Source organism: Savagea serpentis (assembly GCF_015351395.1).
In the GTDB taxonomy this organism is placed as follows: Bacteria; Bacillota; Bacilli; order Bacillales_A; family Planococcaceae; genus Savagea; species Savagea serpentis.
Genome location: NZ_JADKPV010000003.1, coordinates 115343 through 173013 on the forward strand (window position 1 = coordinate 115343; position 57671 = coordinate 173013).

Annotated in this window: 58 protein-coding genes and 1 other annotated feature (2 of these 59 running past the window's edge); of the genes, 17 read left to right on the top strand and 41 right to left on the bottom strand. The window is 41.8% G+C overall.

The window, feature by feature from the left end:
- From IRY55_RS08005 to IRY55_RS08020, 4 genes are all read right to left on the bottom strand, one after another.
- On the bottom strand, positions 1-411 hold the beginning of the coding sequence (locus IRY55_RS08005; protein WP_194562784.1) for a DEAD/DEAH box helicase. It extends 960 nt beyond the left edge of the window; the window shows 411 of its 1371 coding nt (coding positions 1-411); it begins with the start codon at positions 409-411; its stop codon lies off the left edge, out of view.
- A gap of 10 nt (positions 412-421) precedes the next feature.
- Positions 422-1270 carry a DegV family protein gene (locus tag IRY55_RS08010; RefSeq protein ID WP_194562785.1) on the bottom strand — a complete coding sequence of 283 codons (849 nt, stop codon included), beginning with the start codon at positions 1268-1270 and terminating at the stop codon, positions 422-424.
- 93 nt (positions 1271-1363) lie between these two features.
- Entirely contained in the window at positions 1364-1858 is a 495-nt protein-coding gene (locus IRY55_RS08015) for a flavin reductase family protein (protein ID WP_235961090.1), read from the bottom strand.
- Between the two features lie 78 nt (positions 1859-1936).
- Positions 1937-2335, bottom strand: a complete 399-nt coding sequence (locus IRY55_RS08020) for a flagellar protein FliS (RefSeq protein ID WP_194562787.1) — start codon at positions 2333-2335, stop codon at positions 1937-1939.
- 142 nt (positions 2336-2477) lie between these two features.
- On the opposite strand from IRY55_RS08020, the gene IRY55_RS08025 reads away from it, so the two are divergent.
- On the top strand, positions 2478-3296 hold the full coding sequence (locus IRY55_RS08025) for a flagellin (RefSeq protein ID WP_194562788.1): 819 nt from the start codon (positions 2478-2480) through the stop codon (positions 3294-3296).
- 68 nt (positions 3297-3364) lie between these two features.
- On the opposite strand, the gene IRY55_RS08030 is transcribed toward IRY55_RS08025, so the two are convergent.
- From IRY55_RS08030 to IRY55_RS08075, 10 genes are all read right to left on the bottom strand, one after another.
- Positions 3365-3649: a late competence development ComFB family protein gene (locus tag IRY55_RS08030; protein WP_194562789.1), complete on the bottom strand. Its 285-nt coding sequence runs from the start codon at positions 3647-3649 to the stop codon at positions 3365-3367.
- 257 nt (positions 3650-3906) lie between these two features.
- On the bottom strand, positions 3907-5340 hold the full coding sequence (gene aspA / locus IRY55_RS08035; RefSeq protein ID WP_194562790.1) for an aspartate ammonia-lyase: 1434 nt from the start codon (positions 5338-5340) through the stop codon (positions 3907-3909).
- 196 nt (positions 5341-5536) lie between these two features.
- Complete coding sequence (locus IRY55_RS08040) at positions 5537-7108, bottom strand: fatty acid--CoA ligase family protein (protein ID WP_194562791.1); 1572 nt, start codon at positions 7106-7108, stop codon at positions 5537-5539.
- Between the two features lie 160 nt (positions 7109-7268).
- Positions 7269-9194 carry an FtsX-like permease family protein gene (locus IRY55_RS08045; protein ID WP_194562792.1) on the bottom strand — a complete coding sequence of 642 codons (1926 nt, stop codon included), beginning with the start codon at positions 9192-9194 and terminating at the stop codon, positions 7269-7271.
- Positions 9191-9979: an ABC transporter ATP-binding protein gene (locus IRY55_RS08050; protein WP_194562793.1), complete on the bottom strand. Its 789-nt coding sequence runs from the start codon at positions 9977-9979 to the stop codon at positions 9191-9193. Before IRY55_RS08050 ends, IRY55_RS08045 begins: the two co-directional genes overlap by 4 nt.
- Positions 9924-10982, bottom strand: a complete 1059-nt coding sequence (locus IRY55_RS08055) for a sensor histidine kinase (protein WP_194562794.1) — start codon at positions 10980-10982, stop codon at positions 9924-9926. Before IRY55_RS08055 ends, IRY55_RS08050 begins: the two co-directional genes overlap by 56 nt.
- Complete coding sequence (locus tag IRY55_RS08060; RefSeq protein WP_194562795.1) at positions 10979-11683, bottom strand: response regulator transcription factor; 705 nt, start codon at positions 11681-11683, stop codon at positions 10979-10981. Before IRY55_RS08060 ends, IRY55_RS08055 begins: the two co-directional genes overlap by 4 nt.
- A 212-nt stretch (positions 11684-11895) precedes the next feature.
- On the bottom strand, positions 11896-12528 hold the full coding sequence (locus tag IRY55_RS08065) for a 3-oxoacid CoA-transferase subunit B (protein ID WP_194562796.1): 633 nt from the start codon (positions 12526-12528) through the stop codon (positions 11896-11898).
- Positions 12521-13234: a CoA transferase subunit A gene (locus tag IRY55_RS08070; protein ID WP_194562797.1), complete on the bottom strand. Its 714-nt coding sequence runs from the start codon at positions 13232-13234 to the stop codon at positions 12521-12523. Before IRY55_RS08070 ends, IRY55_RS08065 begins: the two co-directional genes overlap by 8 nt.
- Before the next feature lie 93 nt (positions 13235-13327).
- Positions 13328-14230, bottom strand: coding sequence for a LysR family transcriptional regulator (locus IRY55_RS08075; protein ID WP_194562798.1), 903 nt, complete (start codon positions 14228-14230; stop codon positions 13328-13330).
- A gap of 261 nt (positions 14231-14491) precedes the next feature.
- Between IRY55_RS08075 and IRY55_RS08080 the strand changes: the two genes are divergently transcribed.
- Positions 14492-15808 (top strand): short-chain fatty acid transporter, encoded by a 1317-nt coding sequence (locus IRY55_RS08080; protein WP_194562799.1) that lies wholly within the window; start codon positions 14492-14494, stop codon positions 15806-15808.
- A gap of 95 nt (positions 15809-15903) precedes the next feature.
- Here the strand turns inward: IRY55_RS08080 and IRY55_RS08085 are convergent, their stop codons facing one another.
- Entirely contained in the window at positions 15904-16422 is a 519-nt protein-coding gene (locus IRY55_RS08085; protein WP_194562800.1) for an antibiotic biosynthesis monooxygenase family protein, read from the bottom strand.
- Between the two features lie 213 nt (positions 16423-16635).
- Between IRY55_RS08085 and hemE the strand changes: the two genes are divergently transcribed.
- Genes hemE through hemY form a run of 3 tightly spaced genes read left to right on the top strand, consistent with a single transcriptional unit; the run spans position 16636 to position 20064 of the window.
- Positions 16636-17685: a uroporphyrinogen decarboxylase gene (gene hemE, locus IRY55_RS08090; protein ID WP_194562801.1), complete on the top strand. Its 1050-nt coding sequence runs from the start codon at positions 16636-16638 to the stop codon at positions 17683-17685.
- A 27-nt stretch (positions 17686-17712) separates the two neighbouring features.
- Positions 17713-18633: a ferrochelatase gene (gene hemH, locus IRY55_RS08095; RefSeq protein ID WP_194562802.1), complete on the top strand. Its 921-nt coding sequence runs from the start codon at positions 17713-17715 to the stop codon at positions 18631-18633.
- 9 nt (positions 18634-18642) lie between these two features.
- Positions 18643-20064 carry a protoporphyrinogen oxidase gene (gene hemY / locus IRY55_RS08100; RefSeq protein ID WP_328799639.1) on the top strand — a complete coding sequence of 474 codons (1422 nt, stop codon included), beginning with the start codon at positions 18643-18645 and terminating at the stop codon, positions 20062-20064.
- 348 nt (positions 20065-20412) lie between these two features.
- Here the strand turns inward: hemY and yhfH (IRY55_RS08105) are convergent, their stop codons facing one another.
- The 5 genes from yhfH (IRY55_RS08105) to yhfH (IRY55_RS13625) all read right to left on the bottom strand — a co-directional run bounded on the left by yhfH (IRY55_RS08105) (position 20413) and on the right by yhfH (IRY55_RS13625) (position 21366).
- Positions 20413-20538 (bottom strand): protein YhfH, encoded by a 126-nt coding sequence (yhfH, locus tag IRY55_RS08105; RefSeq protein WP_194562883.1) that lies wholly within the window; start codon positions 20536-20538, stop codon positions 20413-20415.
- 101 nt (positions 20539-20639) lie between these two features.
- A complete protein-coding gene (gene yhfH, locus IRY55_RS08110; protein ID WP_235961091.1) occupies positions 20640-20753 on the bottom strand; it encodes a protein YhfH in 114 nt (37 codons plus the stop codon).
- Positions 20754-20827: 74 nt separating this feature from the next.
- Positions 20828-20956: a protein YhfH gene (gene yhfH / locus IRY55_RS08115; RefSeq protein WP_194562804.1), complete on the bottom strand. Its 129-nt coding sequence runs from the start codon at positions 20954-20956 to the stop codon at positions 20828-20830.
- A gap of 76 nt (positions 20957-21032) precedes the next feature.
- Positions 21033-21161, bottom strand: coding sequence for a protein YhfH (yhfH, locus tag IRY55_RS08120; protein WP_194562804.1), 129 nt, complete (start codon positions 21159-21161; stop codon positions 21033-21035).
- Positions 21162-21213: 52 nt separating this feature from the next.
- Positions 21214-21366: a protein YhfH gene (gene yhfH / locus IRY55_RS13625; protein WP_194562805.1), complete on the bottom strand. Its 153-nt coding sequence runs from the start codon at positions 21364-21366 to the stop codon at positions 21214-21216.
- 210 nt (positions 21367-21576) lie between these two features.
- Here yhfH (IRY55_RS13625) and IRY55_RS08130 point away from each other — a divergent pair, with 210 nt between their 5' ends.
- The 3 genes from IRY55_RS08130 to IRY55_RS08140 all read left to right on the top strand — a co-directional run bounded on the left by IRY55_RS08130 (position 21577) and on the right by IRY55_RS08140 (position 24387).
- On the top strand, positions 21577-22569 hold the full coding sequence (locus tag IRY55_RS08130; RefSeq protein ID WP_194562806.1) for a lipoate--protein ligase: 993 nt from the start codon (positions 21577-21579) through the stop codon (positions 22567-22569).
- Positions 22570-22666: 97 nt separating this feature from the next.
- On the top strand, positions 22667-23839 hold the full coding sequence (locus tag IRY55_RS08135) for a M20 metallopeptidase family protein (RefSeq protein ID WP_194562807.1): 1173 nt from the start codon (positions 22667-22669) through the stop codon (positions 23837-23839).
- A 47-nt stretch (positions 23840-23886) separates the two neighbouring features.
- Positions 23887-24387, top strand: coding sequence for a competence protein ComK (locus IRY55_RS08140; protein ID WP_194562808.1), 501 nt, complete (start codon positions 23887-23889; stop codon positions 24385-24387).
- Between the two features lie 39 nt (positions 24388-24426).
- On the opposite strand, the gene IRY55_RS08145 is transcribed toward IRY55_RS08140, so the two are convergent.
- The 3 genes from IRY55_RS08145 to IRY55_RS08155 form a co-directional block, all read right to left on the bottom strand.
- Positions 24427-25038 carry a nuclear transport factor 2 family protein gene (locus IRY55_RS08145; protein WP_194562809.1) on the bottom strand — a complete coding sequence of 204 codons (612 nt, stop codon included), beginning with the start codon at positions 25036-25038 and terminating at the stop codon, positions 24427-24429.
- Positions 25039-25139: 101 nt separating this feature from the next.
- Positions 25140-25814, bottom strand: coding sequence for a response regulator (locus tag IRY55_RS08150; protein ID WP_194562810.1), 675 nt, complete (start codon positions 25812-25814; stop codon positions 25140-25142).
- A 27-nt stretch (positions 25815-25841) separates the two neighbouring features.
- Positions 25842-27008 carry a sensor histidine kinase gene (locus IRY55_RS08155; protein ID WP_194562811.1) on the bottom strand — a complete coding sequence of 389 codons (1167 nt, stop codon included), beginning with the start codon at positions 27006-27008 and terminating at the stop codon, positions 25842-25844.
- Positions 27009-27166: 158 nt separating this feature from the next.
- Here IRY55_RS08155 and IRY55_RS08160 point away from each other — a divergent pair, with 158 nt between their 5' ends.
- Together IRY55_RS08160 and IRY55_RS08165 are read left to right on the top strand one after the other, a co-directional pair.
- A complete protein-coding gene (locus IRY55_RS08160) occupies positions 27167-27802 on the top strand; it encodes a YigZ family protein (RefSeq protein WP_194562812.1) in 636 nt (211 codons plus the stop codon).
- 146 nt (positions 27803-27948) lie between these two features.
- Positions 27949-28980 carry an LCP family protein gene (locus IRY55_RS08165; RefSeq protein ID WP_194562813.1) on the top strand — a complete coding sequence of 344 codons (1032 nt, stop codon included), beginning with the start codon at positions 27949-27951 and terminating at the stop codon, positions 28978-28980.
- 78 nt (positions 28981-29058) lie between these two features.
- Here IRY55_RS08165 and IRY55_RS08170 read toward each other — a convergent pair whose 3' ends face one another.
- The gene (locus tag IRY55_RS08170; protein WP_194562814.1) at positions 29059-30099 is read right to left on the bottom strand and encodes a glycosyltransferase family 4 protein; all 1041 of its coding nucleotides are present in this window, start codon (positions 30097-30099) and stop codon (positions 29059-29061) included.
- Between the two features lie 265 nt (positions 30100-30364).
- Here IRY55_RS08170 and secA2 point away from each other — a divergent pair, with 265 nt between their 5' ends.
- Together secA2 and IRY55_RS08180 are read left to right on the top strand one after the other, a co-directional pair.
- Positions 30365-32728 carry an accessory Sec system translocase SecA2 gene (gene secA2 / locus IRY55_RS08175; protein ID WP_194562815.1) on the top strand — a complete coding sequence of 788 codons (2364 nt, stop codon included), beginning with the start codon at positions 30365-30367 and terminating at the stop codon, positions 32726-32728.
- Positions 32728-33648 (top strand): accessory Sec system S-layer assembly protein, encoded by a 921-nt coding sequence (locus IRY55_RS08180; RefSeq protein ID WP_194562816.1) that lies wholly within the window; start codon positions 32728-32730, stop codon positions 33646-33648. The genes secA2 and IRY55_RS08180 overlap by 1 nt, the downstream gene beginning before the upstream one ends.
- A gap of 41 nt (positions 33649-33689) precedes the next feature.
- Here IRY55_RS08180 and IRY55_RS08185 read toward each other — a convergent pair whose 3' ends face one another.
- The gene (locus tag IRY55_RS08185) at positions 33690-34391 is read right to left on the bottom strand and encodes a glucosamine-6-phosphate deaminase (RefSeq protein WP_194562817.1); all 702 of its coding nucleotides are present in this window, start codon (positions 34389-34391) and stop codon (positions 33690-33692) included.
- A gap of 225 nt (positions 34392-34616) precedes the next feature.
- Here IRY55_RS08185 and IRY55_RS08190 point away from each other — a divergent pair, with 225 nt between their 5' ends.
- Positions 34617-36206: a SulP family inorganic anion transporter gene (locus IRY55_RS08190; RefSeq protein WP_194562818.1), complete on the top strand. Its 1590-nt coding sequence runs from the start codon at positions 34617-34619 to the stop codon at positions 36204-36206.
- A 39-nt stretch (positions 36207-36245) separates the two neighbouring features.
- Here IRY55_RS08190 and IRY55_RS08195 read toward each other — a convergent pair whose 3' ends face one another.
- From IRY55_RS08195 to IRY55_RS08245, 11 genes are all read right to left on the bottom strand, one after another.
- Positions 36246-37331 (bottom strand): glycosyltransferase, encoded by a 1086-nt coding sequence (locus IRY55_RS08195; RefSeq protein ID WP_194562819.1) that lies wholly within the window; start codon positions 37329-37331, stop codon positions 36246-36248.
- A gap of 88 nt (positions 37332-37419) precedes the next feature.
- A complete protein-coding gene (locus IRY55_RS08200; protein ID WP_194562820.1) occupies positions 37420-38523 on the bottom strand; it encodes a CapA family protein in 1104 nt (367 codons plus the stop codon).
- A 136-nt stretch (positions 38524-38659) separates the two neighbouring features.
- Positions 38660-39247, bottom strand: coding sequence for a 3-isopropylmalate dehydratase small subunit (gene leuD / locus IRY55_RS08205; RefSeq protein WP_194562821.1), 588 nt, complete (start codon positions 39245-39247; stop codon positions 38660-38662).
- On the bottom strand, positions 39247-40662 hold the full coding sequence (gene leuC, locus IRY55_RS08210) for a 3-isopropylmalate dehydratase large subunit (protein WP_194562822.1): 1416 nt from the start codon (positions 40660-40662) through the stop codon (positions 39247-39249). The genes leuD and leuC overlap by 1 nt, the downstream gene beginning before the upstream one ends.
- Before the next feature lie 84 nt (positions 40663-40746).
- A complete protein-coding gene (gene leuB / locus IRY55_RS08215; protein ID WP_194562823.1) occupies positions 40747-41805 on the bottom strand; it encodes a 3-isopropylmalate dehydrogenase in 1059 nt (352 codons plus the stop codon).
- A 12-nt stretch (positions 41806-41817) separates the two neighbouring features.
- Positions 41818-43362 carry a 2-isopropylmalate synthase gene (locus IRY55_RS08220; RefSeq protein ID WP_194562824.1) on the bottom strand — a complete coding sequence of 515 codons (1545 nt, stop codon included), beginning with the start codon at positions 43360-43362 and terminating at the stop codon, positions 41818-41820.
- A gap of 30 nt (positions 43363-43392) precedes the next feature.
- Entirely contained in the window at positions 43393-44385 is a 993-nt protein-coding gene (gene ilvC, locus IRY55_RS08225) for a ketol-acid reductoisomerase (protein ID WP_194562825.1), read from the bottom strand.
- Positions 44386-44414: 29 nt separating this feature from the next.
- Complete coding sequence (gene ilvN / locus IRY55_RS08230; protein ID WP_194562826.1) at positions 44415-44933, bottom strand: acetolactate synthase small subunit; 519 nt, start codon at positions 44931-44933, stop codon at positions 44415-44417.
- The gene (gene ilvB / locus IRY55_RS08235; RefSeq protein ID WP_194562827.1) at positions 44930-46669 is read right to left on the bottom strand and encodes a biosynthetic-type acetolactate synthase large subunit; all 1740 of its coding nucleotides are present in this window, start codon (positions 46667-46669) and stop codon (positions 44930-44932) included. The genes ilvN and ilvB overlap by 4 nt, the downstream gene beginning before the upstream one ends.
- A gap of 94 nt (positions 46670-46763) precedes the next feature.
- Positions 46764-47016, bottom strand: a binding site (T-box leader).
- A gap of 1 nt (position 47017) precedes the next feature.
- The gene (gene ilvD / locus IRY55_RS08240; RefSeq protein WP_194562828.1) at positions 47018-48685 is read right to left on the bottom strand and encodes a dihydroxy-acid dehydratase; all 1668 of its coding nucleotides are present in this window, start codon (positions 48683-48685) and stop codon (positions 47018-47020) included.
- Positions 48686-48914: 229 nt separating this feature from the next.
- On the bottom strand, positions 48915-49412 hold the full coding sequence (locus IRY55_RS08245; RefSeq protein ID WP_194562829.1) for a competence protein ComK: 498 nt from the start codon (positions 49410-49412) through the stop codon (positions 48915-48917).
- Positions 49413-49618: 206 nt separating this feature from the next.
- Here IRY55_RS08245 and IRY55_RS08250 point away from each other — a divergent pair, with 206 nt between their 5' ends.
- Positions 49619-50110 carry a sigma-70 family RNA polymerase sigma factor gene (locus IRY55_RS08250; RefSeq protein WP_194562830.1) on the top strand — a complete coding sequence of 164 codons (492 nt, stop codon included), beginning with the start codon at positions 49619-49621 and terminating at the stop codon, positions 50108-50110.
- 66 nt (positions 50111-50176) lie between these two features.
- Positions 50177-51109 carry an LCP family glycopolymer transferase gene (locus IRY55_RS08255; protein WP_194562831.1) on the top strand — a complete coding sequence of 311 codons (933 nt, stop codon included), beginning with the start codon at positions 50177-50179 and terminating at the stop codon, positions 51107-51109.
- Positions 51110-51150: 41 nt separating this feature from the next.
- On the opposite strand, the gene IRY55_RS08260 is transcribed toward IRY55_RS08255, so the two are convergent.
- Together IRY55_RS08260 and IRY55_RS08265 are read right to left on the bottom strand one after the other, a co-directional pair.
- Positions 51151-51750: a hypothetical protein gene (locus tag IRY55_RS08260; RefSeq protein ID WP_194562832.1), complete on the bottom strand. Its 600-nt coding sequence runs from the start codon at positions 51748-51750 to the stop codon at positions 51151-51153.
- Positions 51751-51824: 74 nt separating this feature from the next.
- A complete protein-coding gene (locus IRY55_RS08265) occupies positions 51825-52364 on the bottom strand; it encodes a 5' nucleotidase, NT5C type (protein ID WP_235961092.1) in 540 nt (179 codons plus the stop codon).
- Between the two features lie 159 nt (positions 52365-52523).
- Between IRY55_RS08265 and IRY55_RS08270 the strand changes: the two genes are divergently transcribed.
- Positions 52524-53213, top strand: a complete 690-nt coding sequence (locus IRY55_RS08270; protein WP_194562833.1) for a FadR/GntR family transcriptional regulator — start codon at positions 52524-52526, stop codon at positions 53211-53213.
- Complete coding sequence (locus IRY55_RS08275; RefSeq protein WP_194562834.1) at positions 53213-54385, top strand: CynX/NimT family MFS transporter; 1173 nt, start codon at positions 53213-53215, stop codon at positions 54383-54385. Before IRY55_RS08270 ends, IRY55_RS08275 begins: the two co-directional genes overlap by 1 nt.
- Before the next feature lie 70 nt (positions 54386-54455).
- Here the strand turns inward: IRY55_RS08275 and IRY55_RS08280 are convergent, their stop codons facing one another.
- The 3 genes from IRY55_RS08280 to IRY55_RS08290 form a co-directional block, all read right to left on the bottom strand.
- The gene (locus tag IRY55_RS08280) at positions 54456-55640 is read right to left on the bottom strand and encodes an MFS transporter (protein WP_194562835.1); all 1185 of its coding nucleotides are present in this window, start codon (positions 55638-55640) and stop codon (positions 54456-54458) included.
- Between the two features lie 93 nt (positions 55641-55733).
- Positions 55734-57149 carry an NAD-dependent succinate-semialdehyde dehydrogenase gene (locus IRY55_RS08285; protein WP_194562886.1) on the bottom strand — a complete coding sequence of 472 codons (1416 nt, stop codon included), beginning with the start codon at positions 57147-57149 and terminating at the stop codon, positions 55734-55736.
- A 146-nt stretch (positions 57150-57295) separates the two neighbouring features.
- On the bottom strand, positions 57296-57671 hold the 3' end of the coding sequence (locus IRY55_RS08290) for a tartrate dehydrogenase (RefSeq protein ID WP_194562836.1). It continues 704 nt past the right edge of the window; only the last 376 of its 1080 coding nucleotides appear in the window; the start codon falls outside the window, past its right edge; it ends in the stop codon at positions 57296-57298.

The following is a 57671-nucleotide window of genomic DNA, read 5'->3' on the forward strand; positions in this document are numbered from 1 at the left end:
CATTAAATGTCCGACATTTTCACGAGCTGCTTGAACGAGCGCACCCGCTCCCCGTTGCTGTAAGTACGAATACGTCCCGCTCCAATCGTAGTGATAATTCGGCCAACTCCCGCGCTCAATCGCTCGGCGTCGCACCACTTTCGAACACGACGAAATGCGCCCCATGCGGAAGCATCGTACACAATACGTACAACGTTCACCACATGCGGCGCAAGTATAAGTTTCGAAATAATACCGTTCTTCATTGCGACAGCGACGGCAAACAAATGAGCCGTTCGCTCGTCTTTCCACCCCGCACAAAACTTCAAGTTCTCCTTGCGCGATGAGTGCTTCAATTGCTTCTTTGTTGAAAGGAATATGTTCGTAAGGAAGAATGCGCCCGTTCACCCATTCGATGATTTGGCGTTCCATTCTTTCCCTCCTATTTTTGTCGTTCTGACCAACCGAGTCCCATCGAGCCTTCTCCTAAATGAGTGCCGATGACAGGGCCGAAATAACTGATTGTAAAACGAACCGTTGGAAAGCGTTCTTCAAGTTCTGCTTTCCACTTTTCCGCTTCTCCTAAATTATTCGCATGAATAATAGAAGCGTCGAGTTCTTTTGTTTTTGCATCTTCAGCTAATAGATCTTCAATGCGCTTCATCGCTTTTTTACGCGTGCGAATTTTTTCAAATGGGACAATCACTTTATTTTCAAAATGCAAAATGGGTTTCACTTGAAGTAAGCTCCCGATGAGGGCTTGGGCGCCGTTCAAACGTCCCCCTCTCTGCAAGTGAGAAAGATCGTCCACCATGAAGTATGCGCGCACCGTCTGTTTAAGACGATCGAGTTCTGCGACAATCTCTTTTGCAGACGCTCCTTGTTGTGCAAGTTCTGCGGCACGGATGACGTAAAATCCTTGCACGTAACATGAAATTTCCGAGTCATACGGAATGACGTCGATGCCGTCGACCATATTACCTGCTTGTCCCGCTCCCGCAAATGTGCCACTAATACCGCTCGATAAATGGACCGAAACGACCGATGTGTATCCTTCGTCTTTCAATTGCGTATATAAATCAACGAAGCGACCGATCGCTGGTTGGCTCGTTTTTGGTAGTGGGCCTTTTCCCCGCACTTTATCGTAAAATTCCGCCATGCATAAATCGACGTCTTCTTCGTATGTTTCGCCGTCGATCGTTACCATGAGCGGAATCGTATGAATGTTTAACTGTTCTTTTAATTCAACCGGCAAGTATGCCGTACTATCCGTTACAACTGCAGTTTTCACTCTCATCAACTCCTGCATTTCATTTTACCGAACTTTGTCGAAAATTGAAATGAAAAGATGACAAGTGTCACTATTTTTTATAATGAAAGTATGTTATGAATCTTTTAGTTTTTTCGCAATGTCTTCAATCGGTCCGATTTCGCGTTTGTAATAAAGAAGTGGTTCTTTATCCTTTTTCGTGATCTTTTGCACTTCTCCGATTAAAATATAATGGTCCCCCGCTTCAATTTGTTGCACTTTACGGCATTCAAATTGTGCGAACGCCCCGTCGATGACAGGTAAATCATACTCCGTATCTGTCCACTCCGTCTTACCGAAACGATCCGTCTCATCACGGCTCGCAAATGTCCAACAAATATCCGCTTGATCCGCTGCTAAAATATTCACCGCGAAACGGTTCGCATCCATGAAGAACTCTAAGCTCCCTGAACGTTTGTCAATCGACCATGACACGAGCAATGGTTCAATCGATACGGACGTAAATGAGTTAACGGTCATGCCGACTGGATTCCCCTCTTCCGTCTTCGTCGTCACGACGGTTACTCCCGTCGGATAGCTCCCCATCGCTTCTTTAAAATCATGAATCATTATTCCATTCCCCTTTCTATTCATTGTTTCTGCTTTAGTGTATTACGAAATGCTCGAATAGACAAATCCCGAGCTTGTTTAAATTTGATTCGTGCGAAACATGCGCATTCTTTGAATTTGGAGCGCTTCTTCCCACGAATTGCGCAATGTTTCCACATGTTCTTTCGTTTCCGGAAGTAGTTCATAAGCCTCTGATATGCGCATCGTAATGAATGATTGGTTAATATACATATACGTCAAAAAGAGACGCTCACCCTTTTCGATTTTGCGATTTGTACGTCCCATCAATTCAAACATAAGCGTTTGAATGTCGCGAATCGTATCGTCTCTTAAGCGCATATTATCAGTCCCTAGCGCCAGTTCGAGTTGTTCGATCCCTCGCTCAACTTGACGCAATAATAAAATAACGGCCTCTACTTCGGGCAATGTCGCGCGCTGAGTTTGTTGGTATTTCGCATGGGCTTCTTTATAATTCATACGTCTCCTCTACCTTTCTTCTCAATCTTTCCCTTAAAATCTAAATCTTTAACATAATATCGGTTATTTTCACTTCAATTGTACTAAATGTATCCGATATTAAGAAGTGAATACATGAATATAGTAGAAAAGAGGTGGCACTATGCGCGTTCATAGTAACGAACATATCGCATTTTCATCCAATCGTGCAACTCGCAACAATACGAACATTTCGAAATCTCTCGACCGTTTAAGCACAGGTCTTAAAGCAGGAAAAGGTGAACAAAATGCTTCTGGTATTGCGATCGGTGAAAAGATGCGAGCGCAAATTCGTGGATTGTCTCAAGCTCAACATAATATGAATGACGGGTTGTCTGCACTCGAGACGATGAACGAAGGGATGAACAATATTAGCGGACTTACCGATCGTATGCGTGAGCTTGCAGTACTTGCATCGACAGATACGATGACCGATGAAGATCGTGAAATTGCTCAAGAAGAGCTGAATCAATTAGTAGAGGCAATCGATGAGACAGCGAGAAACTTAGAATTCAACACACGTGCAATTCTCGGAGAAACGATTCCACTCGTCATCCAAATCGGTTCTAACTCGAACCAAAAAATCGAAATTAACTTGATCGAAGTGACAGCGAAAAAATTAAAATTAAAAGACGACGGTGAACAAGATCAAATTTCAACTCGTGAAAAAGCGAATTCCTTCATCACACGTTTAGACGAAGCGACAGCAATCATCGCCAAACATATGACCGAGATCGGTTCAAAAATGCAAGCGATTGAAAGCCATATGGCTAATGCAGCAATGTACGAAAGCAGTTTAACACGTGCACTTTCAGAATTAGAAGACTCTGTCATCTCAAAAGAAATGATGGATTTCGTACAAATGGATATTCGTCAACAAGGAGATCAATTATTGATCAAACAAGTAAACAATAATATGCATGATTTACTAAAACTATTTTAATGTAAAAGATGAAGTTTCATCTTTTTATTCAAGAAAAAACGCCTTTTTTGAAAAGGCGTTTTATATTATCATTCTCTCGTAGAGTTAGCGCTACAACGTGGGTTAGCCGATACTTTAGAAGCCGCTCGCGTGACGACCGATAATAGTTTCGTCACTTCTTGCGGATCTCCTTCAAGCACCGCACGCACATATACGGAATGATTTGGATTCGTGACATATTTTGGTGTTAAATCGTTCAATGCCAAGGCTTTGACATCGGTTGTACAATGCTGACAATCACAACATAGTTTCAATTCTGTCCGATAACGTTTCAATACTTCTTCTACCACTTCTTCCATGACATTGACGATCATTTTGCATACCCCTTTTTCATTTCAATTTTATTTCAACATATGCTTCACACTTTAACAAAAGGCCCTTCAGCCTACAAAAGAGTTTATTTATTACAAGTGTAACATATTTTGAACTATTTTTTTGCTTGTAATTTTCCAATTATTTTCTCATGAACACTATAACACGGTTTTTTATAATTTTTTTCGATTATACAATAATCATTCAAATATTTTGTGAACAAAAAAGACTACTTCGGCGATGAAGTAGTCTTTTTATGTTACCTTTGTGTATTTTTTAACAACTCTGCCCCTGAAATACCAGGCTCTGTCATTTCTTCTGGGTGTAAAATAACATCGAGCTCTGCTTCTGTTAAAATACCGCGATCCGCACAAATATCTCGCACGGAGCGTCCCGTTTGAAGCGCTTCTTGTGCCACTTGTGCCGCTGTTTCGTATCCGACATGTGGGTTGATTGCCGTCACGATGCCAATACTACGGTCGACATACTGCTGCATCGTTTCGCCATTTGCGACGATACCATCTACACAGTAATCATTGAAAACATTAAATACATTCGTCATAATTTCAATCGATTGTAATAAGTTAAAAACAAGCACTGGCTCCATCACGTTCAATTCGAATTGTCCTGCTTCTGAAGATAACGCAATCGTTTGGTCATTCCCCATCACTTGGAAGGCCACTTGGTTCATCACTTCCGCCATGACTGGATTCACTTTCCCCGGCATGATCGATGAGCCAGGTTGACGTGGTGGCAATGTAATTTCCGCAAGGCCTGCGCGTGGTCCTGATGACATTAAGCGCAAATCGTTGGCGATTTTAGACATGTTCACCATACATCCACGAAGTGCACCCGAAATGTATACGTAACCGTCTGTATTTTGCGTCGCGTCGACGAGATGTTCTGCCGAACGAAGTTGGAATCCGCTATTAGCACTCAATCGTTCTGCGACATATTCGATATATTTCGGGTCGGCGTTAAGTCCTGTACCGACTGCTGTTGCGCCCATATTAACGTCATACATATATTTGCGTGACTCGTGGATACGCTCGATGTCGCGTTTGAAGACGCGCGCATACGCCGAGAACTCTTGACCTAAACGAATCGGAACCGCATCTTGTAAGTGCGTACGTCCCATTTTCAAATAACCGTCAAATTCTCCTGCTTTACGTTTAAATGTGACGTAAAGACGATCCATCGTTTGCAGCAATGTTTCAATTTTCGTTAAAACTGCGATATGAATCGCTGTCGGGAAGGCATCATTTGTCGATTGTGCCATGTTGACGTGCGAGTTCGGGCTGATCGTTGCGTAGTCACCTTTTTCTTTCCCTAACAATTCGAGGGCGCGGTTTGCAATCACTTCGTTTGCATTCATATTAACAGAAGTTCCAGCGCCTCCTTGGATCGGATCGACTAAAAAGGCATCATGCCACTGTCCTTGAATAATCTCATCCGCCGCTTGAATAATGACGTTCGCAATCGTTTGGTCTAATTGACCTGTCGCTGCGTTCGCTTCCGCTGCGGATTTTTTCACAATCGCAATCCCTTCAATTAAAGCAGGGTTAATGCGATAGCCTGTAATCGGGAAGTTTTCCACTGCACGTAATGTTTGAATACCGTAGTAAGCGTCTACTGGAACACGTTTTTCTCCTAAAAAGTCTCGTTCAATTCGAAATTGCTCTTCTTGTTGCATGTCGTCACCATTCCTTCTTCCTCACTTAAACTCTATTAATCATCACTAGTGTAACATTTTTCTCGTTAGCTTCACGCAATGTCCACCAATTTATTTCGATTTTACTATTATACATCAATTATCTAATAATTTGGAATTATTTTCAGGAGATAAACAAGAAAAAACTAACCCCCTAGACGAGAGTTAGTTTCATTGTTTATTTACGCTTTTCACGTAACGCTTCGATTCGTTTGACGACGCGGTCACGTAAGCTACGACGCAAAATTTTACCCGTCGCATTTTTCGGTAGTTCTTCTGAAAAATGAATGACGGAAGGTACTTTATATTTCACTAAATGTTGTTGGCAATAAGCGAGTAAATCTTCCTCATTTAAATCGCTTCCTTGTTTTACCACGACATACGCTTGAACTTGTTCGCCAAAGTCTTCATCCGGAACGCCGATTACTGCACATTCAACCACTTCTGGATGTTCGTAAAGCACTTCTTCTACTTCGCGAGGATACACATTAAAGCCACCGACAATAATCATATCTTTTTTCCGATCGACAATATAGAAATAACCGTCTTCATCTTCACGTGCCATATCTCCCGTATACAACCAACCGTCGCGCAAGGCGATCGCTGTTTCTTCCGGCATTTTGTAATACCCTTTCATAACGTTCGGTCCGCGGACGATTAACTCGCCCACTTCTCCTTTCGGCACTTCATTTCCTGCATGGTCCACCACTTTATTTTCGACATTGACGATCGATAAACCGATAGAACCTGGCACACGTTCGCGATCAATCGGGTTGAAGCATGTGACAGGGGAAGCTTCCGACAATCCGTACCCTTCTGAAATACGCGTATCAAATTTCTTTTCGAAGTTATGAAGCAATGCGACAGGAAGTGACGCACCTCCTGAAATGGATAGACGAATCGATTCATAATCTTCTTTCGTTCCTTCTTCGTATTGATAAAGGAAGTTGTACATCGTCGGTACTCCTGCGAATACCGTCGCTTTCTCTTCTCGAATAATACGGAAAATTTCTTTCGGGCTAAACTTTGGTACTAAAATAATCGTCGCTCCTTTTAAAAGTGGCGCATTGACGACGACAGTTAAAGCGAAGACATGAAAAATCGGCAATGTCGCGATGACCCGGTCTTCTGGAATCATCTTTAAATACACACCGATATCGCGCGCATTGGAATATACGTTTTCATGTGTCAGCATTGCGCCTTTCGGTTGGCCAGATGTGCCCGACGTGTATAAAATGACAGCGGTTTCATCTTTGTCCACATCAACGAGCTCAGTGACAGCACCGTCCATTTTCATTAAATCATTAAAGAAATAAGCGCGATCTTCCAATTGGGTACATTGCTTCGTCGACGCTCCATCCGTTTCGCACACGATGAGTGTTTCGACTTTCGGGAATAATACTTGACGTTGTTGGAATAACGGGAATAACTGGTCAAGTGCGACCATGACGGTAGCATCACTATTTTGGACAATATATGCGATTTCATTCGCTGTATAGATTGGGTTCACCGGTACGACAACTGCCCCAATTCGCCACGCTGCATACATCGTCACTAAGAAATGTGGGGTATTTCCGACGAGTAGCGCTACGTGATCCCCACGCTTTACACCATGCTCTTGTAATGCATAAGCAAAACGCGCAACCGCTCCATCAAATTCGCCATATGATGTCTGTTTCCCTAAAAATTCAAAGGCAATTCGTTCTGGTTGTTGCAACGCACGCTCATGTACTGAATCGATTAAATTCACTTCCATCACCCTCCTTGTAAAATGAATGATTGTTCATTCGTTTCTCATTTCATTATATCCAAAAAGTAACATCGTGACAACTTCTTTATGACTCTTGCCTTCTTTTTTCTCCTATAACCTAGATTTTTGTCTTTTAAACGAAAAAAGTACGCCCCTTTTTTCATAAAGATGAGGAGCGTACATGTGATAAGTAACGCCAACGAATTAAATAAAAATACACGAACTGTAAAATCGTGAACCCGGCGAGGACGATGAACATCTCTTTCGCAATTGAAATTTCTGCAAGCACATCCCAAATGACTTGCAGTGACATAAATGCAAATGCACTATGCAGTAAAGCGACGCCCCACGGGAAGAAAAATTGTGGCATTAATTGACGGTTGACGATTCGTTTAAATTCGCGATCTGTCATACCGAGCCTTCTCAACACATCGAACTCTGCTTTATCTCGTTCGAGAGATGTGTACAGTTTGAAGTAAATGAAGCTCCCCGCTGCTAAAAAGAGCACACCCGCTAATAGTAAACCGATAAAGAGCAAGAGCGAAAATGTCGTCCGTAAAATCGAATAATTCGCTCCGGGATTTTCAAAAGTGAACGGAATGTACGTATCATTCACGACAGAACCACTAATAATTCCAGATAATACAGTGCCAATGCCGGTCGTCTCTTGCCATTCATCGATATGGAACGCGTAGTACGTGTACGCAACCGCTTGTTCTTTCGGCACTTCAGAACGAATGCGTTCGTAATCATGATCATTTAATATGATCGCATTTAATCCATGTGCATTCGCAGGAAATAGATGACTGCCGTAAACCCCAGATATCGTCACAGGCAGTTGACTCGGCATCAGTTCCGTTTGTGTCACGCGCTTATCTAAGCGTTGTGCTGCCGTTGCGGTCGCCGGTAGAAATCGCGCTTCCCCTTCTTCTAATTGCAAAGGCATCGTATAGGAAGCGCGCGCTAAAGCATTGACATCACTCTCTTTTAAAATCGTGACATCATGGGTCGTCATCGAAGAAGTTTGTTTCAGCACAGTAAAAGGTACGAGCGTATAGCCGATTTCCTGCTCTTGAAGCTCTTCCTCCAGCATCGTTACATGCGCATATTCAAATGGATTGTCTAGTTCGCTTTTATAAACGATTCCGAGCGGATTTACTTCACGGTATTGAGATGCGAATGACGTAAGGGAAGCGAGTATCCCGACCGACATGAAAGCGACGGTTGAGACGATCGTAACGATAAAGAACATGCGCGCATTTTCTTTTAAACGTGCGATGCCTTCATTGATCGATAATAAATTAAAATGACGCCAATAAAGAGACTTGCGTGAACGTAATAATTCAAATAAAAATGGCAAAGAATCAGTGAAGAAATAATACGTTCCGAGGGTCGCAATTGGCGGTAATAAAAAGATAAGTCCGATGACGAGTTCATCATTCGTCAATGCTGCTGAAGCGTAAGCAGACGCCAGCAAAAACATCCCGAGATACGCGCGAGCTGTTGAATGCGTCGTCGTTTGGTGATCGACTTCATCCAATAAATCTTCAATGCGTTCGGTCCGAATGAAAGACGGCGCGATAAATGCGATGATCGCAAACAAGCTTAAAAATGCCCCAACCGTCAATGCAAATGGTTGCCAAGCGAAGTAGAAAGGAAGGGCGGGCAGACGGACAATTTCCCGCACGATCATAAAGAAAAACTTTGAAAATAAAAAGCCGAGAAACGTCCCAACCCCAATCGCAGATACGCCGATTAACATCGTCTCTAAAAAGATAAGTTTCGACAGTTGTTTTTTCGCCATGCCGAGATGGATTAAAATGCCGAACTCTTTCGAACGCGCCTGCAAAAAAGCACGCATCGAATAAAACAAGAAAAAGAGCGTAAAGATATAAAGGGTAACTTCTGCGAGTCCCATACCGACAAATGCAATCTCCTGTAAAAAGCTATCTTCAATCGACGGGTGGAATAACAACATCGAATATAAGAAGAACACCATGACGGAAAAAACACTCGCCATAAAAAAGGCTGCATAAATGCGTCGATTCCGTATGACATTCCGATAGGCAAATTGGCGAAACGTCATCGGAAATCACCTGGTATTGTCCGTAGATCATGCACATTTCCTCCAAGCAATGATAAAACGTTCAAAATGCGTTGGAAAAACGTTTGACGATTGACATCGCGGTAAATTTCATTGAAAAATTCGCCATCTTTAATGAACAAGACACGATCGCAATAACTTGCCGCGACCGGATCATGCGTCACCATAATCATCGTCGTTTTCTCCCGTTCGTTAATCGCCGTAAGCAATTCCAATACGTCACGAGCTGACTTTGAATCTAAATTTCCGGTTGGCTCATCGGCTAAAATGAGCTTCGGACGGTGGATGAGTGCTCTCGCGATAGCAGTTCGTTGCGCTTGTCCTCCTGATAGTTCATGCGGTCTTCTTTGCAAGATGTCATGTAAGTCGAGCGCTTCCGCTACACGCGCGAGTCGCTCTTCCATTTCACGAACTGGTTTCGCATCGAGCGTTAATGGTAAAACGATATTTTCTTCCACTGATAGCATTTGCAGCAAGTGAATTTCTTGGAAGACAAAGCCAAATTGCCTCCGTCTAAAAATCGCTAACTCTTCTTCCGATAACTGTTCAGGATTGATGCCATCAATTTCGACCGTGCCATACGTCGGTTCATCGACGGTCGAAATGATATTTAACAATGTCGTCTTCCCGCTCCCTGACGGCCCCATAATCGCAATAAATTCGCCTTCTTTCGCTTCAAAATCAAGACGATTCAGCGCTCGGTGCATCACTTTACTCTCGTAAATCTTCGTGATTTCTTGTAATTTTACGACTGTCTTTTTGTCCATCGATGCGCTCCTCCTTCCGCTCCACTGTAAAATCAATCGTCATCGTCGTACCAACACCAACCTCTGATTCCACATGAAACGTATGTCCTAAACGCTCACATACTTCTGTCGCAATATAGAGACCCATTCCCGTAGATTCTCCGGTTAAGCGACCATTTTCTCCTGTGAAAAATGGTTTTTTAATCCGATTAATGTCGGATTGAGGGATGCCGATTCCTTCATCACGGACAGAAAAACTCACTTTCTCATCCGTCTGTTCGGCAAAGAAATACACTTTCTTCCCTTTTTCAAACGTATATTTCACTGCATTCGTCACAAATTGTGCGAAAACGATTTTAATCCATTTCACATCGGTCGCTACGACGATAGATTCGTCAATGTCAACAACAGGAAAGACGCCATTCGTAATGAATAAACGTTTATGTTCTGAAATAACTCCTTGGACGAGTTGGCGTAACGGTACCGCTTCGATTCGCATATCTTCTTCAAACGTATCGAGACGCGCGTGAACGAGCACTGCTTCCAAACCCCTCTGCATTTTATCGAGCTCTTCTTGAATGCTTTTAACATTGATCTCTTCCTGTTGCAACAGTAAGCTCGTCACAGAAATCGGCGTCTTCATCTGATGCACCCATTGGTTAATAAAATGCAGTTGTCGCCTTTGAGCCGCATACAATTGTTGCACTTCCCCTTGATACAGGCGATACGACTTGCGCATAAATTGCGTCGTAGCCAAATGCTCTGGTGTCGTCGAATAACGGATTAATAAATCTTCCATATGCGTTGGTTTTTCAACAATTTTCGTATAAAAATTACGACGTAAAATATACTTCGCGAGTAAAAAAGCGAACGTAAAAACGATACCGAGGATGAAAGCGTACGTCGCCGTGTACATATCACGAAATCCGTCCAACCAATATAACAATAAAATAAAACCGAGTAATCCACATTGAAATAACAGAAGTGGCACATGTTCTTTAATGAATAATTGAACAGCTTTCATCGCTCTAACTCATCGAGTACGAAGCGATATCCCGCTCCGCGCACTGTTTCAATTTGCGAGACGACGTCGTAATCATTCAATTTTTTACGAACGCGTGCCACATTGACGTTTAATGTATTTTCATCGACGAATGATTGATCGTCCCATAACTCTTCTAACAAACGTTCACGTGATACGACTTTCGGTTCTTCTTCCATCAATAAATGCAAAATTGAACATTCTTTTTTCTGCAGTGGAATAATCGTCTCTTCTTTATGCAATTCCATCCGCTCTACATAAAGATGAAGCTGCCCGCATTTAATGATGCGCTCCGATTGATTCGACGCATATTCTCCGAACGAGCGACGCAAATGACTCCGTATTTTAGCGAGTACAATTTCGTAATGAAACGGCTTCGTAATGAAGTCGTCTCCTCCATTTTCAAGCGCAAACACTTGATCCATTTCTCCTGAGCGTGCTGAAATGAATAATATCGGGCAAGTCGTATGTTGACGTAATTGACGGCACCAATAATAGCCGTCGTATGAAGGTAAGTTAATATCTAATAAAATTAAATGAGGCTCAAAATCGAGCACTTCATCTGTAATGCGGTCAAAATCTTCAACAATAGCGACGTCATATTGATACTTCTGTAGTGTATCTGCGAGAAGTTCTGCAATTTTCCGATCGTCTTCTACAATAAAAATTCGATGTTGTTCCATCGAGTGCTCCCCTTTCTTCCGTTCCTTTGCTTCTATTATACCGTGTCCTCTGTTTAGACGGCTAGCCACACCCTTTAGTTGCGCTAAAAAGCCCCTCCTTCTTTGAAAGAGAGACTTCGGACACTCTATGATCACAATAAAAAACGCCGCACATTGGCGACGTTTTTTTAGGGCGAGATTAAAAATATGATTCTTATTTTACTCGCGCTATCTTATAAAGCGACGATAAATTCAGCTTCTGTCTGACGCTGTACTTCTTCTACGGTTACACCGTCTAGTAATTCGACGAGCTTCATTCCTTCATCTGTGAAATCAAACACCGCTAAGTCGGTAATGAGACGGCTGACGACACCTTGTCCCGTCAACGGTAATTCGCATCGCTTCTTCACTTTCGATTCCCCGTGCTTGTTGACATGTTCCATAATGACGATGACACGTTTCGCGCCATTGACGAGGTCCATCGCACCGCCCATTCCTTTAACCATTTTCCCCGGAATCATCCAGTTGGCAAGGTCGCCTGTTTGCGACACTTCCATACCTCCAAGAATCGCCAAATCAATATGCCCTCCGCGAATCATCGCAAACGATTCCGCATTATCGAAAAATGATGCCCCTTTTACAGCGGTTACCGTCTCTTTCCCCGCATTAATTAAATCAGGGTCGACTTCTCGTTCTGTCGGATACGGGCCGATGCCAAGCAGACCATTTTCGGACTGAAGCATCACATCATATTGTGCTGGAATCGCGTTAGCAACGAGTGTCGGCATACCAATTCCTAAATTGACATTCATGCCATCTTGAATTTCTTTTACAGCACGCGCTACGATTTTATCACGACTATTCATGAGACTCTCCCCCTTCCCTCACTGTTAAACGTTCGATTCGCTTATCATAATCTGTGCCGACGAGAATACGTTGAACATAAATGCCAGGTAAATGGACATCATCTGGATCAATTTCTCCGACTTCAACAAGTTCCTCCACTTCAGCAATCGTCACTTTTCCGCACATCGCTGCAAGTGGATTAAAGTTGCGAGATGTTTTACGAAAGACGAGATTGCCGTATTTATCGGCTTTCCATGCTTTCACGAGGGCAAAGTCCGCTTGAATACTTCGCTCAAGCAAGTACTCTTTACCATCAAATTGCTTCGTCTCTTTCCCTTCAGCAATCGGCGTGCCAACTCCTGTCGCCGTGTAAAAACCAGGTATACCTGCACCACCTGAACGCATTCGCTCTGCTAATGTCCCTTGTGGTGTCAATTCCACTTCTAATTCTCCACTTAAAAACTGTTGTTCAAAAATTTTATTTTCTCCAACGTAAGAAGCGATCATTTTTTTGATTTGTTTATTGCGAAGTAGAAGACCGAGTCCCCAATCGTCGACCCCACAATTGTTAGAAGCGACGGTTAACTGCTTGACGCCTTTTTTCTCCAGTGCTCCAATCAATTTCTCTGGGATACCACAAAGTCCAAAGCCACCGACTGCCAATGTTGCGCCATCATCAATATCCGCAACTGCTTCATCAAATGATGTGAATACTTTGTTCGTCATCTTCATTTCCCCCTTTATTTGTGCATGTACTACTCATTACAACTATTGTAGCGCTTACATAACTATAAGTGAAATTCATTAATAGAATGTTTTTTATTCATTTTCGTTATAAGTTAACGGTTGTTCTTGAACGACTAAGTCTAAAAAGCGCTGCACTGCAATTGGGGAGTACGCTTTCTTTTTTCGAATCGCTCCAAGCCGATAATAAAAATTCATCCCTTCAATCGAAATCATGCGGATATTCGGATTGTTTTGTTTTTCATAAATGGACTTCGGCAATAAGGTCACCCCTAAATTAGACGCTACTAGCTCTACAATTAAATCCCATTGCGAACTTTTATACCCGACTTTCGGAGTAAATCCAGACTTTTGGCAAGCAGCCATTACATGATCGTGTAAACTAAAATTTTCTGTAAATAAGATGAACGGGTCATCGCTTAACTGCTTCAAATGAATCGATGAACGCTCCGCTAACGGATGAGACTCATGTAAAAAAATATAAAACTGATCTTCTAAAATCGGGATGACATCAAACTTCCGCTCATCAGCGGGAAGAACGACAATGCCTAGGTCAACGTCTCCGTTTTCGACGAGCGGACCGATTAATTTCGCGCCTTGTTCGACGAGTTCGAGCGTAATATTCGGATGATGTTGTTGAAAAATACGCGCCATCGTCGGAAAAAATAAAGTCCCGACTAATGGTGGAATCCCGAGTCGAATTGAACCAATTTCTACATTGAGTAAATCATCTAAAGAAACGCGCATTTCATATAAAGACTGCTGTATTTTATTCCCTTGATTATAAACAATCCGTCCAGCATCCGTTAATGTGACATGCCGCGTCGAGCGATCTAACAGTTCCACGTCCAAATCTTCTTCTAACTTTTTAATATTTTTACTTAATGACGGTTGAGACACATACAATTGCTTTGCGGCCTCCGTAAACGTCCCATGTTCTACAACGGCCATAAATGCAAATAAATTTTTAAATTCCATATTCACTCCCCCTTTTGTCCCTTTATTTATTCCCTTTTGGCATAATAAAAGAACTCATCTATTCCTCTAGTATAAATGGCGATATTGTAAAACATCAAATGTAGGACGAAATCATTCGCTACTTTTCCTCTTGTCACATATTTTCACTTATTCCAAAAGCTAATAATTGTCCTCCACACTATTAAATTTAGTCATTTACACATCTTTTTCATCCGTTATACTATGTAAACAATAATCTTTTTGAAAGGGGAACACAAAGAAATGAAAACGCTATCAAGATGGTCGAATAGCTTAATGGAGAAATATTTACCCGATCCATATATTTTTGTGACGATTTTAACCGTACTTGTCGTCATTCTTGGACTTATTTTTACCGACGCTACGGCGATCAACATGGTGCAATATTGGGGAGACGGCTTCTGGGGATTATTATCGTTCACGATGCAAATGGTCGTCGTCCTTGCAGCAGGGCATATTTTAGCGAATAGCCCAGCTTTCAAAAAAGTATTAACGGCAGGCGCAAAACGCGTTCACTCTCCAACAAAAGCAATTATCGTCGTAACATTCGTATCCTTAATTGCTTGTTGGATTAACTGGGGATTCGGGCTCGTCATTGGAGCATTGTTCGCAAAAGAAATCGCGCGTCACGTACCTGCTGTCGACTACCGATTACTCATCGCCAGTGCCTACTCAGGATTCATCATTTGGCACGGAGGACTTGCAGGATCGATTCCATTATCCATCGCAACAGATGGCCATCCATTCGCTGAGATGATCGGCGTCATTCCAACGACTGTTACTTTATTTTCTACTTATAATTTATTTATCGTAATCGTCATTTTATTTACATTACCGTTTTTCAACCGTTGGATGACACCGAAAAAAGAAGATGTGATAACCGTCGATCCTGAATTGTTAGTCGAGGAAGAAGTTGAATTACCGAAGCCAGAAAATAACTTCGCCAGCCGCGCAGAACGTAGCTATGTATTAACCGCTTTAATCGGGGCGCTCGGGATTAGTTATTTAGTGTATCACTTCGCAACGAAAGGGTTTCTACTTGATTTAAATATCGTCAATACGACATTCATTATTTTAGGAATTATTTTCCACGGAACGCCACAACGTTTCTTAATGGCAGCACAAGAAGCGATTAAAACGACAGCAGGGATTGTATTCCAGTTTCCGTTTTATGCGGGAATTATGGGAATGATGACATATTCTGGACTCGCCGCAGTATTTTCAAACTGGTTCGTCAGCATTTCGAATGATACGACATTTTATTTATTCGCCTTTTTCGCAGGAGGCGTCGTCAACTTCTTCGTTCCTTCTGGCGGAGGACAATGGGCAGTTCAAGCACCAATTATGCTTGAGGCAGCTCAAACGATGGGCATGGATTATGCGAAAACTGCGATGGCGATCGCTTGGGGTGATTCATGGACGAATATGATTCAACCGTTTTGGGCTTTACCAGCACTTGCAATCGCTGGATTAAAAGCGAAAGATATTATGGGATTTTGTCTATTCATCTTTTTCTACACAGGTATTATTATTAGTATCGGTATGCTTTTCTTTTCATAACTTTAACCGCCTCTATTTTAAGACAGAGGCGGTTTTTTTTTTTAGCCGGAACGTTCAAAAGCCTTCACTCTTTTGAAAGTGAAGGCTCTATCATCTTATTCTTCATCGTCCGCTTCTTCTTCGTCAATCGAGCGTGTACGGTACGTTGTCACATAAGATTTCGACGCATAAATGGAAGTGCCATGCGCTTGTTTATCTTCTTTATGAGACTCCGCAAAGTCACGTGAGTTTTTCCATAAGTCGTAATATTTCGGATCTGACCATTCGGTTAAGACGATATACGTATCCGAATTGATAGGACGAAGTAAACGAAAAGCGATAAAACCGACATGATCCTCAAGTTTACTCGTATTATTTTTGAAGCGATATTCAAAAATCGGACGCCCTTCATCTGTTACAGGTATGTTATTTAATACGAAATAACCGATCTTTTCAAGTTCTCCTACTGAAGCGATTACCTCATACGAACGCGGTGTTTGAAAAACCGACGGACCATTCGTTTCGTGCATGAGTACAGAATGTCCTGACCCATGAGATAAAATAAGCTCATCATTTTTCTCTTGTGCTTTTTTTAAAAAATCACGCGTTCCTGTCGTCATATAAAATTTTGTCATAAGCCCTTCCCCCTCTAAATTACAGTTTTGCTATATGATATACATTCCCTAATGACAGCACAAATAAACGTATTTTTCTCAATGCGAAAAAATGACGTTAAGCACAATTTTATGACAATGTGTCGCTTTGTCTATACAATATAGATTAGAACAATTATAGTGTTAAGCGTATATGGTGTTCTTGATTATGAATGAAAGAGGGGAAGACTTTTTATGACAAAGTTTAACGATACGTTATTACGTGCAGCACGTGGTGAAAAAATTGACCATACTCCAGTATGGTTTATGCGACAGGCTGGGCGTTCTCAACCTGAGTATCGCGAGATTAAAAAGAAGTATTCATTAGAGGAGATTACGCATCAACCTGAGCTTTGTGCTTATGTGACGAAGCTTCCAGTTGATCAATACGATGTTGACGCGGCGATTTTATACAAAGATATCGTCACACCTTTACCAGGACTCGGCATCGATGTAAAAATTAAATCAGGCGTCGGCCCTGTCATTTCAAACCCGATTCGTTCGGTACAAGATGTGTACAACTTAGGTGACCTTTCTCCAGAAGACGATGTTCCATATGTGTTTGAAACGATTCGCATGTTGACACAAGAGCAATTGAACGTTCCATTAATCGGATTCGCAGGAGCTCCGTTCACCTTAGCGAGTTACATGATCGAAGGCGGTCCTTCAAAAGGATACCACATTACGAAATCATTCATGTTCACAGAAACTGAAGCATGGTATGCACTTATGGACAAGCTTGAAGAAATGACGGTCACATACATTACAGCTCAAGTAGAAGCAGGTGCGAAAGCGATTCAAATTTTCGACTCATGGGTTGGCGCATTAAGCGTAGAAGATTACCGTATCTTCATTAAACCGACGATGACTCGTTTATTCCAACGCCTCCGTGCATTAAATGTTCCACTCATTACATTCGGTGTCGGCGCAAGCCATTTAGCGAACGACTGGCATGACCTTCCAGTAGACGTTGTCGGTCTCGACTGGCGCTTACCAATTCAAGAAGCGGAAGCTCGCGGCATTACAAAGCCTGTCCAAGGGAACTTAGATCCATCACTCTTACTCGCAGACTGGTCTGTCATTGAAGCAAAAGCGAAACGCATCGTTGAACAAGGTGTCGCACACGGTGAAAACGGAAGTCACATTTTCAACTTAGGACACGGTGTGTTCCCAAGTGTAAATCCTGATACATTGAAACGCTTAACGGCATTCGTTCACGAATATAGCGCACAACTACGCAAATAATCCAAGCTAATTGAAGGAGAGGTAATTATGACGAAGCAAAAAGTAGGTCTTCTCGTCATGGCGTACGGAACTCCGTACAAAGAAGAAGACATTGAACCGTATTACACACATATTCGACGTGGCCGCCCACCAGCGCCTGAACAGCTCGAAGATTTAAAAAACCGCTACGAAGCAATCGGTGGTATTTCACCACTTGCGACGATTACAGATGATCAAGCGCGCGCACTCGGCGAACGACTAAACGCCGTACAAGACGAAAAAGAATACGTCGTCTATGTCGGATTGAAACATATTACACCATTTATCGAAGATGCGATTGAACAAATGTCAAAAGACGGCATCAAACAAATCGAATCGATCGTACTTGCGCCACACTTCTCGACGTTCTCCGTAAAATCTTACAACGGACGCGCAAAAGAAGAAGCGGAAAAATACGGCATGACGATCAAATCAGTCGAAAGCTGGTACGATGAGCCGAAATTTATCGACTTTTGGGCAAATGAATTAAAAGAAGTGTATGCGAACTTAGAAAACGAAGAACGTGACGCAACATGTCTCATCGTTTCTGCACATTCACTTCCAGAAAAAATTATCGCAATGGGTGACCCGTACCCAGAACAATTAAAAGAAACAGCAAAACTTATCGCAGATGCTGCGGGTATTAAAACGTACGAGATCGGTTGGCAAAGTGAAGGGAATACACCTGATCCTTGGCTCGGCCCGGATGTGCAAGACTTAACAGAAGCATTGCACGAAAAGCACGGCTATCAAGCATTCGTCTATGCGCCAGTCGGCTTCGTATCAGACCACTTAGAGGTTCTTTATGACAACGACTACGAATGTAAAGTCGTCTGTGATCGAGTCGGTGCGAACTACTACCGTCCAAATATGCCAAACACTGATCCACTGTTCATCGATGCGATGGCTGATGCTGTTTTGAAACTATAAAGAAAGAGCGTGATCCGATTGACTGAAACGAAACGAGTCGTCATTGTCGGTGGAGGAATTACCGGTTTAGCGACTGCTTTTTACTTGCAAGAAGCGAAACGCGAACATGACCTTCCACTCGAAATTACAGTCGTCGAAGCGAGTGATAAGCTCGGCGGTAAAATCGAAACGGTACGCCGTGACGGTTTTGTCATCGAACGTGGACCGGACTCTTTTTTAATCCGCAAACAATCAGTCGAACGTTTAGCACGAGCTTTACACATTGACGATCAACTTGTGCGCAATGCGACAGGTCAAGCATTCGTCTTACTTCATGATCGCCTTCACCCGATTCCAGGTGGTTCGGTCATGGGCATTCCGACAGAATTGTCCCCTTTCATTACGACTGAACTCTTTTCATGGCTCGGTAAATTACGCGCAGCGGGCGATTTCATCATGCCTCGTTCTAGCGTGAAAGGTGATCAAGCCGTCGGACCATTTTTCCGCAGACGTTTCGGTAAGGAAGTCGTCGAAAATTTAATCGAACCCTTACTTTCTGGCGTCTATTCGGGAGATATTAACTATATGAGTTTGCAAGCGACGTTTCCGCAGTTCGTTCAAGCGGAAAAGAAGCATCGCAGTCTCATTCTCGGCATGCGTAAATCAAAATCGAAACAATTGCCACAAAAAGATAGTCATAGCTCGAAAAAAGAAGGAGCCTTCCATACGTTTCGCAATGGCTTGAGCACACTCGTTGAAGCATTGGAAGCACACTTAACAGACGTCACCTTCCTCATGAACACGAGCGTTCATGACATTGAACGTCATGAGAGACAAGCAACACTCCTATTGAATAACGGTCAAACGCTTCAAGCAGATGATGTTGTATTAACGACAAGTCACCGCATTGCAGGCGATATTATGAATCGTCACGATATCCTACAAGAAATCGCAACGATTCCGACGACTTCGACGGTCGCTGTATCTCTCGCCTACGATGCAGATCAAGTCGTTCAAGAACAAAATGGAACAGGCTTCCTCGTATCAAAGAAAAACAATTACGATATTACCGCGTGTACGTGGACGAGCCGTAAATGGCCGACGACGACACCTGATGGCAAAGTATTGCTTCGCGCCTTTATCGGACGTGTCGGTGAAGAACATTTCGTTGAGTATAGTGATGAACAACTCGTCGATATTGCGAAACGCGATTTAGGGAAGATCTTTACCATTAAAGGCGAGCCCGATTTCCACATCGTCACTCGTTTCAAAAAAGATCGACCGCAATACCGCGTCGGTCATAAAGAACGCGTCGCACACGCACGAGCACAACTGCAGGAACATTTCCCGATGGTCCAATTAGCAGGTGCTTCTTACGATGGTGTTGGCTTACCTGATTGTATCGATCAAGGTGAAGCCGCTGCGACACGTATTATCCAAAGCTTTTCATAAAGAATGGGCTGGTTCAATAGAGCATCCTCTATTGCATACCAGTCCATTTTAATATGTTCTTCGTTTATTATGTTCTATTGTAAAAACTGAAGATGAATAGAAGATGAACTTTTGCACGCAAAAAAGCTATCTCCGCTCCCCAGCAAAGATAGCTTTCAAATCCCCCTTTGTTTGTGTAACCGAACGAAACGACTCCCCAATCGTTTCGTTCATCCCCATTCCTATGTAAAACGTTTCAATTGTATTAAGCGCGAAGGATCCCCATCTCTTCCGCTCCTTGTCATATACTGTTTACTAACGTAGTCTCATGTTTGTTTTTTACAGAAAGGTGTGTGAATGTTATGAGTTTTATAAGTTATTACATGTGCTACATTGGTTCGAGTAGCATTCATGCATTTCTTCAATCTCGGTACCACAAGTAGCGCACTGTTTCGGTGGTAAGTTTTTGAAAAATTGAACGATATTTTCTGTCATCATATGAAACACCTCCTTATAATGTGTTATATTCTGTTTCTTTCAAATGATGAATGTATTAGTACAGATAGTTCAAAAAAATATTATAAGTTATTGCACGTTTAGCATTGGTTTGAGTAACACTCATGCATTTCTTCAATCTCCGTGCCACATGTCGCGCATTGTTTCGCTGGTAAGTTTTTAAAAAATTGTACGATGCTTTCTGTTTTCATCATGAACAGCTCCCTTTGTGTTATAGTCTGTTTTATGTTTATTTTGAATGTATTAGTACAGTTGGTTCAAAAAAATATTATAAGTTATTGCACGTTTCGCATTGGTTTGAGTAACACTCATGCATTTCTTCGATCTCCGTGCCACATGTTGCACATTGTTTCGCTGGTAAGTTTTTAAAAAATTGTACGATGCTTTCTGTTTTCATTATGGACAGCTCCCTTTGTGTTATAGTCTGTTTTATGTTTATTTTGAATGTATTAGTACAGTTGGTTCAAAAAATATTATAAGTTATTGCACGTTTCGCATTGGTTTGAGTAACACTCATGCATTTCTTCGATCTCCGTGCCACATGTTGCACATTGTTTCGCTGGTAAGTTTTTAAAAAATTGTACGATGCTTTCTGTTTTCATTATGGACAGCTCCCTTTGTGTTATAGTCTGTTTTATGTTTCTGTTGAATGTATTAGTACAGGTGATGTAAAAAAATAAAACCTATCGTGCTGCATGCTTCGCATTCTTCTGCGTAACTATTATGCAACTCTTCAATTTCGGTTCCACATGTTGCACATGTCTTCGGGCTTGAGTCATTGAAAATCTGAACGATTCGTTGAGTCATCCATTTTCACTCCCATTCGAAATGATGTACAATATTATTGTATGCTGTTCGCTCGTGTGAACTAATGTTCATAATCGTCAGACAATTGAAAGCGAAATCATTTGTGATTTATTTAACTTCTTGTTTCACATTGTAATATAACAGCATTTCATCTGTCAACCATTTTTATAAATTTTTTTAAAAATCTGAAAATAGAAAGAGGAGATTTACGTGTATTTCGTTGATAATAAAGGGATTACAGACCCTAGAATAAATTTAGCTATCGAGGAATATGTTTTGAAAAATATGGATATCGACGTTGATTCCTTCTTGCTGTTCTACATCAACGAACCGTCGATCATCATCGGGAAAAACCAAAATACGGTGGAAGAAGTAAACACTGAGTATGTCGACGCAAACGGTATTCATGTTGTCCGTCGCCTATCAGGTGGTGGTGCTGTGTACCACGACCTCGGCAACTTAAACTTTAGCTTCTTAACGAAAGATGATGGCGATTCATTCCGCAACTTTGCGAAATTTACACAACCTGTTATTGAAGCGCTCGCGAAAATGGGCGTGAAAGCAGAATTAAAAGGACGCAATGACATTTTAGTCGACGGCAAGAAAATTTCAGGCAACGCCCAATTCGCTACGAAAGGCCGTATGTTCAGCCACGGTACCCTCATGTTCGATACAGAGATTGAACGTGTCGTGCAAGCGCTCCGCGTGAAAAAGGATAAAATTGAATCGAAAGGCATTAAATCGATTCGCAGCCGTGTGACGAATATTAAAGACTATATGGAAAAAGATATGACGATCGAACAGTTCCGCATGGAAATTTTGAAATCGATTTTCGGTGGCGAAGAGCATATTCAATATGCACCACTTACTGAACAAGATTGGGAAAACATTCATCAATTATCGAAAGAACGTTACCAAACGTGGGAATGGAATTACGGTCGTTCACCGAAATTCAACATGCAACACTCTCACCGCTTCCCTGTCGGCGGCATCGATGTCCGTCTTCAAGTGAATAAAGGAACGATTGAAGACATTCACATTTACGGAGACTTCTTTGGACTCGGCGAAGTAGCTGATTTAGAAAAAGCATTAATCGGTACGACGTACAGTCGCGAAGCTATTTTAGCCGCGATTGAACCCCTCTCAGTCGAAAAACTGCTCGGCGGAATTACAAAAGAGGAGTTCGTCAACCTCATTTACTAATTTAAAAAGTGCGCGCTGTCAGCTAGACGGCTCGCACTTTTTCTTTGAAAGGCGTATGATGTAAGAGTAGTTTGAATATTTAGGAGGATGATTTTTTATGCAACAAAAATTTTCACAACTCATTGATCAAATGCAAGACGATATCGTACAAGTGCGCCGTCATTTGCATATGCACCCTGAACTTTCTTTCCAAGAGACAAAGACCGTCCAATATATTAAAGATTTTTACGACGCATTACAAATTGAGTATCAACATCCAATCGGCCAAAATGGTTTAGTCGCACGTTTGAAAGGTGCAAAGCCTGGTAAAACGATCGCTTTGCGCGCTGATTTCGATGCGTTACCTTTACAAGATGAAAAAGACGATGCTCCGTATCAATCTACTGTTCCGAACGTCATGCACGCTTGCGGACACGATGGACATACGTCTACGTTATTACATATCGCAAAAGCGTTACATGCGTTAAAAGATGAACTTGCAGGCGAATTCGTCTTCATTCATCAACATGCGGAAGAAATGGCTCCAGGTGGCGCGATTGAAATGGTGCGCGCTGGTGTATTAGATGATGTTGACGAAGTGTATGCGACACATTTATGGGCAGTGAACGAAACAGGCACGATTGAATGTCGCAAAGGCGCAATTATGGCAGCTGCTGACCACTTCCTCATCCACGTTCAAGGACATGGTGGACACGGTTCCGCTCCTCACTTATCAAAAGACGCACTCGTCATCGCAAGTACGCTCGTCGTTCAAATGCAACAAGTCGTCTCACGTAGCGTGAACCCGCTCCAACCAGCTGTCGTCACATTCGGTAAAATCGAATCGGGCGATGCATTCAACATTATCGCAGATAGCGCACACATCGAAGGAACAGTCCGCACATTTGATCCGGAGACGCAAAAGCTCGTCAAACAATCGATGGCGCGTATTTGTGAAGCGTTCGGTGACATGTACGAATGTACAATCACACTCGAATATCGAGACGGCTACCCTGCTGTCATCAACCATGACGAAGGAGTCGACATCGTCGAACAAGCGACACATGACCTCGGCTTAAATTACGTCGAATGTGAGCCTTATACAGGCGGTGAAGACTTCGCCTACTTTTTACAAGAAAAGCCTGGTGCAATCTTCTTCACAGGTGCAGCGATCGAAGGACGACCTGAATATCCGCACCATCATCCCAAATTTGATATTGACGAACAGTCATTAATCAACGCTGCCAAAATGCTCGGCACCATCGCCATCGAACGCGCAGCTTCGAAGTAGAATTTCCCCCTCCTTTTTTGTAAAATAACAAAAAAGGAGGGATATTTATGTATACGATTCATTCTCAAACGATTGCCTTATTACCTGTACCAAACCCTGGACGAGAGCAAGGCGAGTTACACACACTTATCTTTGAAATTAATCGATCATTCATTGTTCCTTATCCGCCTACTCAAATTGTCAAACGACATGTCCGAAAATATGCTGGCTCTTATATGGCACAACAAGAACGTGCAATGAAAATGTTAAAGGAAACAAAAATGGTACCGATCGCATGCCCTACAGCTTCTGGTTTTGAAATCGCTCTCACTCCGACGCATGCCGCAACGAATCCTAAAGTGATTTGGTTTGCTCCCATTCACATATTGCGATTCGATCATAGACATCAATGCATCTATACGAGATATGGCACGCATTTTTTGTTTCCCGTTGCGGAAGAAACATACAATCGCCAATTCGTTAAAGGAATTACATTGCAACGCATGTTATCCAATCGTAAACAGTTTTTATTACATTATAAATCGTCTAAAAAACAACATACTTCATAACAAAAGCGCGCTCCTTCTACAAGGTAGCGCGCTTTTTCATTATTGATCTCCAATAAAGTGAACCGTGACAATTTTCCACTCACCATCTTCTAAATGGAAGACAGTCACTTGTCGTCCTGTACGTTCGATTGGCTTACCGTTCGGGATTTCCTTCACACTGACAGCCATCGTCGCATACAATTGCACTTCATTTTTCTCTTCATCGTATTTCACGATTGTTTCATCTGACGCTTCGTAGTTCATGTCGAACTGTTCAAATAGCTCCGTCATATGTTCGCGCTCCCCTTCGATCGTAAAGCTTTCACTATTTGGAGATAACAGGGCAACATGTTCATCTACTTGCTTATTATTAATTGTCGCTAAATATGTAGCGAACTGCTTTTTTACCGCTTCTTTTACATCTTCTGGAACATTCTGTGCTTCTTCTACTTCGCCACCTGCTAAGTTGAATCCGATCCCTTCATCTTCATTCGGAGTTCCTTCAGGCTGTGCAGAACCTCCTTCATTGACACCGTGCTCGATTGTTCCAAACTGATTTGTCTGTTCTCCATCGTTGGCAGAACCGTGTTCTGATGAATCATCCGAGCTATTATTGCACGCAGCTAATGCAAGAACTGCGAATATGCTTACTAACCATTTCATTTGTTTCATCATCATTCTCCTTTCTCTTCTTTTCATTATATAACGCTTGTATGAATGGTTCACGAAAATTAAAAAGAAGAGCAACAAAAGTTACTCTTCTACACTTTTATTTACTTCACTTCAACCCAGCCATTTTTAATCGCCATAACGACCGCTTGTGTACGGTCATTGACGTTCATTTTTTGCAAAATGCTTGAAACGTGGTTTTTGACCGTTTTCTCAGAAATAAACAATGTCTCTCCGATGACACGGTTACTTTGTCCATCAGTTAATAATTGAAGTACTTCACATTCACGTTTTGTCAATAAGTGTAATGGGCGTCGAATCTCCGCTTGTTGGAACGAACCTTTATGTTCACGTTCGCTTAGGCGACGAAACTCTTGGACTAAATTATGTGTAATTTTAGGATGTAGATAAGAACCACCATTGGATACCACTTTAATCGCTTGAATGATTTCAGAAGCATCCATCTCTTTTAACATATACCCGAGCGCTCCTGATTTTAAGGCATGTGTTACATATGACTCATCGTCGTGAATCGAGAGCATGATCACTTTCGCATCTGGAAACTGCGCAATTAATTGCTCGGTCGCTTCGACTCCATTCATACGTGGCATATTAATATCCATTAATACTACATCTGGACGGTGCTCCATATATAAGTCAATAACATCCGTTCCGTCGTCACCTTCTGCAACGACTTCGAATGATTCTTCAAAATCTAAAATACGTTTTACGCCTTCTCTAAACAGTTGGTGGTCATCAACTATTAAAATCGTCGTCATGTTGTTTCCCTCCATTATTCTCATTCTCTAATCTCTTTTATCAATCGTCTCTTTCTCAATCGGGATTTGGATAAATACTGTCGTCCCTTCTCCGATTTTTGAATCAATGCGAATGTTCCCTTTTAATAACTCTATTCTCTCATGCATTCCGATTAAACCAAATGTTTTATCTTTTATCTCTTCTTTGGCAAATCCTTTCCCATTATCCTTAACGACAATATTCATTGTATCACGAAGCCATTCGAGTTTCACCCAAATATCCCTTGCTTTCGCATGTTTTAGCGCATTAGAAACAGACTCTTGTATAAGTCTAAAGACTGATGCTTCAAGATTCGAATCGAATCTTTTATCTGGACCTTTCGACATAAAATGGATGTCGACCCCTTCATGATAACTCATCGTCTTTTTTAAATACTTTTGTAATGTAGGAACGAGCCCTAAGTCATCGAGTGCCATCGGACGGAGATCATATATAATTCTCCTTACTTCAGACAAGGCTTCTCTCGCAAGTTCTCGCAGTTCTTTCAGCTCTTTTATGACGTTTTCGTCCGTTTTTGGGTTGCACATTTGCTCAATTAATCCTGTTCGTAACGAAACATTCGCTAACAATTGAGCAGGTCCGTCGTGAATTTCTCGAGACAACCTTTTTCGCTCTTCTTCTTGTGTTTGAATGATTTTTATCGCAAACTCTTGTCGTTGGCGCGCTGTTTCTAATGCAGGTCCTACTTCCTTTAAATCACTCATTAAATACGTCAAAACTGTCGACACTTGATTAGCTAATAGATCTGCTCGTTCAATCGTCTTCAACAAATCGACAAGGCGTCGTTCTAAATCATCTCGACGTTTCCTTAATTGCTTTTCTTCCAGGCGATTAATCGATAGTTGAACGACGAGGTCATTCGCTACTTCATACGCCCGTTTTAATTCATTTTCTGAAAATTTCTCAAAGTGCTTTGATACTTCAGCTAGACGTTGGCGTGATTTATGCGTCAAGTCTTCCAGCTCATCTCCACGATGAATAATCTTCTCTGTCTCACGCTGTACTTCTTCTAATTCTTGTTTTAATTCTTCATAATTTTTACGGGTTTGTTCGCTAATTGAAAAAATATCTTTCTTCGAGTTGTCCATTACTTTTAACATGTTCTGAAAGACAGATTCTAACCGTTGAACATCTATATTTCTTTCATTTGACATACCTTTCCTCCAAATCTCTCCCTCTTTTGTGGCGATAAGCTGAAGATGTTGCAAGTCACACGAATTCCTTATACACTTTTAGTTAATTATACCATTTCTACATACGCGTCATAGCGGTTTCAACATTACGTTTATATTACAGAAAGCGGAGGATTCCAATGAGAGACAATTACTATACAATCAAAGAATATGGCACAGATGAAATTATTATACAAAAATCTAGATTCATCGCTTATGTGAGCCGTGTCGAGACGGAAGAGGAAGCGAATGAATTTATCGATTCCATCAAGAAAAAACATTACGACGCTACCCATAACTGTTCCGCTTATGTCGTCGGTCCAAAGCAGCGTTTCCAAAAAGCGAACGACGATGGAGAACCTTCTGGCACAGCAGGCGTCCCTATTCTTGAAGTACTATTAAAACAAAATTTAGAAGACACGGCAGTCGTCATTACCCGTTACTTCGGAGGAATCAAACTAGGTAGCGGTGGCCTAATTCGTGCCTATGGACAATCAACTACCGTCGGAATCGAAGCTGCTGGAGTCGTCTTGCGCAAAAAATTTCATCTTATGACTGTAAACATTGATTACACATGGCTCGGCAAAATCGAAAATGAAGTGAGACAATCGAAGTATGCCTTAAAAGAAATTGTCTACCTCGATGACGTTCAACTTCAAATTTATGTCGATCCACAAGAGGAAAATGAATTCACTGAGTGGATAACGAATATGACGAGCGGCCAAGCAAAAATCGAAATTGCTGAAACTTTGTTTTTAGAGCTACCTCGAGCGTAACGACGTTTAAGAAAATGTTCGTTTCACTTTTTATAAAAAAAGAAGTATAATATTCAAAGTATATTCGAATTACGTATACTATTCGACTCATTTTTAATCATTACGTCTTAACGAATCTCAACTCAATACTATGAAGGAGGAGAAAAGTGAAACGGACAGATTTTCAACAACAACAACGCTCAAAGAAACGGAAAACGAATACATTAAAAATCACTTTATTACTTTTTTCTGCTCTCTTTTTTGTCGTTGTTCTCTATTTTGCCAATCTATATCACAAAGCTCAGATCGCTGCTGACACTGCGTTTGAAGCGATTGAAGATCGACCATCATCGGCAATATCTCGTGAAGAGAAAGTACAACCAGCTAAAGACAATGTCTCTATTTTATTGCTCGGCATTGATGATAGCGAAGCAAGACAGCAAGGTGAGTCAAACAGTCGTACAGATGCCATCATGCTTGCCACGCTCAATCCAAAAGAACGCTCTGTCAACTTAGTGAGTATTCCGCGAGACTCGTATGTATACATACCTGAAATCGGAAAGCGTGATAAAATCGCTCATGCGTATCAATACGGTGGGGTTCGTTCAACCGTTGAAACGGTTGAAGAATTACTAGAAATTCCGATTGATTATTATATTCGCATGAACTTCAATGCTTTTATCGATGTTGTCGATGAACTCGGTGGCATTACAGTTGAAGTGCCATACGAACGTATTGAGAAGGATGAAAACGACGGCAATAATATTCATCTTCAACCAGGCATACAAACACTCGATGGTCGACACGCTCTCGCTCTAGCACGTACCCGTAAGCTAGATAGCGATGTCGATCGTGGTAAAAGACAACAAATGATTGTGCAAGCAATGGTCGACAAAGCGTTAGAAGCGTCTTCCTTTTTTAAATATGGCAATGTCATTGAAGCAATCGGCAACAACATGAAAACAAATATGACATTTCGTGAGATGCTTTCATTCCTCGAATACGGTAAAGGTGGTTTACCACGAGTAGACAACCATGTATTAGAAGGGGAAGATGATTGGACATACGGATACTATTACACCATCGATGAAGAAAACCTCGCCGACTTAAAATTTATTTTGCAAAGACATTTAAAATTACGCTCTCCATCTACTTCATCGACATTATCAACCGCAATTTCAAATACAAATGACAGTTAATTTAAATACAACTGCTAAAAAACCTCCGAAAAGGCTTTAAATCCAAGCTTTTCGGAGGTTTTATTTTTAAGAAATATTTTATTTGCCGATACTTCGAACAAATGTAATGAGTGGTTTGTAATTCTTTCCAGCCAAACCTAAAATTTCAACGAACAATTCGATGGCAATGAGGATGACAGAGAGTAATAAAATCGCTCCCCATAATGTCGCTTGAGAGAATAAAATCGCCGCAACTCCGAATAAAATCGCAATCGTATAAATGATCAGCACTGTTTGACGATGTGAAAAACCAAAGTCTAGCAAACAATGGTGTAAATGCGATTTGTCTGGTGCTGAAATCGGTTGTTTCATCCGAATGCGACGCACAATAGCGAAAAATGTATCTGAGATTGGAACACCGAGCATAATAATTGGAATAATTAATGAGACAACGGCAATATTTTTAAATCCGGAAAGCGCGAGTACCGAAATCATAAAGCCTAAAAAGAGCGATCCTGTATCCCCCATGAAAATTTTCGCTGGGTGGAAATTGTAAAATAAAAATCCAAGTGCGCTCGCAGCGAGTACTGCTGCTGTTGTAGCGACGAATACATCTCCCATAATGACAGCCATAATGGACATCGCGATTAATGCTATAGCCGAAACTCCCGCTGCAAGTCCATCTAACCCATCAATTAAGTTAATTGCATTCGTAATACCGACGATCCATAAAATCGTGATTGGAATGCTGAACCAGCCGAATTGCAACTCTCCGAAAAACGGTAAGTTAATGAATTGAATTTGCAAACCGCCCCAAATGACGACGAGTGCTGATGCAATTTGTCCGAGCATTTTCGCTCGCGGTGTAATATCTAATAAATCATCTAAAAATCCAGTTAAAATGATGAGTGTCGCTCCTAAAACGATATAGAGCGCATGTTCATCTGTCGGTCTAGAAACGATAAAGCCTACTAAAAAGGCTAAAAAAATCGCCAAACCTCCAATTCGTGGCATCACGCGAACGTGTACTTTACGATAGTTAGGCTTATCGACCGCTCCAATGCGATAAGCGAAGCGAATGACGAGCGGTGTAAAAATGAGCGCTCCGATAAAAGCCGTAAGCAAAGCAACGTAAATCATGTTCTTCCTCCTCATAATCCTTCTCTTCTATTTTGATACGAAGACATAATCATCCATTTTATTTTTTATCATTATAGCATATTCACGAGACTTTTAACCATCTAAACATTATTCAGTTGTCATCTCGACAATTATAGACGTTTCCTTTTTACAAAAGTTTCATTTCCCACTGAAAGTCTTTCTATACAAAAAGTAGTCTTTCTTGCCATAGTTTGATAAAATTAAAGAGATATCCATTGCGGATTTAAAAGGAGCTAATGAATCGATGTTATCTTTTATTAAAAATTTATTTAATGCTGATGTGAAGCAACTTCGTCAGTATCATAAAATCGTCGACAAAATCAATCACTTAGAAAGCAAGTATGAACCTTTAACAGATGCTCAACTGCGTTTAAAAACAGCTGAATTCAAACAACAGCTCGCAGATGGCGCTACAATTCAATCCATTATTCCTGACGCATTTGCTGTCGTACGTGAAGCTTCCAAACGTGTACTCGGCATGCGTCATTTTGACGTTCAGTTAATCGGTGGACTCGCCTTAACTGAAGGAAATATAGCTGAAATGCCAACAGGAGAAGGAAAAACGCTCGTTGCTTCTCTCCCCTCATACGTCCGCGCACTTGAAGGGAAAGGCGTTCACGTCATCACAGTAAATGACTACCTCGCCAATCGAGACTATGATCAAATCGGACAAATCCATCGCTTCCTTGACTTAACAGTCGGTCTAAACATCCCAATGATGGAAGCGGATGAGAAAAAACAAGCGTATGAAGCGGATATTACATATGGTGTCGGTACAGAGTTCGGATTCGACTACTTGCGTGACAACATGGCGCAAGATATTGCAGACCGCGTACAACGTCCATATCACTTTGCCATCATTGACGAAGTAGACAGCGTACTTATTGACGAAGCGAAAACTCCACTCATCATCGCGGGAAAAATGGCAGCAGACGCAGATTTACACCACGTTGCCGCAATGCTCGCACGACGTTTTAAACGCAAAGAAGATTTCGATTTTGACGACTTGACGAAAGCAGTTAGCTTAACGGATCAAGGGATTGAAAAAGTTGAAGCGGCCTTTGGAATCGATAACTTATATGACTTAAATCACCAAACTTTATATCACTATGTCATCCAAGCAGTACGTGCCCATGTTATCTTCAAAAAAGATGTCGATTACATTATAAAAGAGGGCAAAATCGAACTCGTCGACATGTTTACAGGTCGTATTTTAGAAGGTCGAACATTATCTGACGGACTTCATCAAGCCATTGAAGCAAAAGAAAAAGTCGAAATTACAGAAGAAAACAAAGCGCAAGCACAAGTGACGATTCAAAACTACTTCCGCATGTACCCACACTTAAGTGGAATGACAGGTACGGCGAAGACGGAAGAGAAGGAATTTTTAGAGGTGTACGGTATGCGCGTCGTTCAAATTCCGACAAACCGCCCAAAACGTCGAATTGACCACCCAGACAAAGTATTCTTAACGACGAAACAAAAATACGAAGCGATGGCAAATGAAGTAGAAAAGCGTCATAAAACGGGGCAACCAATTCTCGTCGGAACGACTTCTATTTTACAGTCAGAGGAAGTGGCGAAATATCTCGACAAAAAGAAATTGAAATACAACTTACTGAATGCGAAAAGTGTCGAACAAGAAGTATTTTTAATTTCCCAAGCGGGACAACTCGGTCATATTACGGTCGCAACGAATATGGCAGGTCGCGGAACGGATATCCAACTTGGAGAAGGCGCACACGATGCGGGTGGACTCTTTGTACTCGGCACAGAAAAACACGAAAGCCGACGAATTGATAATCAATTGCGCGGTCGCTCCGGACGCCAAGGAGACCCTGGTGAAACACAGTTCTTCCTCTCTCTCGAAGACGACATGTACGTTCGCTTCGCAAAAGAAGATGTGGAGAAATTCCAAGCGAAAGTGAAAACAGACGAAAACGGTTTAATTTTAAATGAAGACATCCATGAATTAACGGAACGTACGCAACGTATCGTAGAAGGGTCACACTTCTCAATGCGTGAATACAACTTGAAATTAGACGATGTCATCAATGACCAGCGTGAAGTAATTTACGATTTGCGTAACCGTGTGATCGCACGAGAAGGTCTCGTCGAATTGTTGACAACGATGGTGAAAGAAGCTTCAGATTTTGTCATCTATGACAGTTGTCCAGACGACGAAATTCCAGAGAACTATGATTACGAACGCATTCAACAAACGATGAATGGTCTCTTGCTCGAACCGATTGAACTCGAGCATCCCGTTGAAAACCGTCAAGAAATTTTTGATTTGTATAAGCAGCCAGTGGAAGATTTAATTACCTTCATCGAAAACTTTGAAACGAATGAACGGGTCTTAGATATGATTCCACAAGTAATGTTGCAACATATCGACTACATGTGGGTGAAGCATTTAGAAGTGATGACACGTCTCAAAGAAGGTATTGGATTGCGTTCTTACGGTCAAGAAGATCCGATGCGTATTTATCAACGTGAAGGATTACAATTATTTGCGAACGCGTTCCAAGAAGTACGACGTAATATCGCAACAGATACGACGAATTTCATGAAAGAAATTCATACATTACAGGAGGCGAATCAATAATGAAATTGTTTAATTTTTTCAAGAAGACGGAAGTAAAAGGGAAAGAACGTGCGATTGAATCGTACGAATTACTCGCGAATAAAAGTGAAGAAAAAAACGCACAAACGGAAGATATTACGACGAAATTATCTTTGCATGAAAGCTGGAACATTAGCCAGGAGCAAATGTACGTATTCCGTTTCTTAGCAAACGAACTTCAACCTTTAAAGCCGAACCAACTTTCTTTATCGGGTATCGATATGGAACGTGATGGCGACAACAACTTACTCGTCAAATCATTTTTACGTTCTACTGTAACGGAATCTGTACGACTTCAAGAAGTGGAGCTCGTCCTCTTCGACAAAGAAGGTAAAATTGCTGCCGCTCAAAAATTCGATCTTGAAGAGCTCGGCTACTTACCTCCGAATACAGCACGCCCTTGGGTATTCGTCTTTGATGCAGCAAATATTAAATTAGAAGAAGGCATTTTAGAAGATGGTTGGTCCCTTGCTTTCAATATTGAGTCGATGCGTGAGCATATGTTAGACCTTGAGCCATCATGGAAAGAAAATTTAACGAAAGAACAAATTACGATGCTCGAAGACCTCGTCAAACAAATGCCAGAGTTAAAAGACAAAGAAGTGAACTTCACAGGTTTCCAAGTCGCATTTCAAGATGATGGTGGACTCGTTGCTTCCGTGTTTATCCGTAACGGTAACACACGCGCGATGAACGTTGAACAACTCCCAATTGAAATCGTCGATGCTGCTGGTGATATCGTAGCGAAAGGTAGCTTCGAATTGCCACCACTCGAAGTAAAAGCAAACTCGACAAAGCCATGGACATTCATCTTCCCAGAACAGCTCGTTCAGAAAAAAGATGCAGACTTCTCACGCTGGGTAGCAAGAATTCCGAGCGATGCAGAAACAAATATTCAATAATAAAAACATCCCGAGCGCTTTTGTAAGCACTCGGGATGTTTTTATGCTTGTAAATCTGTAATGACGGTAACATCTGGATGGGTTAATAAATAAGTAATCGTCCAATGTACATCTACTTTACCTTCTAATAATTTCTCTATCGCAGCACGTTTCTTCTCGCCAAATGCGATTAAAATGATGGATTTCGCACGCAAAATCGATTCGATTCCCATTGTAAATGCGATATCTGGCATTTTTTCTGCATTATCAAAATATTGACCATTCACGGATAATGTAGAATCTGTTAATTTCGCTACATGCGTGATGGAATCAATTGGTGTTTCAGGTTCATTGAACGCAATATGTCCATTCTCCCCCACACCGAGTAACTGTAAATCGAGAGGATGTTCTTGTAACAATTGTTCATAACGTTCACATTCCTCTTCTGGATCTTCCGCTAAACCATCTGGAATAAATGTTTGTTTAAATGGTTTATGTTGAAATAAATGTTCATTCATAAAATAAGCATAACTGTTCGGATTATCTTTTGATAAACCGACGTATTCATCCAAATTAAATGCCGTCACTTCAGAAAAATCGAGTGTTGACTCTACCCAACACTTATAAATTGGAATCATTGTGCTACCTGTCGCAAGACCAATCGTTTGTAATGTTTCATTTTGTAATTTATTTTTCACATATTCATGCACATATTGTGCTGCTTCACTTTCATTGTTCACACGTACTACATTCAACTTTGTCATTCGTATCTACCGACTTTCCGTTAAAGTTTGTTCCGTTATTATTGTAATTTTAGTTGTTCCACTAGGTCAACCATTACTACTTACTTTGACGAATTTCCATTAAAAATGTTGCCCAACAAATGACTCATTCCCTTCCTTTTCCCGTTTGAAACTTTGTTATTTTTATACATTCGATGTATAATTAAGTAGATTAAACAAAATAATATAAAGGAAGAAGTGAACGGTTTGTTGCATGATGATCGATTTGCGCATTATAACGCCGCTTGTTTACGTAAAGACTTTATCGCTGGAATTACAGTCGGTATCGTCGCCATCCCACTCGGAATGGCCTTTGCGATCGCCTCTGGGGTGAAACCCGAATACGGCTTGTATACGACGATTATTGCCGGATTTCTCGTCGCACTACTCGGAGGCTCTCGCTACCAAGTCGCAGGACCAACAGGCGCATTTATCCCGATCTTGCTAGGTATTGTTTTACAGTATGGTTACCATGATTTACTTATCGCTGGATTTTTAGCGGGGATTTTCTTAATTTTAATGAGCTACTTAGGTGTCGCCCAGCTCATTCATTTCGTCCCAAGATCTGTAACAATCGGTTTCACCGCTGGTATTGCGGTCATTATTTTCACAGGGCAAATTAGTAATTTTCTAGGGCTCACCGGAGTGGAGAAACGCGAATTCTTCCACCAAAATATGGGAGAGATTTTCGCTCAAATTTCTACGACGAACGGCGCGAGCATTATTCTCGCTATCTCAGGGCTAGCAACGATTTTACTCATTCCTAAATTCGCACCAAAAGTTCCTGTCTTACTCGTCGCGCTCATCGTACCGACCATTTTATCTCTCCTCTTTTTCCAAGGAAAGGTGGAGACGATTGGAACAGCCTTTGGAGGGATTCCGAATTCACTCCCGCCTTTTATATTCCCACACATTACATTTGAGAAATTGCTCGTCCTTTGGCAGCCTGCTCTCATCATCGCAGCGCTAGGAGCGATTGAGTCGCTGTTGTCAGCCGTTGTCGCTGATGATATGACACATGGAAAAAAACACGATTCAAAAAGGGAATTATTCGGTCAAGGCGTCGCGAATATGGTGACTCCACTCTTTGGAGGGATTCCAGCAACGGGTGCAATTGCACGGACAGCGACGAATATTCGCTCGGGTGCAGTGAGCCCTGTTTCAAGTATGATTCAAAGTATTTTCGTCTTGTTGTTCTTATTACTGCTTTCTCCTTACGCTTCTTACATTCCACTCGCTGCGATGGCACCCATTTTAATGCATGTCGCTTGGAATATGAGTGCGCGTAAAGCATTCGCTCAAATCGCAAGCGTACGTTCAGGAGATGCGCTCGTTTTATGGGTTACTTTTTTATTAACGATTTTCGTCAACTTAACGGTTGCCGTTCAAGTCGGTATTATTTTAGCCGCGCTCTCTTTCATGAAAAAAATGATTGGAGAATTAAAGCTAGAAAAAGGCCGACTTTCAGATGTTGAGCGTATCGAGTTCCAATCTGACCGACAATTTGTCGTGAAGTATATTATCGAAGGACCTTTATTTTTCGGAACAGCGAAACGTTTTGAAGACACCGCTCCGACTTGGCTCGACCCAAAAATCGATACGGTTATACTCGATATGGAACACGTCCCAACCATTGATGCAACAGGTGAAGCAGCGCTCGCTGGATTTTTAGAAAAAGCGAAAGAGCTCGATATTCGAGTCGTTGTCAAACGAATGCCCGTTGAACAACGTGCACTTTTAAAAAAGAGTGGGTTATACGATAAAATTGGAAAACAAAATTTCTTTATGAACCTGTGAAAAAAGCGGTTGAAATCGAAAATGATTTCAACCGCTTTTTTATGAGCGTCCGACATATTGATAAATTGTTTTTAGCTTTTCAGCTAATACAGGATAAGAATGTTCTTCTACAATGCGCTGCTTTACTTCTGTATAGCGTTCCTCGGAACGATTCAACGCTTGTTCAATACCTTCTGCTAAAGAAGAAGGATTATGAGGCTCTACGAGTATGCCTGCATCGTCTTTCAATAAATGTGGTAGTCCGCCTACATTTGTTCCAACAACTGGCACACCGACGGCCATTGCTTCGAGAGCGACAAGTCCAAACCCTTCATGATGAGAAGGCAAGACGAAGACATCCGCTGCAGACATCCATTTCGCTAATGTCGTTTGAGGTTGAGGTCCAACAAGATGGACGCGATCTAATGTTTCAATCCGATCTTGCACTAATGTCGCAAATTGTGCATCTTTTTGTGAACCGACAATGTATAAAGAAAGCTTCTCCTTCGTATAAGCGATTTGTTTATACGCCTCGATTAAATCTTCAATTCCTTTTGCGCGAATGACATTTCCAACGTACAGAAGCATCGTTTCTTCTTTAGACAGGCGTAATGATTCACGCGACAATTCTTGTGGCATAACGTAAAAGACCGTTTGATCAACGCCCATACTGATGACGTGCACTTTATTAATTGACACACCAAACTCTCTCACAACATCTTGCTTTAATTTTTCGCCTACTGTAATAACCGCATCGGCCTTTTTCAAAATACGCTCGGTCCACTTACGCGCCATTTTACTCTTTTGAGGCATTTGATCGATATCGCCACCGTGGACAGTTACGACATACGGTATGTTAAACCAACGCTTTCCCCAATAGGAAAGGATTCCAGTTGGAAAAACATAATGGGCATGGGTTAAATTTAATGTTTTACGATTTTTTAATAAACTAAAAAATCCACGAATAAATAAACTCATATATTTTTGTAATTTCGCTATTTTTCCTTTTGATGGATCGTCGATGGCTATGACAGATACGTCCATACCTTCATCTCGCAACAACTGTACTTGATTTTTGACGAAAATGCCGTACGTTGGATGTTGCTCAGAAGGATACATATTGCTAAAGACTATAAGTTTCGTCATCTCATTATCGCTTCCTTACTTCACTTTTTTTAATGATTTTCTATCACCAAAAGTATATCACAGTTTGCTTCTTCGACTGCTATATTTTCTAGTCCGCTTCATACGACCAATTGGGTAATCCGATATGATCCAGTATCCATTGTTCTGAATAAATCGCCGCATCCGTTCGACTTTGTAGTGGATATACTTTGAACTGTCTAGCATTTTCTTTCACAACAACTGTAGGTAAAAATTCAGGTTCTCGTACTTCGATATGCTGTACTTCTCCATCCAACAGCGTCTTCTCGATTGTCACTCGCGCAATTCCCCCTATATTCGTTGAATCAAATTGCTGAGCGGATAAAAAATTACCTAAAGAATAGTAAATATGTGTCTGTCCTCTTTTTTCATACGGTTGAATGACATGTGGATGATGACCGAATAAAATGTGCACACCTTCTTCCGCAACGATTTGAGCTACTTTACGTTGCGCCTCACTTTCACGCAATTGATATTCCACGCCCCAATGAATGGAGGCGATGACGACATCGACTTTCTCTTTCAATGCGCGGATATCTCGACGAATCGTCTCTTCTTCTATGTAATTAACTAAATATGGCTGATCACGTGGCGCGATGTGGCCATTCGTACCGTATGTATAACTAATCATCCCTAAAGTAATTCCTTCTACTTCAACCACTCGTTCAGTCGCTTGATCTTCATACGATTTATAAGCACCGACATAAGGCATATCATACTGCTCCATCGTCGCAATTGCTCGTTGCACTCCTCTTGCTCCGCGGTCCAATGTGTGATTATTCGCCATTGAAATCATATCGACCCCATACTTTTTTAAATCACGGACGATATGAGATGGACTGTTGAAGTTCGGATAACCACTTAACCCTAGTTCGATACCTCCTGGAATCGATTCTTGATTCGCCAGTAAAAAATCGATGGAATTAAAATAAGGAAGCATCTCTTGAAAAGCAATATCATATGTATCATAAGTGTACAGCGGATGATGTAATAAAATATCTCCAATCATTCCGACTGTCATACGCTTCACTACAAGTTCTGGTTCAGGCTCTTCTGGTGGAAGTATGACTGACTCTTCTTGCTCTTTTGACAGAGGTGTTTCAGTCGGCCCTCCTACATACGGTGAACAACTCGCCATGAATAAAAATAAAAATAATGTTGCGACTCGTATCATTTGTCAAACTCCTTCTCATTTACTTTATCTTTTGAGCGTACACGACAAATGTGAAGTTATCAAAATATGATCATACTTGATAGAATAACGTTTTTTGAAAAACGATAAAAAAGAGCGCTACTGAGAGCGCCCTTCCTTATGCATGTTGTTCTTCGTATTTTTTAATATAGTCTTCGTATTGGAATGTAATCGAAATTTCATCCCAACCATTCAATAACATCTTTTTATTGTACGGATCGATGTCGAATTGGTACTGTACGCCATCTTCTCCCTTTACCGTCTGCTCTTCAAGATTCACTGTCACTTTATACGTGCCTTCAGCTAATCCTTTTTCGAGTAACTGCTCCACTTCCGCTTCTTTTAATTGAATCGGTAAAATACCATTTTTATAACAGTTATTATGAAAAATGTCCGCAAAACTCGGGGCGATGACGACGTCGAATCCGTAGTCTTGAATTGCCCACGGTGCGTGTTCACGCGATGAACCACAACCGAAGTTATCATGTGCAACGAGAATGCGTGAACCGTCAAAGCGTGGATCGTTCATGACGAAGTCTTCCACTTTTGAGCCGTCTTGATTGAAGCGCCAATGGTAAAACAAATATTGGCCGAACCCTGTACGTTCAATGCGCTTCAAAAACTCTTTTGAAATAATTTGGTCTGTATCTACGTTTTTACGATCGAGTGGCGTAATGACACTCTCAACAATGTTAATCGGTTCCATTATGCATTCACTCCTTCTTTCATCATGTCACGAACGTCGACGAAATGTCCATGGACCGCTGCTGCTGCTGCCATCGGTGGACTGACGAGGTGTGTGCGTGATCCTGCTCCTTGGCGACCTTCGAAGTTACGGTTAGATGTTGACGCACAACGTTCTCCTGTTGGAACGACGTCATCGTTCATCGCTAAACACATACTGCATCCTGCATCGCGCCATTCAAATCCTGCTTCGATAAATACTTTGTCTAATCCGAGCTCTTCCGCTTGCGCTTTCACCGTGCGTGAGCCAGGTACGACAATCGCCGTAACACCGTCTGCCACTTTGCGACCTTCGACAACTTTCGCCGCCGCTTGTAAGTCAGAAAGGCGTGCGTTCGTACAAGAACCGATGAAGACATGTTGAATGTCGATTTCTGTTAATGGTTGGCCTTCTTCTAAATCCATATACGCGAGCGCTTTTTTCAACGCTTCACGGTCGGATTGTGATTCGTAATCTGATTCACGTGGAACAGATGATAAAATGCCTGACCCCATCGACGGGTTCGTTCCCCATGTGACGAACGGCTCGATTTCAGACGTATCGATTTCAAGCACTGTATCGTATGTTGCCCCTTCATCTGTTGCAAGAGCGAGCCACTCTTTCGCTTTCTCTTCAAAAGCTTCGCCTTCTGGAGCATATTTGCGCCCACGAATGTATTCAATCGTCGTTTCATCCGGGCTAATTAAACCGGCTTTCGCGCCTGCTTCAATCGACATATTACATACCGTCATGCGTTCTTCCATCGTTAAATTGCGAATCGCTTCACCAGTAAATTCAACGATATGTCCTGTACCGACATCAATGCCGAATTTTGCGATAATCGCTAAAATAATATCTTTCGCCGCAACGCCGTATCCTAATTCGCCATTGACGCGAATTTCCATCGTTTTTGGACGTGCTTGCCACAATGTTTGTGTCGATAAGACGTGTTCAACTTCACTCGTTCCGATACCGAATGCAATCGCACCGAATGCGCCGTGTGTTGATGTATGACTGTCTCCACAGACGATTGTCTTGCCTGGTGTCGTCAATCCGAGTTCGGGTCCGATAATATGGACAATCCCTTGATCAGGGTGTGCCATATCGGCAAGTGGTACGTTAAATTCTTTACAGTTATCGACTAATGTCGTAATTTGTTTGCGTGCGATTGGATCGTTAATTGTCGGTAAATTTTTCGTTGGGACGTTATGGTCCATCGTTGCGAACGTTAAATCGGGTCGACGCACTTTACGTCCTGCTAAACGAAGCCCCTCGAACGCTTGCGGTGATGTCACTTCGTGAACGAGATGTAAATCGATATAAAGTAAATCTGGTTTTCCCTCTTCTTCATAAACGACATGTTTGTCCCATACTTTTTCAATAATTGTTTTTGGCATGTTGGAGCTCCTTTCAAAAAATCATTCCATATTATAGAAGAAATGCTCAAAATCGTTTTGAGCATTTCTTGAACATTCGTTTCATTACGCTTGTAAACGTTGAAGTACTTTTTCTGTCCATTCTTTCGTGCCGAGTGGTTGATCTTTCGTTAAATCACCTGTAAAATAGCCGTCTTCAAACGTGCCGTATACTGCATCTTCAATCGCTTGCGCTTCTTCTAACATATCGAATGAATACGTAAGCATCATCGCTGCTGAAAGAATCGCTGCTGCTGGGTTTGCAATGTTTTGACCCGCGATTTCTGGCGCTGTTCCGTGGACTGGCTCATACATGCCAAAGCCGTCTGAACGGATACTCGCAGATGGTAATAAACCGAGTGAACCTGTAATAACGGAAGCTTCATCACTTAAAATATCTCCGAACATATTTTCCGTTAAAATCACGTCGAAATCTTTCGGGCTCGTAATAATGCTCATTGCAACAGAATCGACGAGTTGATGACGTACTTCTACTTCTGGATATTGCGCTTTTTTTTCGTCTACAATTTGACGCCATAAACGGCTCGTCGCTAAAACGTTCGCTTTATCGACAGACGTGATGCGCTTATTACGTTTCATCGCAATTTCGAAAGCTTTGTCGACGATGCGTTCAATCTCTGGTCGAGAATACGGCATCGTATCTACTGCTTCTTCATCGTTATATAAGCTCGGTGTACCGAAATAAACCCCACCTGTTAATTCACGAACGATCATCATATCAACATCTTTCGCAATGTCTTCTTTTAAAGGTGACGATTGGATGAGAGTTGATACCGCTTTTACTGGTCGTAAATTCGCAAACAAATCAAATTGCTTACGAAGTCGGAGTAGCCCTTGCTCTGCACGTAAGGCAGGCGGGTTGTGGTCCCATTTTGGACCTCCTACTGCACCTAATAAAATCGCGTCGCTCGCTTCACAACTTGCGACTGTCTCTTCTGGTAATGGATTATTTTTCGCATCGACTGCAGCGCCTCCGACCAATTGATGATCGAAGCGGAACATATGGCCATATTTTTTAGCGACTGCCTCTAATACAACTACCGCTGCATCTGTTACTTCTTTTCCAATACCGTCTCCAGCTAATACCGTAACTCTCTTTTCCATCGTTGCTCCCCCTTATTTCGCTTCCATTGCTTGTTTTTTCATCGTGTCGCGCATAATGCGTCGATTCACTGCGTTAACGTATGCTTTCGCTGACGCTTGTAACACGTCTTGCGCTGCATCGCGTCCTGTGAAACGTTCGCCATCAATACTTAAGTTAATGACTGCTTCGCCGAGTGCATCGCGCCCTTTGCCGACCGATGTCACACGATAATCTAAAATGTGTACTTCGCCGCCAACTAATTTTTCAAGTGTGTTGAAAATCGCTTCTACTGAACCACCAGCTCCGACTGATTCCACTGTTTTTTCTTCTCCTTCTGGAGTTGTCGCAGTGATTGTCGCATGTGGTTCATTATTGCGATATTCTACTTGTGTACGTTGTAAACGATACAATGGAACATCTGTATTTTTCGTTTGTTGATTTGTGAATAAGAAGAATAAATCATCTTCTGTCACTTCTTTTTTACGATCCGCAAGTTCTTTAAATGCAATGAATGCTGCATTTAATTGCTCGTCTGTTAATTCAAAGCCCATCGAAATCGCACGGTCTTTAAATGCGTGACGTCCTGAATGTTTGCCGAGTGCGAGTGGTTCATCTTTCGCACCAATTAATTCAGGCGTAATAATTTCATACGTTTCACGATTTTTCAACATACCGTCTTGGTGAATGCCTGATTCATGCGCAAACGCATTGCGACCGACGACCGCCTTGTTCGGTTGAATGACGACACCTGTTAAACGGCTCACCATTTGGCTCGTCTTTTTCGTTTCGACTAAGTTAACGCCTGTATCGACGTTGTAGAAGTCCTTTCGAATATGGAACGCGACTGCGATTTCTTCAAGCGCCGCGTTTCCTGCGCGCTCACCGATTCCGTTAATCGTTCCTTCGACTTGCTCTGCGCCATTTTGCACAGCGGCGATCGAGTTCGCGACAGCCATTCCTAAGTCGTCATGACAGTGACATGATAATTTCACGCGATCTGCACCTTTTGCGTTCTCTTTCACATATTTAAACATCGCACCGTACTCTTCCGGTGTCGCATAGCCGACCGTATCTGGTAAGTTAACCGTCGTTGCACCTGCTTCTATGACTTCACCGACGATACGTGCTAAAAAGTCTAAATCTGAACGAGAAGCATCTTCTGCTGAAAATTGTACGAGCGGGAAAAACTTACGCGCGTATTTTACTGCAGCGACTGCTTGTTCAACCACTTCGTCTGGCGTGCGTTGTAATTTATATTTCATATGAATAGGACTCGTTGCGATAAAGACGTGTAAATGTGGTTGCGCGCCGACTTTCAACGCTTCCCAACTCGTATCGATATCGCGTTCAATCGAACGAGCGAGTCCTGTTACGATTGAATTTTTGACTGTTTTTGCAATTTTATTGACCGCATCGAAATCTCCGGGTGACGAAGCAGGAAAACCTGCTTCGATGATCGTCATACCGAATTTTTCTAGCTGCTTCGCAATCTCCAGTTTTTCTTGAGTATTCAAGTTGATTCCTGCCGATTGCTCCCCGTCTCTTAGTGTTGTGTCAAATATGTCGATTTTCTTCACTTCGCCACCCCTTCTTTCGTTTTTGGAAAATTATTTTTGATTCACAAATGGCATCATTGCGCGTAACTTTTTACCAACTTCTTCGATCTGATGCGTTTTATCTACTTCTTTCATTTTGTTGAATGTCGGACGGCCTGTTTCGTTTTCGTTGATCCATCCTTTTGCGAATTTACCTTCTTGAATGTCTGTGAGTAAACCTTTCATCGCTTCTTTCGTCGCGTCTGTTACGATGCGCTCTCCTGCAACGTAGTCACCCCACTCAGCTGTATCTGAAATTGAATAACGCATTCCTGAAAGTCCACCTTCGTACATTAAGTCAACGATTAATTTAAGTTCATGTAATGTTTCAAAGTATGCGAGCTCTGGTTGGTATCCTGCTTCGACTAATGTTTCGAATCCAGCTTTTACGAGTGCTGTTGTCCCACCGCAAAGTACTGCTTGCTCACCGAATAAGTCTGTCACTGTTTCTTCTTCGAATGTCGTTTCAAGAACACCACCGCGTGCTGAACCGATTCCTTTTGCGTATGCGAGTGCAACGTCTTTCGCTTCGCCTGATTTATCTTGATAAATTGCGAAAAGTGCTGGTACTCCTGCACCTGCTTCGTACGTACGGCGAACGAGGTGACCTGGTCCTTTCGGTGCTACGAGGAATACGTCAACGTTTTCAGGTGGTGTAATTTGACCGAAGTGAACGTTGAATCCGTGTGCGAACACGAGTGATTTTCCTTCTGTTAATGCTGGTGCGATTTCTTCTTCGTATACTTGCTTTTGACGCTCATCTGGGAGCAAGATCATAATGAGGTCTGCTGCTTCTGCCGCTTCTTTCACCGTCATAACTTCCATGCCGTCTTCTTTCGCTTGGTCGAATGAGCCACCTGGACGAACTCCTACAACTACGTCGAATCCTGAGTCTTTTAAGTTGCGTGCGTGTGCGTGTCCTTGTGAACCGTACCCGATGATTGCGATCTTTTTATCTTTCAAAATTTCTTCATTGATGTCTTGGTTGTAATACATTTTAGCCATTATAAATGCCCCCTAATTTTTATGTTTTTTTATTGTAAAAGAGATAATTGCGGTGTATCGGAAGACTTCTGCATTTCGCGGACGAAAGCAGTCGCTCCTGTGCGCGTTAACTCTTTAATACCATATGGTTGAACGAGTTCGATAAACGCCTCGATTTTCGTCGGGTCGCCCGTCACTTGATACGTAACGACGTTTTTCCCACTGTCCACGATCGTCGCTCTAAATGGATCGACAATCGCATTAATTTCGCTACGGAGATGTGGCGGCGCAAGCACTTTGATGAAGGCCAGCTCTCGCATAACGATCGATTTTTCTGTAATGTCTTTCACTTTTAATACGTCAATTTGCTTTTGCAATTGTTTGACAATTTGTTCGACTTTACGCTCGTCTTCAACATTGACGATGAATGTCATTTTAGACATCCCTGCCGTCTCTGTATGACCGACCGTAATACTTTCGATATTGAACTGGCGTTTCATTAAAAGACCTGTCACTCGGTTCAAAACGCCACTTTGGTTGATGACGGTTACTGTGATTACTCGTTTCATTGACGTTTCACTCCAATCATTTCATTAAGTCCCGCGCCCGGTGCGACCATCGGATAAACGTTCTCCATCTGCTTGACGCGACAGTCAATTAAAACAGGCTCATTATTCGTCAATGTTTCTTCGAATACTTGGCGCGCTTCTTCTAATGTGTCAACGCGGTATGATGGAATGTTGTACGCTTCTCCTAATTTTACGAAGTCTGGCTGTACTTGAATGAGTGATTCAGAATAACGCTCGTCGTAAAACTCTTCCTGCCATTGACGAACCATGCCGAGTGCTCCGTTGTTTAAGATGATCACTTTCACTGGGAAACGGAATTCTTGAAGCAATGACAACTCTTGAGCCGTCATTTGGAATCCAGCATCTCCGACGATAGAGACGACAGTGCGATCTGGTTTTGCGATTTGTGCGCCAATCGCTGCTGGAAATCCGAAGCCCATCGTTCCAAGTCCACCTGAAGTGACCCAAGAATCCGGGTGGTTCAAGCCGTAATATTGTGCCGACCACATTTGATGTTGCCCGACGTCTGTCGTAACGACCGCATCGCCTTTTGTCACTTCGTGCACCATTTGAAGTGCTTGCTGTGGCAAAATATACTTCGGATCTTCTTTGTACCAAAGTGGGTAGCTAGTTTTCATATCTTCAAGCTGTGCTGTCCACGCACTGAAGTCTTGCATCTTGAAGTCTTTTTTCAACATCTTCTCTAAGGCGCGTTTCGCATCTCCGACAATCGGCACTTCCGTCGGTACGTTTTTGCCGATTTCTGCTGGATCGATATCGATATGAACAACTTTTGCATTCGATGCAAATACGTCTAAGTTTCCTGTCAAACGGTCATCAAAACGAGCCCCGATATTGACGAGAACATCACAATCGCTAATTGCCATATTCGCTGTGTAATAGCCGTGCATCCCTGCCATACCTAAAAACTGAGGATGATTTCCTGCAATGGCGCCGAGTCCTAATAAAGTACTCGTGACCGGAATTTGATGTTTTTCGACAAATGTTTGTAATTCTTCTGTCGCTTTACTATGCAAAACGCCTGCACCGATTAAAAGTAGTGGCTTTTTTGCTTCTTTTAAAAGCTCAATCGCTTTCTCCACTTGCAAATGATTCGGTTCGACAGTCGGTTGATACCCTGGTAAGTTTACTTCTTCATGAAAAGCGTCATCGCTACCTGTGAAGATTTCTGTCGCGACGTTTTTCGGAATGTCGACAACGACGGGACCTGGACGTCCTGTGGATGCGATGTGGAATGCTTCGTTTACGATACGCGGTAAGTCATCCACTGTTTGCACTTGATAGTTATGCTTCGTAATCGGTTGCGTAATGCCGATAATATCTGCTTCTTGGAATGCGTCTGTTCCGATCACTGTAGTAGATACTTGACCAGTAAAGACGACGAGTGGAATCGAATCCATCATCGCATCCGTAATTCCTGTCACGAGGTTTGTTGCGCCTGGACCGCTCGTTGCAATGACGACGCCCGGACGTCCTGCGACACGCGCATAACCTTCCGCTGCGTGAATCGCACCTTGTTCGTGACGCGTCAAAATGTGACGGATTGGATTTTTGTAAAGAGCATCATAAATCGGCAAAACTGCTCCTCCTGGATATCCAAAAATAACTTCAACACCTTGCTTGTGTAACGCGTCAATTAATACTGCTGACCCATCGTAAGGCTCAATTCGTTGTGACTGCTCCGTTGCTTGTTTTTTAGCTGCTTCTGCATTCATATCTTTTCCTCCTCGCTTCATTTACCAAAAAACAGATGTAACATAACTAAAATAAAAAAGCTCTCTCATCTCTACGTAAAGAATTCTCTCTCTACATAGGGATGAAAAAGCTTCATGGTACCACCCTAATTCACGACATATTTGTCGCCTCTAGCAAGCTGATCCAACCCATCAGCTTGAATGATTCATAACGAGCGTGTTTTCGCCCGGACTTGCCTATACGTCATCTGACATTCAGCAAATCACTCCGAGGAGATGTCGTCATTAACTGCATTGCTAAGTCTCACCAACCCTTAGCTCTCTGAAAATGCGTCTGTTAATCACTTTTCCCTCATCAACGTTTTCGTGTTAAATTTTCATCACACCACCTGTGCTCGCGCTTGTAACAAGCTTTGAATAACGAGCTAAGTAGCCTTTTTTAATTTTCGGTTCAAATGGAGCTAACTTCGAACGACGCTCTTCCAATACTGCGTCATCGACGAGTAAGTTAATCGTACGTTCTGTTAAGTTAATCTCGATTGTATCGCCATCTTCAACAAGTGCAATCGGTCCGCCTTCCGCCGCTTCTGGCGAAATATGTCCGATGGAAATCCCACGCGATGCTCCCGAGAAACGACCGTCTGTAATGAGTGCGACTTTCGTTCCGAGACCGCGTCCCATAATGGCTGACGTCGGTGCGAGCATTTCTGGCATTCCTGGACCACCTTTTGGTCCTTCATACCGGATGACGACGACATGTCCTTCTCGAACTGTTCCATCATCGATACGCGCTTGCGCTTCTTCTTGTGATTCAAATACGATGGCTTCTCCAGTGAATGTCTTAATGGAAGGATCAACCGCTCCAACTTTAATGACACCGCCGTCTGGTGCGATATTTCCGAATAAGACGGAAAGTCCACCAACTGGGCTGTACGGGTTATCTTTTGTACGAATCACTTCTGTATTTGTAATATGGTAATCTTGGACGTCTTCACCGATCGTCTTCCCTGTGATTGTTAAACGATCGGGATGAATCGCGCCAGGAATTTTCGTTAATTCATTAATGATGGCGCTGACGCCACCTGCTTTGAAAATATCATCCATCGAAATATCCGATGCTGGCATAATCTTCGCTAAATATGGCACACGCTCTGCTACGGTATTAATATCGCGAACATCGTATTCAATCTCCGCTTCGTGAGCAATCGCTAATGTGTGAAGTACTGTATTTGTTGAACCACCCATCGCCATGTCGAGTGCAAATGCGTCGTCAATCGCTTCTTTCGTTACGATATCGCGCGGTTTCACATCTTCTTTTACCATGCGAATGAGGTGTTTCGCTGCTTCTTTAATTAATTTGTGACGTTCATCGCTCGTTGCGACAATCGTTCCGTTTCCGGGAAGTGTCACACCTAGCATCTCCATCAAGCTATTCATCGAGTTCGCTGTGAACATTCCTGAACATGAACCACATGTTGGACATGCATTGTTTTCAATATCAAGCAATTCTTCTGCTGTCATTTTTCCTGACTTATACGCTCCGACACCTTCAAAAACAGAAGTTAATGAAAGCGTCTCACCTTTTGAAGAAATGCCCGCTTCCATCGGTCCACCTGAAACGAATACGCTCGGTACGTTCGTACGTACTGCAGCCATCAACATTCCTGGAGTAATTTTGTCACAGTTCGGGATGTAAAAGACACCATCGAACCAGTGAGCGTTAATGACCGTTTCAGCAGAGTCTGCGATAATTTCGCGGCTCGGTAATGAATAGCGCATTCCGATATGTCCCATCGCAATTCCATCGTCAACACCGATCGTATTGAATTCAAACGGCACGCCGCCTGCTTCCCAAATCGCTTCTTTGACAATTTCAGCAAAAATATTTAAATGTTTATGTCCTGGAATAATATCGATATAAGAGTTACAAACTCCGATGAACGGTTTTTCTAAATCTTTCGTCTTCACGCCTGTCGCATACAAGAGACTGCGGTGTGGAGCACGATCGATACCTTTTTTTATCATATCACTACGCATATCATTCGCCCCTACTCAATCAATCCATTACATTTTTCAATTACGAGATTGTTCACTCTTTCCTAAAAAATCTGACAAATCAAACAATTGAAATTGATTAGTAGCTATCATATATCGTTTTTTAAGAATCGTCAACCGTATTTCTGAAAGTTTTTCAAAACGTCTGATAATTCAAATAGATTATCAGACGTTTGTATACGCTTACAACTGTTTCAGACATACATTTGGACTATTTCACCCATTCAGACAAAGTTTTGTCGCATTTTAAAGAATATGTCAAACTTCCGAGGTCTTCCCTCATCAAATAGCGACATGTCATCAATGTATGTTGCAATCGGTAACTTTGTTGTCTCAAGCTATAACGAGATGCTTTTATATCGAACTCTTCGCCGTTTAACAAGCGAATCGTCAACCATCCCTGTTCTTTTTGCTTCATATGAAATGGATGTTGAAAAATATAACAACAGTTCGGATCTTTTGACGATGCTGTCGGAAAAGCTCCTATCTCGCAAGGTTTGATTAAAATCGGAGTTTTCTTTTCATAACCTAATAACTGCTTTACCGCTTCTTTCCGCCCTTCTTTCGTCGAAAAAGAAGATAAACAAAACTGCTCGATTAATTGCTTTGGGGTTTCGTGTCGCTCTACTGTTCCATCTAATGTATAGACGATGCTTTTCGTCTTTCCGATAAAATGTGGCGCAATGGCTAAAATACGTTCTACTTTCATCCGTTTCTCTCCTTTACCTCCAACATTTTCATTCATTTTTTATTTTTACACCGGTCTTTTTGAAAAATCAACTAAATACTCATTCCAAAATTTAATTTTAACCCGGGCGTTTTTTAGTTTTGCTCAGTCGCGTATATTTCCTTCTTTTTTTACAGTGAAGTCACCTAGGAATATTCGTTTCGTGCACGAACAGACTGGAGAAAAAATTGGACTACGAACAAGTATTAGAACAATATCGCCCGATGATTTCAGCCATCATTCGTGATTTCAACATCTATACAGACTTTGAAGACTATGAACAAATTGCAATGCTTGCCCTTTGGCAGGCGATTCAAATTTATGATGAGGAGCGTGGCGCTTTTTCTTCGATTGCGTACACTTTAATGAAGCGAGCAGTCGGAAATGCGTTGCGCAAAAACATCCGAGCGGCGAAGCAAGTGCCTGTCGAATCCGATACATTACAATATTTAACGGAAACGACAACGGATGAAAATGAAGCAGAAGAATGGCTCGCGCTCATTTTTGAACATCTGTCACCCGAAGAACAGCAACTTGCCTATCTTTATTGGATTGAAGAAAAACCAAATGATGAGCTCGCTCAGTTGTTTCAAATTTCATATGAAGGGGTAACGAAACGCAAATATCGCTTGCTGAGAAAACTAAAGAAAATTGCCACTTCTTTGCAAAAAAATGATTAGGTAAAGCAACTTTCTCATTTCAATGAGCGTCTAACTATGGAAGATGAATCACTTGGAGGCGCAATTATGACTAGTCGAATAGAAAGAAAGAGAAAGAAAAAAAGAGCGGTGTGGAAATGGATTTTACTCATTTTCGCCATCGTTCTCGCAGCAGGCGTCGCTTATGCTGCTAAAATGTACATCGATTTAAAATCGACCGTTCAAAATATACATGAACCAATCGATAGCGAAAAAAGAGAGGATGATTTAACATTTCACGAACAAGAGCCGTTCTCTGTCTTATTGCTCGGTGTCGATGAAAGACCCGGAGATGGCGGACGATCCGATACGATGATCGTCCTCACCGTAAACCCTGAGACGAACTCGACAAAAATGTTAAGCATTCCGCGCGACACGTATACCGAGATTGTCGGACATGGGACTTCGGATAAAATTAACCATGCTTACGCATACGGCGGAGCGAAAATGGCCATTCAATCGGTTGAAAACTTATTTGATATACCGATCGACTTTTTCGTTCAAGTAAATATGGAAAGCTTTAAAGAAATCGTCAATGCTGTCGGTGGCGTCGATGTTATCAGTCCATTAGACTTCGATTTAGAAGGGTATCATTTCAATAAAGGACCGCTCACTTTAAATGGAGACGAAGCGTTAAAATACGTCCGCATGCGGAAGGAAGATCCACGTGGAGACTGGGGACGACAAGACCGTCAACGTCAAGTCGTGGAAGCCGTTATGAAAAAAGGCGCTTCCGTCAGCACGCTCGTCAATTACCGTCCGATATTCGACGCGATTCAAAACAATTTCAAAACGAATATGACATTCGACGAAATGGTTTCGATTCAAAAACATTATAAAGACGCGGCGAAACAGTTGGAACAACTTCATTTAGAAGAAGGCGAAGGTCAATTTATCGGCAATATTTGGTACTACATGCCGAACGAAGAAGAATTAAACGAAGTCATTCGTACATTACGCGAACATTTAGAATTACAATAATAGAAAAGAGCATTCCGCTAATTAGGCAGAATGCTCTTTTTTTATGAAAACAAAATACGTTCATCTTGATTAGCTAAATAAAGTCGCCCTAATTCATTCCGATAACTTAATGTTTCTTTCGCTACAGGAGCTGCGATTTTCATTCCATTATCGAAGACGATTAAAGAACCTACACTATATTCTTTCTCTCGTTTCTCCTTCATGATTTTCTCTTGTTTCTTCAAATTCGGCTGACGCATTTCTAATGAGGACATATTGGATGACGCGCTGTAATAATAGTTAAAAATTCCGAACAAGCGATCCGCACGATACCAAATGCTCTGTTCATTGCGCTGCCCTTCCGTCGGTGTGAAAATATACGTCTCTTCATCTACAGTAAACGTAATCGGCACTTTGTACAGCTTTTCATTTTGATAAATCAACATTTCTGGAAACTTGTTCAAGTGCTCGATTCGTTGGCGAACTAATAAATCATAGTTCAAACCGTAGTTCTCTAGTGAATATTTCAACTGATAAAAAGGATTGTGCCAAGCAGCATAATAGTTATCGCCTTGTAACACAAATGACCGCTGACGTTCTCCGGGAAGAAATGCTAAAATATCCGCATGAAAACTAGGCGTGTAATATTTGGAATCTTTCATGATTGTCACTCCTTAAAATCATTAAAATATAGAGGGATACAATATATTTTAATGATTCACTTTAAAGAGTCAATCTATTCCACTAGCTGTTTGAGGAAATAATGTTCAACCTCTGCCCAATTTTTCATTTTTACATCGTACTCAACATGGACATTGTTCGGTGCTTCAAACATCACTCCTCGTCCTGTGAAACTCGTCAATTGTGTAATATTATCATCGATTAAATAATCGGCGTGGATCACTTTTTTATCTCCGCAAAACACGAATAAACTCGGATTTAAAAATGGGAAATGCTCGCGCAACCAATCGTATTTCGCATCGAATGAATTCGGAACTTCCATCGCTGCCGTCGCGATCATAATTTCATAATGCTCACTCAAACGATGCAACACTTCTTGACTCCCTTCAATCACAGGGAATGTGCGGAAGTAATCGCGCTCTTGAATTTTTTCAAAAAAGTATTCTAAATCATTCGGAAATAAATCCATAATTTTTTTACCTTCTAAATCCCGCTTCGTAAAATTCGTGCCAACATGTTCATTCATTAGCTTTAAAGATGTTCCTGAAAAGTCAGCTAACACTTCATCCATATCTACCGCAATTCTTTTTTTCAATTTCTTCTCTCCTTCAATCACCATTTCTTCTAGTATATACTTTTTTCCTCTTTCATTTGCAAATTTCATGTTCTATCATTGTGAATTTACTGTGATTATGTTAAAATTTTTCAAACAACCAATCATCCTACAACTTTACTTAGAGAAAGGATTTTTCATATGCATACATTATCGAGGAAAACGCTCGTTGAACAAGTGACGGAGGCCATCGAACGCGAAATTGAAAATGAAACGTGGCCGGTCGGTTCGAAAATTCCGTCCGAACCAGAACTTGTCGAACGCTTCGACGTGAGTCGCAATACGGTGCGTGAAGCGATTAAAGCGCTCGTTCATACCGGCGTCTTACAGTCGAAACAAGGTAGCGGCACCATCGTTTGTGCACGCAATAGCTTTTCAGCGGTCATTCAAAAAGAACTCGCAACGCAACAGTTGCGCCATACGCTCGAAGTCCGCTTCGCTTTGGAGCGAGAAGCCGCACGCCTTGCGAGCTTGCATCATACGGACGAACAATTACTTCATATGAAACGAGCGATGAAACATGCAAGAACAGCTTTAGAAGGACATGATATCGAAGCCTTTTTAAAAGCGGACTTTGCTTTTCATGAAGCGGTCATTCATGCGTCTCACAACGACTTATTAATCGACCTATACGGTCAATTGTCCGAACGTATCGAACAATCGATTCGCGAACTCGTTTCCACTGATCAAGAATTTGCGATTCATCGTCATATTCATACCGAATTGTTCGAAGCGATTCAACAACGGGACGTCGCACAAGCTTTAATTGAAGCAGAACGCTATATTACGCAATTTCAACATGTGTACGAAACAGCTAAAGGAGAATTATAATGACAAAATCTTCAACGAATAAATCATGGCTCCTCATTATTGGAATCATGCTCATTGCGGCGAATTTACGAGCACCGATTACAGCAGTCGGCTCTTTAATTAACGATATCGTCGACGACTTACAACTATCGAATGCGGTCGCAGGTTCCATTACGACGATTCCGTTACTCGCGTTCGCCATCTTCTCACCGTTCGCTCCGAAAATTGCACAACGATTCGGGTTAGAACGGACGATTTTTTACTCGATGATCGCTTTAACGATTGGGATTTTCATTCGTTCAACATCTTCTATTGCTCTACTATTTGGTGGGACCATTTTGCTCGGATTAGCCATTTCAATCGGGAACGTATTACTTCCTGGATATGTAAAATTAAAATTCCCTCATCAAATCGGCTTGATGACTGGTTTATATGCTGTCTTTATGAACATATTCGGAGCACTTGCATCAGGGATTAGTGTACCGCTATCCAATGTCGGTTCACTCGGCTGGCAAGGAGCACTCGCGGTATTCGGCGGGCTTTCTTTACTCGCGACCATCGTTTGGATGCCACAGCTAAAACAAAATATCGTTCCACCGAAAGTGACGTCTCAAGAGAAAAAGCCTTCACTTCTCAAATCACCACTCGCTTGGTCGGTGACGCTATTTATGGGGACACAATCTCTACTCTTTTATACGATTGTCGCTTGGTTACCGCCGATGCTTCAGACGAAAGGGTACTCACCTGAAAGTGCTGGATGGATGTTGTTTGCTGTACAAATGACGATCGTGCCCGTTACGTTCATCGTACCGATTATCGCGGGTAAAATGAAAAATCAATTCGGATTAGCGATTTTTACTGCACTCGCTTTCGCAACAGGTATTATTTTCTTAATTATTAATGAGCCCATTCTTATTCTTCCTGCTGTTATTTCACTCGGGATTGGAGCGGGTAGTGCGTTCAGTTTAGCGATGATGCTGTTCACATTGCGCACGAATACAGTAGACGAGGCAGCTCAATTATCTGGTATGGCACAATCTGCGGGTTACTTACTCGCCGCAACAGGCCCGGTCATCTTCGGGAAACTGTACGACTTAACATTAGACTGGGACACATCCCTCTACATTTTACTCAGCATGACCCTCATTATTTTATTCGCCGGTCTTTATGCAAGCCAGTCGAAAACGGTATAACTTCTAAATAAAAAAATGTGTGACATCCGCCATATAATCTGGGTGTCACACATTTTTAAAATTTCTATGCTTATATTCTTTCCCTTCTAAATGAACGCATTATTAAAATCAAAAGTGCGACGAGCGCTAACACAAAACAAAAGACAAATACTGATTCGTATTGTTCACCTCGAAGGAACACAGAAGCGAGTAATGGCCCTAAAACAATACCAAAAGCATAAAAAGACTGAAACAGTCCCATAGCTCCCATCTTAATATCAGGCTCAACCGTTTCAATCGCTCCAGCTAAAGTTAAAGGAAATACAGGTCCAAGCGCTCCACCAATGACGATATGTGCTACATAAAAAATCCATAAAGAAGTTGTCGAAGCAAGCAATATAAATGCGAACGCTATGCTGACAAAACACCCTATTAATATACGTGAACGTTGTTTAAGAGATAAATCAAATCTCATTAAAACAAATGCCCCTAAACTATGAGGGAGAAAAAAACTTAAAACAACCCAGATCATCGCCTGTTCTCCGACTCCTAGTGTCGTCGCATACGGAATCGAATAGCCGAATATTGTAATAAATAAAAGAGCATGTCCGAGTAATGAAATGACACCACTCCTCCATGTATCCCGATGATGTAAAATACGTTCTATTAACGCTTTAAGAGACCCCTTTTGCGTTTTAGTTACTGGCGGGAATTGGATTTGCATCATGCAATATAAGCCTGCTATTGTACTCATTAACGCTAGTATAAAAGGTATTTTCCAACCAAAATAGTGGACCATATATCCTGTCATTGACATACAGACAAGCTGTGTCGTAATCGTTAAAAACTGAACGAATCCCATCGCTTTTGCAAGATGTTTTGTTGAGAAGAAGGTTGCATAAAGAACAGTTACCATCACCCACATAGAAGCACTAATCCCAATCATAAAGCGCGCTAAAAAAACTGATGTGAATGAATTTGAAACAATTAAAAGAAAAGAACTGAAAAAGGCGAATATAAAGCTACTTCGAAAAAACATAATTTGGAATTTCGGATATCGACTCGCCCAGACCCCTAAAGGAAAACGAAGAAGAACTTGTGATATTCCATAGCTTGCTAATAATATGCCAATTGTTAACGTGCTAAATTGAACATGTTCAAGATATAAAGTAAATGTGGGAACATAAATATAGTTAGAAAACCAAAATAAAATAATGGTTAAAACAAAAAATAGATGACTTCTTTCCATAGTAGAATCTTGCAAATATTTCTTCATAAATTAACCTGCTTTCTATTTAGAAAAAGCGTTTTGACATTCACCGAAGTGCATGTCAAAACGCTTAATCTATGCAGTTTGTTCTAACGATACTTAATTTAAGCCAATCGAAATAAATTTCGTTTCTAAGAAATCTTCAATCCCTTGTCTTCCGCCTTCGCGACCTAAACCACTTTCTTTGAAGCCACCAAATGGCGCTTGCGGTGTTGAAGGAGCGCCGTCATTCACCCCGACAATTCCATACTCTAACGCTTCACTCACGCGAATCGCATCCGATAAATTTTGCGTAAATACATACGCTGCTAATCCAAACGGAGAATTATTCGCTCTTTCAATCGCTTCTTCGACAGTTTTAAATGTCGTGATCGGTACGAGTGGACCAAATGTCTCCTCATACATACAAAGCATATCGTCTGTCACACTTGAAATCACAGTAGGCTTATAATAGAAACCGTCCGCTTCTATATAACGTGTGCCCCCTACTGTAATTTGAGCGCCTTTCGAGCGAGCATCTTCGACATGTTCATTCACTTTAGAAACCGCTGCCTCATCAATTAATGGGCCGATGTCTGTTTCATCTTCTAAACCGTTTCCAATACGGAACTGTTTAACCGCTGCTGTAATGCGTTCAACAAATTCCACTTCAATCGATTCATGAACGAACACACGATTCGTACAAATACACGTTTGTCCAGCATTGCGGAATTTCGATGCTAGTACACCTTCAACCGCCCGATCTAAATCTGCATCTTTCAAGACGAGGAAAGGCGCATGGCCTCCTAATTCTAACGATACCTTTTTCATCGTATCGGCCGCATCTTTCATCAATTGTTTACCGACTTCCGTCGAACCTGTAAACGTTAATTTGCGAACGCGTGAATCTTGATTCCATACTTCGCCAATATCACGGCTTGAGCCTGTTACGATATTGATGACACCTTTTGGAATGCCTGCTTCTTCCGCGTACTTCACTAATAAAATCGCGGTTAATGGTGTTTGACTTGCTGGCTTCATCACAACGGTACAACCCGCTGCGAGAGCTGGTGCTACTTTACGTGTAATCATCGCTGCTGGGAAATTCCAAGGGGTGATCGATGCGACAACACCGATCGGTTGACGATGGACAACGAGTCGCTTATTCGCATGAGAAGCTGGAATCGTTTCTCCATAAATGCGCTTCGCTTCTTCCGCATACCAAAGAACATACGCATTCGCATAACGTACTTCTCCTAACGCTTCACGCAAAGGCTTCCCTTGTTCTTGTGTCATCGTCATCGCAATTTCTTGCTCATTTTGTTGAATTAAAGAATACCAACGATACAAATATTGGCTGCGTTCTTCCGCTGTCAATGCACTCCATGCTTTCAATGCTCCGTGAGCTGCATCAACCGCTGAAGCAGCAGCTTCTGCACCACCATATGGAACCGACGCAATCGTTTCACGCGTCGCTGGATTTTCAACATATAATCGCTCTAACTCTTTGCCTACCCATTCACCGTCAATATACATTTCATACTGTTTCATCCTATATACGCTCCTCTCATCTTGAACACGTGAAAACAAACCTTTTTCGACTACGGTTTTTGAAATGAAATGCTGAGTTTCTCTTCCAAGTTGACGTTTGTAGCGAAAAAGGTCATATTTTCATCACGTGACTAATTCGACTGTTGAATTGTTTGAATCAATTGTGCGATTCGATTGCCCACTTCAGATGTAGAGCCATCACCCCCTAAATCAGGCGTTAACACTTCACCTTCTACAAGTAAATGTTCAATCGCTTGAATGAGAACAGCGCCTTCATCCGTTAAATCGAAATGATCTAACATCTGGCTCGCTGACCAAATCGCAGCGAGAGGATTCGCTTTCCCTTGTCCAGCAATATCTGGAGCTGACCCATGAACGGGTTCAAACATCGATGGAAAAGCACGCTCTGGATTAATATTTGCACCTGCGGCAAGACCCATTCCTCCTGCGATTGCTGCTCCGATATCCGTCATAATGTCGCCAAATAAATTGGATGTGACGACGATT

Coding starts and splice junctions, on each gene's coding strand:
- IRY55_RS08045 (WP_194562792.1), bottom strand. CDS start 9,194: ATGACGTTTCGCCAATTTGCCTATCGGAATGTCATACGGAATCGACGC.
- IRY55_RS08285 (WP_194562886.1), bottom strand. CDS start 57,149: ATGTATATTGACGGTGAATGGGTAGGCAAAGAGTTAGAGCGATTATAT.
- yhfH (WP_194562883.1), bottom strand. CDS start 20,538: ATGACAGAAAATATCGTTCAATTTTTCAAAAACTTACCACCGAAACAG.
- IRY55_RS08065 (WP_194562796.1), bottom strand. CDS start 12,528: ATGAATAGTCGTGATAAAATCGTAGCGCGTGCTGTAAAAGAAATTCAA.
- IRY55_RS08070 (WP_194562797.1), bottom strand. CDS start 13,234: ATGACGAACAAAGTATTCACATCATTTGATGAAGCAGTTGCGGATATT.
- leuB (WP_194562823.1), bottom strand. CDS start 41,805: ATGGAAAAGAGAGTTACGGTATTAGCTGGAGACGGTATTGGAAAAGAA.
- IRY55_RS08080 (WP_194562799.1), top strand. CDS start 14,492: ATGAAAACGCTATCAAGATGGTCGAATAGCTTAATGGAGAAATATTTA.
- leuC (WP_194562822.1), bottom strand. CDS start 40,662: ATGCCAAAAACAATTATTGAAAAAGTATGGGACAAACATGTCGTTTAT.
- IRY55_RS08055 (WP_194562794.1), bottom strand. CDS start 10,982: ATGAAAGCTGTTCAATTATTCATTAAAGAACATGTGCCACTTCTGTTA.
- IRY55_RS08185 (WP_194562817.1), bottom strand. CDS start 34,391: ATGACAAAGTTGAATGTAGTACGTGTGAACAATGAAAGTGAAGCAGCA.
- hemH (WP_194562802.1), top strand. CDS start 17,713: ATGACGAAGCAAAAAGTAGGTCTTCTCGTCATGGCGTACGGAACTCCG.
- IRY55_RS08060 (WP_194562795.1), bottom strand. CDS start 11,683: ATGGAACAACATCGAATTTTTATTGTAGAAGACGATCGGAAAATTGCA.
- ilvD (WP_194562828.1), bottom strand. CDS start 48,685: ATGCGTAGTGATATGATAAAAAAAGGTATCGATCGTGCTCCACACCGC.
- yhfH (WP_235961091.1), bottom strand. CDS start 20,753: ATGATGAAAACAGAAAGCATCGTACAATTTTTTAAAAACTTACCAGCG.
- aspA (WP_194562790.1), bottom strand. CDS start 5,340: ATGCAACAAGAAGAGCAATTTCGAATTGAACGAGACTTTTTAGGAGAA.
- IRY55_RS08145 (WP_194562809.1), bottom strand. CDS start 25,038: ATGAAACAAATGAAATGGTTAGTAAGCATATTCGCAGTTCTTGCATTA.
- IRY55_RS08015 (WP_235961090.1), bottom strand. CDS start 1,858: ATGATTCATGATTTTAAAGAAGCGATGGGGAGCTATCCGACGGGAGTA.
- IRY55_RS08150 (WP_194562810.1), bottom strand. CDS start 25,814: ATGACGACGATTTTAATAGTTGATGACCACCAACTGTTTAGAGAAGGC.
- yhfH (WP_194562804.1), bottom strand. CDS start 21,161: ATGAAAACAGAAAGCATCGTACAATTTTTTAAAAACTTACCAGCGAAA.
- IRY55_RS08270 (WP_194562833.1), top strand. CDS start 52,524: ATGCATACATTATCGAGGAAAACGCTCGTTGAACAAGTGACGGAGGCC.
- IRY55_RS08280 (WP_194562835.1), bottom strand. CDS start 55,640: ATGAAGAAATATTTGCAAGATTCTACTATGGAAAGAAGTCATCTATTT.
- IRY55_RS08135 (WP_194562807.1), top strand. CDS start 22,667: ATGCAACAAAAATTTTCACAACTCATTGATCAAATGCAAGACGATATC.
- IRY55_RS08255 (WP_194562831.1), top strand. CDS start 50,177: ATGACTAGTCGAATAGAAAGAAAGAGAAAGAAAAAAAGAGCGGTGTGG.
- secA2 (WP_194562815.1), top strand. CDS start 30,365: ATGTTATCTTTTATTAAAAATTTATTTAATGCTGATGTGAAGCAACTT.
- IRY55_RS08025 (WP_194562788.1), top strand. CDS start 2,478: ATGCGCGTTCATAGTAACGAACATATCGCATTTTCATCCAATCGTGCA.
- IRY55_RS08020 (WP_194562787.1), bottom strand. CDS start 2,335: ATGAATTATAAAGAAGCCCATGCGAAATACCAACAAACTCAGCGCGCG.
- ilvC (WP_194562825.1), bottom strand. CDS start 44,385: ATGGCTAAAATGTATTACAACCAAGACATCAATGAAGAAATTTTGAAA.
- IRY55_RS08160 (WP_194562812.1), top strand. CDS start 27,167: ATGAGAGACAATTACTATACAATCAAAGAATATGGCACAGATGAAATT.
- hemE (WP_194562801.1), top strand. CDS start 16,636: ATGACAAAGTTTAACGATACGTTATTACGTGCAGCACGTGGTGAAAAA.
- ilvN (WP_194562826.1), bottom strand. CDS start 44,933: ATGAAACGAGTAATCACAGTAACCGTCATCAACCAAAGTGGCGTTTTG.
- leuD (WP_194562821.1), bottom strand. CDS start 39,247: ATGGAACCGATTAACATTGTTGAGAGTGTCATTACGCCACTCGATCGT.
- IRY55_RS08085 (WP_194562800.1), bottom strand. CDS start 16,422: ATGACAAAATTTTATATGACGACAGGAACGCGTGATTTTTTAAAAAAA.
- IRY55_RS08030 (WP_194562789.1), bottom strand. CDS start 3,649: ATGATCGTCAATGTCATGGAAGAAGTGGTAGAAGAAGTATTGAAACGT.
- IRY55_RS08155 (WP_194562811.1), bottom strand. CDS start 27,008: ATGTCAAATGAAAGAAATATAGATGTTCAACGGTTAGAATCTGTCTTT.
- IRY55_RS08170 (WP_194562814.1), bottom strand. CDS start 30,099: ATGATTTACGTTGCTTTGCTTACGGCTTTTATCGGAGCGCTCATTTTT.
- IRY55_RS08075 (WP_194562798.1), bottom strand. CDS start 14,230: ATGGAATTTAAAAATTTATTTGCATTTATGGCCGTTGTAGAACATGGG.
- IRY55_RS08260 (WP_194562832.1), bottom strand. CDS start 51,750: ATGAAAGATTCCAAATATTACACGCCTAGTTTTCATGCGGATATTTTA.
- IRY55_RS08140 (WP_194562808.1), top strand. CDS start 23,887: ATGTATACGATTCATTCTCAAACGATTGCCTTATTACCTGTACCAAAC.
- ilvB (WP_194562827.1), bottom strand. CDS start 46,669: ATGAATGCAGAAGCAGCTAAAAAACAAGCAACGGAGCAGTCACAACGA.
- IRY55_RS08195 (WP_194562819.1), bottom strand. CDS start 37,331: ATGACGAAACTTATAGTCTTTAGCAATATGTATCCTTCTGAGCAACAT.
- IRY55_RS08275 (WP_194562834.1), top strand. CDS start 53,213: ATGACAAAATCTTCAACGAATAAATCATGGCTCCTCATTATTGGAATC.
- IRY55_RS08180 (WP_194562816.1), top strand. CDS start 32,728: ATGAAATTGTTTAATTTTTTCAAGAAGACGGAAGTAAAAGGGAAAGAA.
- yhfH (WP_194562805.1), bottom strand. CDS start 21,366: ATGACTCAACGAATCGTTCAGATTTTCAATGACTCAAGCCCGAAGACA.
- IRY55_RS08200 (WP_194562820.1), bottom strand. CDS start 38,523: ATGATACGAGTCGCAACATTATTTTTATTTTTATTCATGGCGAGTTGT.
- IRY55_RS08050 (WP_194562793.1), bottom strand. CDS start 9,979: ATGGACAAAAAGACAGTCGTAAAATTACAAGAAATCACGAAGATTTAC.
- IRY55_RS08245 (WP_194562829.1), bottom strand. CDS start 49,412: ATGAAAGTAGAACGTATTTTAGCCATTGCGCCACATTTTATCGGAAAG.
- yhfH (WP_194562804.1), bottom strand. CDS start 20,956: ATGAAAACAGAAAGCATCGTACAATTTTTTAAAAACTTACCAGCGAAA.